We start from the raw sequence: 56,680 nt of genomic DNA on the forward strand, positions 1-56,680 counted from the left end.
CTTCCATGCAAGAGTAGGTCACCGCCAGGGGCTTTATCCCTAAAACGCCTTCCCCCATCGGGAAGGCGTTTTGCTTTGCGGACCTGCTAGGAAAGGGGGGGCGGTGCAATGACGACGGCCAACGCATGGACTGCGAGGGCAGGGGGTGCGCAAGAGCAAGGGAGTTATCGCCTAAGATGTATTCCCGGAACGCTCGACCAGCGTGCTCGTCGAGGAGAGCGCCGTGTTTGTCAATGTTGAAACCCGACGTCAGCCGCGCCTGCATTGGGCGGCCACGCTGTTGATCTTGATTTGCGTGGTGACATTCGTAGCCTTGGCCTTGATGTCTCCGCCGCGGCGGATCACGTTCCTGCTGGAGTGGGGTACCGTTCCGGCCAATGTGTTCGATACGCACCAGCCCATCTGGCAACAGCTTCGAGATCCTGCCTTGCTGCGCCTGGTCACGGCGTTATTCATCCACGTTGCATGGCTGCATTTACTGAGCAATCTCTTGTTCCTCATGATCTTCGGGATTCCAGCCGAACGTACCTTGGGATCAATCCGTTTCCTGATCCTGTTCCTGCTTGGTGGCGTCGTCGCCAACTTTGCGGGCGCCATCTCGCTCGCGGGGGAAGTCAGGCCCATTATCGGTTGCAGTGGCGCGGTATCGGCGGTGCTTGGTGCCTACGTTTCGCTGTTTCCGCGAGCCCGCTTGGGCCTGGTCTTGCCCCTTGGCTTCTATCTGGAATTCGTGCGCGTGCCAGCGTTCCTGTTGATTGGAATCTGGGCTTTGCTGCAGTTGCTTTTCAGCTACCTGGGCGGGCCGAGCTATGGCGGCTACGCCTGGTGGACACACTTGGCCGGCTTTCTGTTCGGCGTATTGTTTGCCTTGTTATCACGCGATGCCATCATGCGCCGCATGCGTCGGTAAAATGAGCGCCATGCGCAATCAGAAACTCTACAAAGTCACCTTCCTGCATCTGGGCAAGTGCTACGAGCTGTATGCCCGGCACGTTGCATCGAGCAGCCTCTGGGGCTTCACTGAAGTCGGCGACCTGATATTCGAACCGGCAGGCGAGGGCATTGTGGTGGATCCCACCGAAGAGCGTCTGCGAGAAGAATTCAAGGACACTCGCGTCCTGCATCTGCCCATGCAGGCCGTTGTACGTATCGAGGAGGTTGATCGCAAAGGTGCGCTTGCCATCCGCGATGCCGTGGACGGGCAAAAAGTCACACCGTTCCCGATGCCACCACGCAATCGTTAACGCGGCGCGTGGCTGAGTCCGTGATGCCTTGAAAACATCTTGAGTAGACGCCTTGCAAGAGGTGTCGCAGCCACCTGTTTATAGGTGTGATGCGGATCGAAACCTTCGCGCCGCATATCATGATGTTTGCGCCGAATGTAGGCGCGCATCACGTCGGCGTTGAATTCGGGATGAAACTGCACGCTGATGGCGTTCCGGCCATAGCGAATCAGATGGTGCGGATCACGTGCAGAGCGGGCCAGTACTTTTGCATCTTTCGGAATTTCCAGCACGCTTTGTTCGTGCGTGGTGTGCGCGCGAAATTGCGCAGGCAGAAAGGTGGTTAGCGCATCTTGTTCCGCGCCAGGCAACAGATCGATCGGCAAGGTGCCGATCTCTCGTCCGCCCTGCAGATAATCGACGCGCCCGCCCAAGGCGTGTGCCATGAGCTGATGACCATAGCAAACGCCGAACAGCGGCAAATCCACGTCCATCGCATGGCGGATCCATCCTGCCGCTTGTTCGCTCCACGGCGCGCGATCGGTCACCATCGCTGCGGAGCCGGTAATCAGTGCGCCGGATACCTCCTGCGGTGACGGCAATGTTTCTCCTGCCGCTACATTCACGACACGCACTTGCTGCTGCGCTAGCTGCGCACTCAAACGAAACCAATGAGGGAAATCGCCGTGGCGCGCCTTGATGTTGTCTGGCGCCTGGCCGGTGCGAATGATCAGGACTGGCTTCATGCAAACAAAATAGTTAATCGGAGTTTTATCAAGGAGGTGAATCTTCGACATGCTCGACCGGCGGCAATACGGTCAGCACTTCCTGCACGGTGGTCAGTCCTCGTGCAACCTGATCCGCCGCGGAAATGCGCAACGGACGCATCCCTTCCAGCAATGCGCCCTGGCTGAAATGGATCAGGTCCAATTGCGCACCGATCATGCCACGCAAGCGTGGGCTCAAAGGCATCATTTCATAAATGCCGGTACGGCCCATGAAGCCGGTATGGCGGCATTCCAGGCAACCCGCCGGCTTGTATACGCGCTCGGGTACCGGCATGGACCAGCCGTGCGTCAGCACTGTCCATTCGTGCGGATCCTGCTGCGTTTCCAGCTTGCAGTGCGGACACAGCGTACGAACCAGACGCTGTGCAACCACGCCGGTGAGCGTCGATTGAATCAAGTAATGCGGCACGCCCAGGTCGAGCAATCGCGTTACCGCACTGGGTGCATCGTTGGTATGCAGCGTCGATAACACCAAGTGGCCGGTCAACGAGGCCTGCACCGCCATCTGCGCCGTTTCCAGGTCGCGAATTTCGCCGACCATGATGATGTCCGGATCCTGGCGCAACAGCGTGCGCACGCCGGCGGCGAAGTCCAGATCGATCGAAGGCTGTACCTGCATCTGGTTGAATTCGGCCGAGACCATTTCGATCGGGTCTTCTACCGTGCACACGTTGATATCCGGCGTGGCCAGATGCTTCAAGGTGGAATACAGCGTGGTGGTCTTGCCCGAACCTGTCGGCCCCGTCACCAGCACAATGCCGTGCGGGCGTTCCACCATGCTTCGCCATAGCGTGTCTTCGGATGGCGAGAAGCCGAGTTGCGAAAAATCCTTGGCGACGATATCCGGATCGAAAATACGCATCACCATCTTTTCGCCGAACGCAGTGGGCATGCTTGAAATACGCAGTTCCACTTCGCGCCCCGACGATGCGCGCGTCTTGATGCGGCCATCCTGAGGACGGCGTTTTTCGGCCACGTCCATGCGCGAAAGAATCTTGATGCGCGACGTGACCGCCGTCATCACCGGTGGCGGCAATTCGAATACCTTGTGCATCACGCCGTCGATGCGAAACCGCATCATGCCCGCTTCGCGGCGCGGTTCCAGATGGATGTCCGATGCGCGCTGTTCAAAGGCGTATTGCAGCAGCCAGTCCACGATATGCACGACATGCCGATCGTCCGCGCCGACCTCGCCGGCTTTGCCGAGCTCCAGCAGCTGTTCGAAATTCAGCAAGGCCGAGGAGTCGTAGCCACTCTGGTTCTTGGCATCCTTCGCCAGTTGGATCGAGCGCTGGACGCCGTAGAACTCCTGCAGGTACCGATTGATATCAATCGGGCTGGCTACCACGCGATGCACATCGCGACGCAGCATCTGCGACAGGTCCTTTGACCAGGAATTGTCGAACGGCTCCGCCGTGGCGAACGTCACTTCGCCCGTGGTCACCGCCACGGGAAGAATGCGATGCCGCTGCGCATAGGCATGGCTCACCACCTGAGTGACGGCGGCCACGTTGATCTTCATCGGATCAATTTTCAGATACGGCAGGCCTGCCTGGCCGGCCAGCCATTCGGTCAGGCCCTCCAGGCTCAGCGGCCGGCCCGGGTCGCGGCGATTGATCAGCTTGGCGTTGGCGATGATCACCAGCGGATTCAATTCCACGGAACTGCGTCCGGCGCGATTGCCGATGCGCAACTGCTTGGCATCGTCCGCCGAGAGGTAGTCGTCCACAACCAGGGCTGCCAGGACGTCATCCAGCGCCAGCCGGCCGCGGCGGCCCAACATGGAGGCGATTTGTTGCGTTGCTGGCATGGGCGGATTCCCCTCGTAGCGCGCTGAAAAACGGCGAAAAGATGCGCTGCGGCTATACTAACCCGCTTTACACTCAGGTTAGGAAAGAGATGTCCGCGCCTACCTTCCAGGATGTGATCCAGACCCTCAACCGCTACTGGGGCCGGCAGGGGTGCGTGCTGTTGCAACCTCTCGATACCGAGGTTGGCGCAGGTACGTTCCACCCCGCCACGTTCCTGCGCGCGCTTGGTCCGGAACCTTGGGCTGCTGCCTACGTCCAACCGTCGCGCCGCCCGACTGACGGGCGCTACGGCGAAAACCCCAACCGCCTGCAGCACTATTACCAGTATCAGGTGGTCATGAAGCCGAACCCGGAAAACATCCTTGAACTGTACATCGGCTCACTCAAGGAGTTGGGCCTCGATCCGCAGGTGCACGACCTGCGTTTCGTGGAGGACAACTGGGAATCCCCCACACTTGGGGCCTGGGGCCTGGGCTGGGAAGTCTGGCTCAACGGCATGGAGGTGACCCAGTTCACCTACTTCCAGCAGGCCGGTGGCCTGGAATGCAAGCCGGTCACGGGCGAGATCACTTACGGCCTGGAACGCCTCACGATGTATCTGCAAAACGTGGACAACGTTTACGACCTGGTCTGGACCGAAGGCCCGCACGGCAAAGTCACCTACGGCGATGTGTTCCACCAGAACGAAGTGGAGCAAAGCACCTACAACTTCGAGCACGCCAATGTGGCCGAGTTGCTGCGCTGGTTCGATGTATGCGAAGGCGAGGCCAACAAGCTGATCGCGGCAGGCTTGCCACTGCCGGCCTATGAGCAGGTCATGAAAGCCAGCCATACATTCAATCTGCTTGATGCGCGTCGCGCCATCAGCGTTACGGAGCGCCAGCGCTACATCCTGCGTGTGCGCACCTTGTCGCGCAGCGTGGCGGAAGCATACGTGGCGCAGCGCGAAAAGCTTGGCTTCCCTGGATTGAAGCAACAGAAAAAGGAGCAGGCCGCATGAGCGCTGCCAAGTCATTGCTCATCGAGCTGGGCACGGAAGAGCTGCCGCCGAAGTCGCTGGATGAACTGGGCGCGTCGTTCATGCGCGGTATTTGCGAGGGCTTGGGCAAGCGCGGAATTGGCGCACTGCTTGAGCAGGCAGCGCTATACGTGACGCCGCGGCGTCTGGCCGTCCATGTTCCCGAAGTCGCCGCCGCGCAGCCGGAGCAATCCATCGAGCGCCGCGGGCCGGCGGTGAACGCCGCGGTCGACGAGCAAGGCAAGCCCAGCAAGGCGTTGATAGGGTTCGCGCAATCGTGCGGTGTCGGTGTCGAGCAGCTGGAAAAGCTCGAAACCGACAAAGGTTCCTGGTTTGTGTATCGCACGGTAAAGCCGGGCCAGCCGGTTGCGGCGTTGCTGCCCGAGATCGTCGAAGAGGCGCTCAAAAGCTTGCCGATTCCCAAGCCGATGCGCTGGGCCGGCCACGACTACAGCTTTGTGCGCCCGGTGCATTGGCTGGTCATGCTGCATGGCGCGAGCATCATTGATGGGCATGTGCTGGGTTTGCGCAGCGGGCGTCAATCACGCGGTCATCGTTTCATGCATCCGCAACCCGTGCATCTGGCAGACGCGGACAGCTACGTTGATGCGCTGCGCATGGCAAAAGTGCTGGCCGATCCCATGGAGCGCCGCCAGCGCATCCGGGATGAAGTTGCGCGTACGGCAAAGGAAACCAGCGGTACGCCGCGGCTTGACGATGCGCTGCTGGATGAAATCGCCAATCTCACCGAATGGCCCGTCGCCATTGCCTGCACGTTTGATCGCGCATTCCTGAGCGTACCGCCGGAAGCGCTGGTTACCACAATGGAAGCCAACCAGAAGTTCGTGCCGGTCTTCGATGCGCACGACAAGCTCACCGAACACTTCATCGGCATCGCCAATATCGACAGCAAGCATCCGAGCGAGATTCGCAAAGGCTACGAACGCGTCATTCGCCCGCGTTTTGCCGACGCGAAATTCTTCTGGGATGAAGACTTGAAGAAGCCGCTGGCAAGCTATCAAGAAGCGTTGAAGAACGTGACCTACCAGCAAGCGTTGGGCAGCGTGTGGGACAAGAGCGTGCGCGTGGCCGAGATCGCGCGCATCGTGGCCAATCGCGTCGAGGTGGACGCCGGCCAGGCAACGCGCGCGGCAGCGCTGGCCAAATGCGATCTGCTCACCCGCATGGTTGGCGAATTTCCCGAGTTGCAAGGCGTGATGGGCCGCTACTACGCGCAGCATGGGCAGGAATCGCCCGACGTTGCCGATGCGCTGGATAGCGTCTACCAGCCACGCTTCGCAGGAGACACGATCGCCGCGGGCAAAGTTGGACAAGTGCTCGCCATTGCCGAGCGCGTCGATACATTGGCCGGTATTTTTGCCGTGGGCTTGAAGCCCAGCGGCAACAAAGATCCATTCGCCTTGCGCCGTGCCGCCTTGGGCTTGGCGCGCACGCTGATCGAGGGCGGCCTTGAGCTCGACCACAAGGCATTGTTCGCCGAAGCGCTGGAATTGCTGCCGGAAGCCGCGCTTGCAGCCGGCCTGAAGCCGGGCAAGGACGGCAAAGCACCCGTCCTCGATGCGGGGCAGCGTCGAGCTGCGCTGGTGTCCGAGCTCAGTGAATTCGTGCTCGAACGCTTGCGTGGCTATTACGCAGAAAAAGGTTTCACCACCGAGCAATATGAGGCCGTGCTGGCCGTCGCGCCCATCAGCCTGGTCGATTTTGATCGACGGTTACGTGCCGTACTCGAATTCGGGCGGCAACCGGAGGCGTTGAGTCTGGCCGGCGCCAACAAGCGCGTCGCCAATATTCTCCGCAAGCAGCAGGAGGAACATGGCGCACAGAGCATCCGCGAACACGTCGATCCTGCGCACTTCGAAGAAGATGCAGAGCGCGCTTTGGCGCAAGCGCTGGAGGCCGCCCAGGCCGACACGGCCACGGCATTGCAGCGCCGCGATTACACCGCGGTGCTGGCACGTCTCGCGCAGTTGCAGGCGCCGGTCGATGCATTCTTCGATCACGTGCTGGTGAATGCGGACAACCCGGTGGTGCGCGCCAACCGGCTCGCCCTGCTTGGGCGATTGAAGGCGCAGTTCACCGCCATTGCCGACATCGCCCGGCTTTAACAAGACGCAAGGACCAAAAAAGCGGCTTCCATGGGCCGCTTTTTTATCAGTCCGCGACTGTGAATTCAGGACGCAAGGCGAGTTGCTTCCCGACCTTTCAAGCGTTCGGCCAGGCGGTGGTTGAAGGCCACCATTGCTGTCGCATCCACATCGTTGCCGCCCGGGCCGAGGATGTCGTAGAGCTCGGCAAGCATGTCCGTGTTCTCGGCTAGCGTCAGATGGCTGTCCGCCAGATCCAGTTCCGATTGCAGAATGCGCAGCGCCGTGTTCAAGCGCTGGACATCCATGCCATTGGCTTCCAGCGTATCGGCCGCCGTGCGCAGCTTGGAACGGTGGCGCGAGACCAGGGATTCGGAACTAGTGGTGGCGTTCATGTCGTCGGGGACCACCGCGCTAGGGTCAAGCATCGATCCTTCTCCGGCCACCAGCCAGACCAGCGAAATTCCCAAGGTGCGGGCCAGGGTGACGCAACGGGCACGCGAAGGATCGGTGTTTCCATCGCGCCAACTGCGCACCACCCCCTCCGAGAACCCACACATTCGAGCGATTTCCGTCACGCTGCCCACTCGCTGGATCAGCAACTTTATGCGATCGGCAAAAGTGGTGGCGGGAAGGGCGAGGGGCGTGTGCGTTTGCAGGTTCATCGCTAAAATTCCACAGATTCGAGCGTTGGGGACTGGTAAATGCTTACCAGCGTTCCGGTTTTATAGACCAGCCGGCCTTCGTGAAGGTGTCGGCTGCCGCAACTTTCTGAGGTCAGGCCGCATGAATTTGCGAGTAGCGGCATGCTTCGAAGTCATCCTAGGCCGGACAAACGCGTCAGTCTGTTCGCGGTTGACACCTCGGTGCCGCGGCGGGGCAAGAAACTGCGGCTCGAAAGGATCGTGTGGACCATGGCGCGCAAGGCTTGAGGAAACATAAACATACGGTCACGAATGGTACGTCTGGCCCGTTGACTTTTCCGTCAGTGCTCTTTGGGCTATGCTCTGAGGCTCCCCCGCGCTGTTTGCGACGCGATGCGTTCGGCAGGCATCGCGTTCGAATCGATCCAACCCGAGGTTTCCATCCCATGCGCAGCGTTGTTTGGTCGCTGATGACAGTGGCAGCGGTGGCACTAGCCGGCTGCAACAATTCTTCAAATCCGTCGTCGTCGACCGACGCGGGAAATACCGAAGCAAGTGCGCCGGCCGGTCCCGCGCACAGCGTTACCGGTACTGTCACGATCCGTGGCGGCGGTACCCCGTCGCAGCAGAGCAAGCTCGACATCAGTATCGTGGACGTGACGGCACAGGGCTCGCCGCCGCTGGCCACCAAGGAAATTGCGCCGGCCACCACGTTCCCGCAATCGTTCGAGCTGGACTTCAATCCTGCCAACGTTGCTACCAACGATCTGTACATCGTGCAGGCTCAGCTGGTGGATGGCGATCGCCACTACACCATGCCGTTGCAGGCGCCGGTGCTGACCAAGGGCAACCCGACCACCAACGTCAAGGTCGAACTCACTCCTGAACAGACACCCGGCGAAAAGCTCCTGGCACAGTTCCAGGGTGTGCAGAAGCAGATCGGTGGCATGAAGCGCTCCGCCGGCACCAAGCTCGAGAAGGATGCCTCGCTCGCCTGGCAGGTGTTCCGTGATGGCGGCGAAGTGAAGTTCATCCGCGAGCTGGTCGACTACGGTGACAAGGGCTTTACCAGCACGGATTACGCCTACAAAGACGGCAAGCCGTGGGTAGTGCAGCAGCAGAAGAAGCCCAGCCAGAACGCCAAGCCCAGTTCAGTGGATACCGCCGGTTGGGGTGACGATGGTTCGCTGGTGCTGAAGACGCACGAGGCGGAAGGCAACAGCTCGGCGCTGAGCGACAACGATGCCCAGAGTCTGCAACAGCAGGCCAAGGACATTCTCAATCTGGCAACAGGCGGCAAGGGCAAGTAAAGCCATCCTTCCCAAGCTGGAATAAAAAAAGCCGTCCAAACTGGACGGCTTTTTTTGTTGCCAGGAAAATCGACTTAGAAGCCGTACTTCACCCCGAGGTTGAAGCCGTTCATGCTCTGGCTGTGATCGGCGAAATGGCTGTTGAAGGCCACCCAGGCGGACAGGTTCGAGCTGATCTGCGCGCTTAGGCCGGCATTGACCGAACCCCAGTTCTTGTCCGGCGTGAAGCCGGCCATGTCGAAGCTGCCGTTCATGCTGTTGAGGCCGGCGGTGACCATGTCGGTGCCGGCGCGGCTGTCATGGTTCCAGCCCAGCTCGACATATGGCGTCACAGCCATGCCCTGGGTATGCAGCGTGCCCTGCAGGCGCCAGCCCAGTGTGCTGATCAACGCATTGCGCGCCTGGCTGCCAAACCACATCGCGGTCGCGTCATTGCCGTTTTCGCTATAGCCGTCGATCCTGATGTGCTGGTACTCGACGTTCGCGAACGGGCCGGTCTTCACCGTGCCCATGTCGAACCAGTAGCCGCCATGCAACCCTAAACCGACATACGAACCATCGACTTTGCCGCTTTCGTTCGTGCGAGCATCGCCGATCATGAATACGCGGTTGACATTGGTGTAGCTGGCCTGGCCGAAATCACCGTAGACGCCGGCGTAAGCGCCACCGCTGTGCCAGGTGACATAGCCCAGGCCGGTAAGCGCCTGCAGCTTGTAGCCACCACCGCCGGTGACATCGGCCGTGTGTTCGCCGATGCCCAGCGCGACTCCCGCGGAGATGTTGTCGGTCGCGTGAACATCCGCACCCACGGTGAGATCGACGTTATTGCTGCTGGTGCGAGGGGCGCCGGCACGCTGGTCGAAATGCTGGTTCGAATAGCTGAGGTCGGCGAACGCTCGCGTGGTGCTGCCGAAGGTGTCGGCCATCATCTGGTTGCGCACCACCGCCGTCTGGGTGGTCACGGCGGCGAGCGGAGCTTCCTGCAACAAGGAGATCTGCTGCGGCGCGGCCAGCTCGGAGAGCACCACTTGCGAAAGCATCACATCGGCTGCCGTAGTGGGGTGCACGCCGTCCGCGAACAGGTAGCTTTGGTTGGTGCCCGCCGCATAGGTGTAGGGCAAGCCGGAACCCTGCGGCCCGCACTGCACCGAGCTCGAACCCGCACCGCATGCCGGCGTCGTGACATTGGTAAAGCCGTACGCCCCCGGATTCGCCACGACCTGGTTGAGCAGGGCAAAAGCGTTGACGGGAATGATGCCCTTGCCCAAATGACCAAGCCCCGCGTTGAGCTGGCTGTTGTAAATGACGCTGAGCCCGGTCAGCGACGACGCTGCCGAGGCACCTTGCGCAAGCGCTTCCGGCGTCAGGCCGATATTGGGCAGATTGAACACGACAATATTTTTCGCCCCAGCCGCCTGCAGGGCACCGATCAGCTTCACTTCCTGCTGTCCGGCGGCGGCAATGGTGGCTTGCGCCTGGGTTGCCGTTTGCAGCGAGGAAACGCCGGCTGCCGCAGTCACCTGGGCATTCACCTGCGCGGTGACGGCAGGCGTGATCTGCGCTTCGAACGCGGCGATGGCGACCGGATTGTTCGGAATCAGGCCGGCGGTGACGGCCAGGGAAGCCTGCCCAGCCAACGTCTGCGCGATCAGTTGCTGCGCAGCCGATCCGGCCGCAACTGAAGTGGCCGCGTTGAAAATATCGTTGGCCCCACCCCAGATGGCATACAGCGCATGGGGATTCACGCTGCTGCTCGCCAGATAGCTGGTCACCTGACTGGTAATGGTCGGCACGGTGGAGGGCGTACCCGGCGAGTTGTTGTTGATACCCGCCCCACCCCAGGCGTAATCAGTGCCGCCAGCCAGCGAAGCGGTCAGCGAATAGCCGAGCCCGACGGCTACGTTCTGGATCGTCACATTGCCGGGGTTGGTCGTGAACTTCAGCGGAGGCTGGATGCTTGGATCGGTCGCCAGCGAAATATTGCCTGCATCGCTAAGGCTGTCGCCAAACACCACCACGCCGTTGAACGTGGAATTCGGATTGCCGGTGGCGTGAACCGCGCCAACCATGCCGAGGGCCAGCGCCACGGCGCCAGCGATCTTTCGAGGGTGGAACATGTGTGGGTGCTCCTGCGTTTGTTGTTATCGGAGCGTTACGTTAATGCATGCCATACGGCAGCGCATGCTGCGCTGCCGTATGGGGAACTTCGCTGTTGGATCTCACGCCTGAGCCCGCAACCTGCGGTGGCGGGAAGCGGCAAGCGTCTGCGTGTTAGCGCTTCAACGCACGCGAAAGCGCATCTGCGAAAGCACTATTGGCAGGTGCCGAAGCCGGTTTCGTCGCTGGCGAACCGCCAGGTCGCGAGCCGCCACGATTGTCCCTGCCGCCACGCGTGTCCGCACCGGCCGGTTTGCCGCCGCGTGCCTGTTGACCGGGTTCGTCATCCAGACGCATCGACAGCGCGATGCGCTGGCGGGCGATGTCCACGTCCATCACTTTTACCTTGACGATGTCGCCGGCTTTGACGGCGTCGCGCGGATCTTTCACAAAGGCATGGGATAGCGCGGAGACATGTACCAGGCCGTCCTGATGCACGCCGATATCGACGAAGGCGCCAAATGCAGCCACGTTGGTAACGCGGCCTTCGAGGATCATGCCGAGCTTGAGATCTTTCAGGCCTTCCACGCCTTCGGCAAAACTCGGGGCGACGAATTCCGGACGCGGATCGCGACCAGGCTTTTCCAGTTCCTTGAGAATGTCCCGTACCGTGGGCACGCCAAAACGCTCATCGGTGTACTGCTCGGGCTTTAAACTGCGCAGAAAGCTAATGTCGCCGACAATGCTTCTCACCTCGCGGCCGCATTGCGTAATGATGCGCTCTACCACCGGATACGCCTCGGGGTGCACGGCGCTTGCATCCAATGGGCTGTCGCCCTGGGGAATGCGCAAAAAGCCGGCGCACTGCTCGAACGCCTTGTCGCCCAGGCGCGGCACTTTCAGCAGGGCTTTGCGGTTTGGGAAGGGGCCGTTCGCGTCGCGATGTTTCACCACGTTCTCGGCGACGCTGGGCGTAAGGCCGGCTACGCGCGACAGCAACGCAGCCGACGCAGTGTTCACGTCCACGCCCACCGCGTTGACGCAGTCTTCCACCTTTGCATCCAGCGCGCGCGCCAGCTTTACTTGATTTACGTCGTGCTGGTATTGGCCGACGCCGATCGCCTTGGGTTCGATCTTCACCAGTTCCGCCAGTGGATCTTGCAGGCGGCGGGCGATGGACACGGCGCCGCGCAAACTCACGTCGAGGTCCGGAAATTCCTTGGCCGCCGTTTCCGACGCGGAATACACCGAAGCGCCCGCTTCACTCACCACGATCTTCGCCAGCGTCAGATCCGCGTGCTTTTTGATCAGCTCGCCGGCCAGCTTGTCCGTCTCGCGCGATGCCGTGCCGTTGCCGATGGCGATCAGGTTGACGCCATGCTGCTTGCTCAATATCGCCAGCCGCGCGATCGACTGATCCCACTGGTTGCGCGGCTCATGCGGATAGATGGTATCGGTGGCCAAGAGCTTGCCGGTGGCATCGACCACGGCCACTTTCACGCCGGTACGGATGCCCGGGTCCAGCCCCATCACGGTCTTGGCGCCAGCGGGCGCGGCCAGCATCAGATCCTTGAGGTTGTCGCCGAACACGCGGATGGCTTCGTCTTCCGCGGCCTCGCGCACGCGGCCGAACAGATCCAGCGTAAGGTGCAAGTGCAGCTTCACGCGCCAGGTCATGCGCACCGTTTCACGCAGCCACGCATCGGCAGCGCGGCCACGGTCGATGATGCCGCTGTGCGACGCGACGCGACCTTCGGCTTCCTGATGACCTTGTTCGGCTTCTGCCGCGGGCAACAGTTCCAGTTCGATCACGCCTTCGTTGCGCGCGCGCATCAGCGCCAGCAGGCGATGCGAAGGGATTTTGCCGATCGCTTCCATGTGGTCGAAGTAGTCGCGGAATTTCGCGCCTTCGTTTTCCTTGCCTTCGACTACCTTGGCGCGGATCTGGCCTTTCTCCCACAACCAGTCACGCAATTCGCCGAGCAGCTGCGCATCTTCGGCGATGCTTTCCATCAGAATGGCGCGCGCGCCATCGAGTGCGGCGCGCACGTCGGTCACGCCTTTTTCCGCGTCCACGAACGGCTCGGCGAGCGTCTCGGGCGACTGCGTGGGATCTTCGCGCAAGCCGATCGCCAATGGCTCGAGGCCGGCCTCGCGTGCGATCTGCGCCTTGGTGCGGCGCTTGGGCTTGTACGGCAGGTAGAGGTCTTCCAGGCGTGCCTTCGTGTCGGCTTCCCGAATGTCCCGCTTCAGTGCTTCGGTGAGTTTGCCTTGCTCCTCGACGCTGGCGAGGATCGCCGTGCGGCGTTCCTCCAGTTCGCGCAGATAGCGCAGGCGCTCTTCGAGCGTGCGCAGTTGCGTGTCGTCGAGACCTCCGGTGGCTTCCTTGCGGTAGCGCGCGATGAAGGGCACGGTGGCGCCGCCATCAAGCAATTCCACAGCGGCGCGTACCTGTTCCGATTTGGCGGCGATGTCCTGGGCGATGCGTTGTTCAATGCTGAGCATGGGACTAAACGAAATTCCTGGAGTTTGGTAATGCGACAAACGCGTTGGCGAGAGCCATCATGCTTCGCCGGTTGGCGAGCATGACAAAAAAAGCGGCGCAGGCCCAGAAGGCTGCGCCCTATCGATGTGATCAATCAGGCATTGAAGTGGCCGGGCTGTTCGCCGTTTGGGCGATTCGGCGGCTGTTCCTGGGCGGTGCCGTTGAGCACGAAGGTGCTGGCCCACAGATCGTGCAAACCTTGCTTGCGCTGCGTCCAAGTGATGGCCAGATAGCAGACGATCGGGATCAAGCCGAACACCGCGCCGAGCAGCCTCACGATATTGCGTGCGGCAGAACGGCCAAGCGTGATGCGTTGCCCGTTGAGGCCGGTCACGCGCAGGCGCAGCGCCAACTTGCCCGGCGTCGCCTGCAGCTTGGATGCTTCGAAGAGCATGTAATACAGAAACGTGATGACCAACGAGGCCACATTGGCGCCTTCTGTCGCCTTGGCATAGTCGCGCAAAGCCGTGGCCATGTCGGCGCCGGCTTGAATCTGATCGAGCAGATGCTTGTAGGCCTCCACGCCGCCGAGCGCGTAGGTCACGAGCATGGACGGAATCATCAGGATGAGCAGGTCGATCACCCACGCGCCGAAACGCTGCCAGAAGCTGGCGTAATCGAAATGGATGGTGCGGCCTGCCGGTTGTGCCTGCTGGGTTTGTTGCAGCGGCGGCGGGCCGTAGGGGTTGGGCGCAGGAGCCGGCTTGTCTTGCGGAAACAGCAGCGATAGCGGTCGCCAGTCGGCCAGTCCTTCGTACCAGCCGAGATCGTCAGGGCTGAGCTGGCCGCTGCGCAGCCACTCTTTTACCTGTTCTTCCTGATAAGGGCCGTGGCGTTCGCCGTTGCGACCAATCCAAACTTCCATCGCTCAATTCTCACCGGGTGTCGCTGCGGATGATGCCATGCGGCGCATGGCCGGAGGGCGCGGCTCGCTGAGCACGCTCAAGCGAGCACCGTAGACATGCGGATTGTCAGCTGCGGAATTGTCTTGAATGCCCACTGCATGTGTTGCTGCCGGCATCACGCCGCGTCGCGACGCTTCAGATGCACCAGCAGCAATGAAATGGCTGCCGGCGTGACGCCGCTGATACGCGCTGCCTGGCCGATCGTGGCCGGCATGCTGCGTTTCAGCTTCAACAGCACTTCGGCAGACAACCCACGCACCTTGTCGTAATCGAAGCTGGCGGGAATGGCCGTGCTTTCATGGCGGCGCTGGCGTTCGATTTCTTCGCGCTGGCGCTCGAGATAGCCGGCGTACTTGGTTTGCACCTCGACCTGCGCGGCGACGTCCTCGCGATCGACCATCGGTCCCAGTTCGGACACCTTGGCCAATTTCGCATAGTCGAGTTCCGGCCGGCGCAGCAGATCCAGCGCGTTGGTTTCACGGCTCACGGCAATGCCGAGCTGGCGCTCGATTGCCGCGCCCAGCGGATTGTTCGGTGCCGCCCACAAGGCACCCAGGCGCTGCGTTTCCCGTTCCACGGCGTCGCGCTTGGTGCGCAGCGCATCGAAGCGCGCCTGCGGCACGACACCGAGCGCGTAGCCGGTTTCCGTAAGACGCAGATCGGCGTTGTCCTCGCGCAGATGCAGGCGGTATTCCGCGCGCGAGGTGAACATGCGATAGGGCTCGATGGTGCCGTTGCTGGTGAGGTCGTCGATCAGCACGCCGATATAAGCTTCATCGCGGCGCGGATACCACGGCACCTTGCCGTGCACCGCCAGCGCGGCGTTGAGGCCGGCAATCAGCCCCTGCGCGGCCGCTTCTTCGTAACCGGTGGTGCCGTTGATCTGGCCGGCAAAATACAACCCAGGGATGGTCTTGGTCTCCAACCAGGGATGCAGGCCGCGCGGATCGAAGTAGTCGTATTCGATCGCGTAGCCGGGACGCGTGATATGCGCCGTCTCGAAACCCTTGATCGAATGCACCAGCTCCAGTTGCACGTCGAACGGCAGCGAGGTGGAGATGCCGTTGGGATAGATCTCGAAACTGTCCAGGCCTTCCGGCTCGATGAAGATCTGGTGCGAGCCCTTGTCAGCGAAGCGCACCACCTTGTCTTCGATGGAAGGGCAGTAGCGCGGACCGACGCCCTCGATCTGGCCTGTGTACAGCGGCGAGCGATCGAGCGCGCCGCGGATGACGTCATGGGTGCGGACACTGGTATGGGTGATCCAGCAGCTGACCTGGCGCGGATGCTCATCGCGCGAGCCGAGGTAGGAGAACACCGGCGCGGGGTCATCGCCCGGCTGTTCTTCCAGTCCGCTGAAATCGATGCTGCGCAGATCGATACGCGGGGGCGTTCCGGTTTTGAGGCGCTCGGCCGCCAACGGCAGTTCGCGCAGGCGTTGGGCCAGCGTGGTGGCCGGCGGATCGCCGGCGCGCCCGCCCGCATAGTGGGCGGGGCCGATATGGATCTTGCCACCCAGAAAGGTGCCCGCAGTGAGCACCACGGACCTGGCGCGGAAGGAAACGCCCATCTGCGTCACTACGCCAACCACGCGGCCTTGCTCGATCAGCAGATCGTCGACGGCTTGCTGGAACAGGTCCAGGTTCGGCTCGGTTTCCACCATGCGGCGGATGGCGGCCTTGTACAGCATGCGATCGGCCTGGCAGCGCGTAGCGCGCACCGCCGGGCCCTTGGACGCGTTCAGTGTGCGCCACTGGATGCCGGCCCGGTCCGCAGCGTGGGCCATGACGCCGCCCAGCGCGTCGATTTCCTTCACCAGATGCCCCTTGCCGATGCCGCCGATCGCCGGGTTGCAGCTCATCTGGCCGATCGTCTCGATGTTGTGGCTCAGCAGCAGCGTGCGCACGCCGCAGCGTGCCGACGCAAGCGCGGCTTCGGTGCCGGCGTGGCCGCCGCCGATCACGATCACGTCGTAGGAGGTCGGATGAAGCATGGGATGTAGATAAATACAGAAAGGACAAACGTTTATGATACTGCGAAGCGTCCGTCAGCGATGGCCTGCGCATGCTTACGCCAAGCTGGCATGCTTTCTGCATTAGGCTAACCGCACTTTCACGGGCAGATGCCGCGCGATTTGCGCGCTGAGACAGGACGGCAGGGGTCCTTTCGCGTACCGGGTGAGGAAGCAGAGACGGCGCCCTTTCGGGGCGCCGTCTATTTTTTTTGATCTCTTGAGAGAGATCTGGCGCCCGGCGGTCTCAGGAACAGGGGGAATCCAGGATGACCGTAGTGCCGGGCGCCAGAAACTGGTAGCCCAACGGGCAAGAACGGATAGACCGCACCCCCCGTGGCGTGAGAGTGATCATCGCCCCACACGCGTGAATATGAAGTGACTGAAACGCAAATTTCTGTCGGCTAACGGCAACTGCTGACAGAAAAGGTCACAGAGTGATGTAAGCCAATGTGAAGATGTGAACTGCATCACGCGATGGCACGCCTGTTGCTGCGCATTCCATGCAATGCAAAGAAAGGGGGTGTGTCATGGATAGCAGCAACGAGTTTGCACCGGTGTATGTGCGGCACGACTTGATGGTGGAAATCGGTCGCCTCGAAATGGCGATGGATCACCTCGTCGAGCGCGATCCGGTCCAGCAAGAACAGCTTCGGCCGCGTATCGAATCGCGCATGAGCCATCTGATCAGCGAACTGGATCATCTTCCCGCCTGACGGGATATTGAGAAGTACCGCCCCGCAACGGCGACCACCCGGGTCGCCGTTTGCGTTTTCAGCGCTGCAAGACATTGCCGGCGATTTCGCTCAAGTTGGGCGACAGTCCGTCGCGTTGCACCAAACCTTCCAGCGCCTGCCGTGCCGCATTCCGACGCACCGGTTCCAGTCGCTGCCAACCGTTGAACGCCGTGGCAAGACGCGCAGCAATCTGTGGATTGAGTGCGTCCAGTTGCGCAAGGCGTTCGGCGAAAAACTGATAGGACGCACCATCCACACGATGGAATCCACTCGGATTGCTGCTGGCGAAAGCACCCAGCAGGGAACGAGCTCGATTGGGATTCTTCAGCGTAAAGGACGGATCGCTTTCCAGCTGCTTGACGATGGCGAGCGCCGGTTCGCCCGGCACCTGCGCTTGCACGGTGAACCACTTGTCCAGTGCCAGCGGATTGTCCGCATAGCGTTCGCGGAAATGCGCCAGCGCTGCAGCTGCCTGAGGTGCGCAGTGGCGCACCAGCACACTCAACGCGGCAAGGCGATCGGTCATGCCGGACGCAACGTCGTACTGCTTGGCCGCCAACGCCAACGCTTGTTCGGCATCGACCAGGGCCAGCAGTTCCAGCACACGGCGCTTCAGGCGGCGCCTGGCCTGGCTGGCGGCATCCAGTTGTGATGCGCCCGCATACGTGGCGAGGCCGTGGTAGCGCGCAAGCAAGTTCTCGATGCCGATCTGCTCGGCCAGGCGATGCTGCATGACCTGGCGTTGCGCATGAATGCGTGCCGGATCCACTTCACTTTGTCGATCGGCAAACTCGATTTCGCCCGGCGGCGTCAGCAGATCAGCGAGCAAGGCATCGTCGATCGCCCCCTGCCGAAACAAAGCTGCCAGCGCCTGCCGCCACGCCTTGCACGCGTAGGAATCATCGCCATCATGGGACATATCGAAAGCCAGCATGGCCAGTTGCTGCCCTGCTTCCCAACGATTGAACCCATCCGCATCGTGCGTGAGCAGCAGCGCCAAATCGTCCGGCGTGTCATCGCACTCCAGCACCACTGGCGCCGAAAAGCCGCGCAGCAGCGATGGCACGGGCGGCGAAGGCACGTGCTGGAACACAAAGCGCTGCGACGGCTTGCTGAGCACGACAACCGTTTCGTCGCCATGCGCCTGGCCATCCAGATGCAAGGACAGCATCTGGCCTTGCCGATCGAACAACGACAGCTTCACCGGGATGGGCACTGGCGCCTTTTCCACCTGGCCCGGCGTGGGCCGCATCTGCTGGGAAAGCGTGAGCGTGTATTCGTGCCGCGTGGCATCGTACTCGCCCTTGGCTTGCAGGCGCGGTGTGCCTGCCTGCGCATACCACGTGAGATAAGGCGTCAGGTCGATGTGATTGGCCTGACCCAGCGCGGCCAGAAAATCTTCGATCGTCGCCGCTTGTCCATCGTGCCGGTCGAAATACAAATCCATGCCACGGCGAAACCCTTCCTGGCCCAGTCGTCCGGCGATCATGCGCACCAGCTCCGAGCCTTTTTCGTACACCGTGGCGGTATAGAAGTTGTTGATCTCGCGATATTCAGCCGGGCGCACTGGATGCGCGAGCGGGCCTGCGTCTTCCGGAAACTGCGTGCGGCGTAGCAACGCAACATCTTCGATGCGCTTCAATGCGGCGGAATTCATGTCCGCAGAAAATTGCTGCTCGCGAAATACCGTCAGCCCTTCCTTGAGCGATAGCTGGAACCAGTCGCGACAGGTGACGCGATTGCCGGTCCAGTTATGGAAATACTCGTGCGCGACGACCGCTTCGACCGCGCGGTATTCGTCGTCCGTGCTGGTATCCGGATCAGCCAGCAGGAATTTCGCGTTGAAAATATTCAGCCCCTTGTTCTCCATCGCGCCCATGTTGAAATCGTGGGTGGCGACGACATGGAACACATCCAGATCGAAGTTGCGGCCATAGGCGCGCTCGTCCCAGCGCATCGAGCGTTCCAGCGCGTCGAGCGCGTAGTGGCAGCAATCGATCACATTGGCTTCGGACCAGATCACCAGCTTTACCTTGCGTCCATCGGCGGTGACGTAGTCGCGCTGGATGTTCTCCAGGCGTCCCGCCACCAAGGCGAACAGATAGCAGGGCTTGGGATGCGGATCGACGAAGCGCGCCCAATGGCGTCCGTCGGCCAACTCCCCGCTGCCGGCAGGGTTGCCCCCGGCCAATAGCACGGGAAAGCGTTCGCGATCGGCCCGCAAGGTCACCGTATAGCGTGCGAGCACATCCGGGCGATCGGGAAAAAACGTGATGTGCCGGAACCCTTCTGCTTCGCACTGCGTCAGCAGAAAGCCACGTTCGCGCGAACCAGACAGATACAAACCCTCAAGCGTGGTATTGGCGGCAGGCTGCACCCGTACCCGTGTTTCCAGCACGCTGCCATCACGCGCGCCATGGATTTCCAATCCACCTTTCTCATAGCGATAGTCGCCGGCATCAAGTGCACGGCCATCGAGCGACATCGCCAGCAATTCCAACCCTTCGCCATCCAGCCGGAGCGGCACCGATTGCCCTGGATCATTGCGTAGCGTGAGGCGCGAAGAAACCTCGGTCGTATCGATCCCCAGGTCGATGTCCAGTTCGATGGTGTCCACCGACCATGCCGGAGGCCGATAGTCGCGCAAGTGGATCGGGGCAGTTTCGCTGACGAGGTTCATGTGCGGGAGCCGGTGAAGTGCAGAGATATCTCAGGCTAACATGAGGCACTTTGATCGACAGGACAAGCGAATGAGCGGATTCAGTCTCGAAAAAGCCCGGTGGGGAAGCCATGACATCGTCGTCTTGTGCGATGCCAGGCATGGCCGCCGCGCCAGCGTAGCCCGCCGAGGTGCGAACCTGGTCACGCTTGAGCAAACGACGGATGGCATCACGCATGCGCTGATCGATGGCTACCGCGATGCCGGCGAGCTGGAACGCAGCCAGAGTGCACGCTCCGCGATCATGGCGCCGTTCGCCAATCGCATTGCGGACGCCCGCTACGACTTCGACGGCAACACCTATGACATGCAGCCTGGCGTGGAAGCGCAGCGCGGCATCCGGCATGGCTTCGTGCGCACGCTGGATTTCGACGTCGCCAACCAACACGCCGATGCGCATGGTGCGCACGTGACCTTTGCTACCTCGGTTATTCGCCCTGGCGCATTTGCTGGTTATCCGTTCGCGATCGATCTGGCGGTTGCCTATACGCTCAATGCAAAGGGGCTATCGCTGGCGGTGAGCATGCGCAACGTCGGTAGCGATGCTGCGCCGTGTTTCTTCGGCTGGCATCCGTACTTCCGCTTCGATGGCAGCGAGCTGGATACGTGGGAGCTGCAGGTGCCTGCCACCAGGCTGGTGCGTACCTCGCCGGAGTTGATTCCGCTGCCGGGCGCAGAGGCGTTCCTGCCGCTGGAGCAGGCACCAAAGGCGTTGGATTTCCGCACGCCCAGGCCCATCGGCAACGTGAAAATCGACAATGCGTTTGCCGGGCTCGTACCCGACGCCGATGGCCGCGTGCGCACGCGTTTACGCGATCCGGCCAGCGGCTTGCGCATCAGCATGTGGCAGGAGCATGGCGTGGTGCTGGTGTTTACGGCCGACACGGTAAGCCGCGATGTACGCCGCGCCGTGGCGCTGGAGCCGATGGAAAGCATGTCCAACGCCTTCAATCGCGCCGATTGCGCTGGCGCCATCCGGCTGGAGGCCGGTGCCGAGCGCGTCTTCCGTTGCGGCGTGGAGATCGATCGCACATGAACGTGCAACTGCCCACTCTCCCAGACATTCATGACGCAGCGGCGCGCATTGCGCCGCATGCGGTGGTCACGCCCGTGCTGCGCCACGCGGCGCTGGATGCCTTGGCTGGCGCCGAGCTGCATTTCAAATGCGAAAACCTGCAACGCGGTGGCGCTTTTAAATTTCGAGGCGCCTGCAATGCGGTGTGGTCGCTGACGGAAGACGAAGCGCGCTGCGGCGTCGTCACGCATTCGTCCGGCAATCACGGTAACGCGTTGGCGATGGCGGCGGTGACGCGCGGCATTGCGGCGCACGTCGTAGTGCCTGAAGGCGCCGTGCGCGCCAAGCTGGCGGCGATCGAGCAGGCTGGCGCGACGATCCATCGTTGCGCAGCTACCCAGGCTGCACGAGAAGCCAAAGCTGCCGAGGTGCAGCAGGCGACAGGCGCGGTCATGGTGCATCCGTATGCGAATACGCGGGTCATGGCGGGACAAGGCACGGCTGTATTGGAATTGCTGCGGCAGAGCGAGGAACTGGATGCCATCATCATGCCGGTGGGCGGCGGCGGCCTGCTGTCCGGCTGTGCAATTGCCGCACACAGTTTGAAGCCGGCGATCGAAATGTTCGGCGCTGAGCCCGCGGGCGCGGCAGATGCTGCGGACTCGCTCGCACGTGGAGCACGCATCGAGCATTTCACGCCGGATACGATTTGCGATGGCTTGCGTGCACTGGTGGGCGAACCGAATCTTGCCGCCTTGCGCGAGCACCGCGTCAAGGTGATCACGGTCAGCGATGACGAAACCATTGCCGCCATGAAGTTGCTTTGGCAGCACCTCAAGCTGACGGTGGAGGTATCAAGCGCCACCGTGTTCGCCGCCATTCTCCAGCAGCGCGAGCGTTTTGCCGGGCGTCGGGTGGGCCTCGTGCTCACCGGAGGCAATGTCGATCTCGATGCACTGCCTTGGTAAGGCAAGCGGGGACAGGCGTGGTACGAAGGCAGCAGGCCTTGCCTGTCATGAGCGTGCAGCCAGTGCGCCGTTGAGGACGCACCCTCAGTCCTTTAGCCTGGGCGAGGCGATCAGGCGTGTCGCCGTACCCGCCATGCAGCAGATTGGCCAGATCGAACAGCGCGGTGTGCATGGGCACCTACTCAACTGCCCGCTGTGCGCTTCGATCGGCCATTCCGGCTGCTGGTTCTACGGCGGCTACCTCGAAGGCCTGTTGGGTGCGGCGGTGGCGGCCAAGAAGGTGCGCATCAGGCATCTCGGTTGCCGTAGTGCCGGTGCCGCGCAATGCAGTCTGGAAATCGCGCACTGAGTTGGCGGTATCCTGCGCATCCTTGATCAGGATGGAAGGGGATACCGTGGCCACCACGCGACTACGCTGCCATTGGGCCGCCGATGGCGAGCTGATGCAGGCCTACCACGACAGCGAGTGGGGCGTGCCGCTGCACGACGACCGGATGCTGTTCGAGTTCCTGTGCCTGGAGGGTGCGCAGGCCGGTCTGTCATGGCGCACCGTATTGCACAAGCGCGATCACTATCGCCGCGCCTTTCACGGCTTCGACATCGCCCGCGTCGCCGCAATGAATGATCGCGAACTGGAAAAGTTGTTGCTCGATCCAGGCTTGATCCGCAACCGCCTGAAAATCACTTCCGTACGCGACAACGCCAAAACCGCCCTGGACGTGATCGAGGAACACGGCAGCCTGGATGCCTATCTCTGGTCCTTCGTCGACGGCAAGCCGATTCGCAATAGCTGGCACGCCCGTGCCGACGTGCCGGCCAGCACCCCGGTTTCCGACCGGATGAGCAAGTCGCTGAAAAAGCGCGGCTTCCGCTTCGTAGGCACCACCATCTGCTATGCCCTCATGCAGGCGACCGGCATGGTCAACGACCATCTTGTGGAATGCTTCCGGCACCAGGCATGCGCCAGCAAGCGCTGAACGTTCTTGGGCTGGATGAAATCGCAGCACGGCCATGCCAAAACACGCTGGGATTGGCATCGCAGCCTGCCAGATCAATAGAATGTGGCCACAACTGGACCATGGAGTCGTTGCACATGAAGCCGTCCCAAGATTCACGCGTGCGTTGCCGTGGCGGCTCCCTGCTCCGGCTGGGGATGGGGATCACCCTGGTCCTGCCACTGGCGGTCCACGCCAAGACCGGTGACCGCAACCAGCCGATGAATACCTCTCAAGATTCTGTCAACGGCTTCCATGAACCCAACACCATTACCACCCTCACGGGCAACGTGGTGATAACCCAGGGCACCATGAAAGCCAAGGGCGACATTGCGCAGGTTTATCTGGATGGCCAGAGCCAGGTCAGCCGCATCGTCATCAAGGGTCGTCCCGCGCACATCCAGCAGCTGGACGACAACGATCATCTGATGACCGGCGAAGCGCCCACCTTGGATTACGACAACATCAACGGCATCGCAGTGCTGCAGCCGAATGCTGTCGTGACGCAGCAAGGCATGGGCGAAGCGCATGCCGACAAGCTCACCTACAACACCAACACCTCGTATTTCACCGGCACCGGCAACGTGAGCATGACTTATTTGCCCAAGCAGCGGCAGAACGCCAGTGCGGCGCAGCCGGCGTCTGCATCCAGCGCCGTAGCGCCACAGAAATAATCAAGCCGTCGGCCGGGATGCGTTCCCAGCATCCCTAGGGATGCCCTGATCTATTCCATGCATCCGTCACCGCACGGTATGCGCGCCTCGGTTTGCCCCGGCGGTGAAGGCATACTGGTGGTATGTCGAGACGGCGGGGCGAAGCGAGGCGTGCATACCGTGCGGCCCAACCTATTGAATTTTAAAGACGGGGTGACGTCCAGAAGGCCCGCAGGCTGCGCCGCGCGGCTTGAACAGACGCCAGTCTGCCCTGCGCCACGCGACACACCCTGCGGGCCTTCTGGACGTCATGCCGGGTGCATGGAATAGATCAGGGCATCCCTAGCGCCGCCGCGAACCGCGCAGGCTGTCAATCGAGAAACTGGCGATCTCGCCGCCACCTTTCGCACGCCGCGATTGCCCGGGCGCAGGTCCCCAGGCATGCGCCGTCACCACTTCCCAGGTTGCCGGAATGCGGCCATCCACGCGCATCGCTTCATAGGCAGCCAGCATGGCCTGAAAGTGCCGCTTGCCGGTAAGGCCGCGCTCCCGGCCGCGATCGGCGTGAGTGGCGCCGAGGCCCTTCAGTTCGCGCAGCAGTGCTTTGGGCTCGCTATAAGTGAGCGTAAAGCGGTCCACGTCCAGCACCGGATCGCGCAAGCCGGCCGTGATCATCGCGTCGCCCAGGTCGTGCATGTCCAGGAACCGGCTGACGTGCGAATGCTGATCCACCGCGGCCCAGGCGGCGCGCAGCTCGCGCAGCGTGTCGGGACCGAAGGTGGAAAAGAGCAGCATGCCGCCAGGTTTCAGCACGCGCACGCATTCGCCAAACAGCGCCGGTAGATCATCGATCCACTGGAAGCATAGGTTGGAATGCAATACGTCCACACTGTGGTCGGGCAGCGGCAACGCCGTTGCCTCGCTGCACACGCGCACGAAGGGCTTGAGCCAGCTCGCATGCGATTTCGCCGCGCGCAGCATCGGCAATGCTGCATCCAGGGCGATCACTTGCGCCTTGCCATAGCGCTTCTTCAACAGCGCGCTGCCGCGGCCGGTGCCCGCGCCAACGTCGATGACGCGCTCGGGCTGTTGCAGATAGAAGTCCAAACGCTCGAGCAGCAACTGCTGCACTTCACGCTGCAGTACATCGTGCTGCTCGTAGCTGCTGGCAGCATGGCTGAAGTTGGCGCGCACACGCTGAGCGTCGATGTGGAAGTCGCTCATGCGTTCGCCTTCAGCCATGGCCGCAGTATGTGCGCGACGGCATCGGCATGGCTGAGAAAGGGCGCGTGCCCGGCATGCGCGATGACGTGGAATTCGCCCTGGCTGGCTTGCGCGGACCATTCCATCGCCGAAGGATGCACCAGTCGATCGAGGCGCCCGGCACACCACCAACTGCCGCGGGCCAGTTGAGGCAAGCGCGCGCGCAAATCGGTTTCATCCAACACGCGAATGCCCTCCTGCAATACACGCAGATCGGGTTCGCCGCGTGCGAAGACTTCGGCGCGCAATTTGCGCATTTCGGCACGTGGATCGGGACTGCCCATCACTTCCAAGGCGAGGAAGCGCTCGATGGTGGCGTGGTAATCGGTTTCCAGGTCCATGGCGAGCTGGCGCACCAGCGCGGGATCGCGTCCCTGCGGCCAGTTATCGCCGCTCACGAAGCGCGGCGTGGCGCACAACATGGCAAGGCCGCGCACGTGCTGCGGAAAATCCAGCGCTGCCTGCAAGGCGATCAAGCCGCCGAGCGACCAGCCCAGCCAGATCGCCGAAGGCGTGGCATCGGCGATCGCGCGCGCACAGGCATGCGGTTCCAGTGGCAACCCGCAATCGCGGGAAAGGCCGTGGCCGGGCAAGTCGACCAAGTACATCGTGCAATGTTCGCGCAGCGCATCCACCAGCGGATTGAAAATGCCGCCATGCATGGCCCAGCCGTGCAGCATGACCAGCGGAACCGGGCCGCTGCCTCGGGTTTCGATGTAGAGGCTCATGCGTGGGGCTCGTCACTCCGGCGAAGGCCGGGGTCCAGAGACTTGTTTGACTCCTCAAGGCGCTGGGCCCCGGCCTTGGCCGGGCCGACGGCGCTCTCGGCAGGACTCAGGGCCTTATCCACCGCTCCACGCTCGTCAAACACAAAGCAGTCGCCACGCCAGTGCGCGCCGCCCGTTTCCTCGAAGTACTTCAGAACGCCGCCTTCCAGCTGAAACACGCGCTCCATGCCAATGTCCTGCATATACAGCGCGAACTTCTCGCAGCGAATGCCGCCCGTGCAGTACGACACGATGGTTTTTTCCGCGTAGCGAGCATGATCGCCTGCCACGGCGGAAGGCAGTTCGGTAAAGCTTGCAATGCGATAGTCGACCGCCTGCGGAAACAGGCCCACATCGGTTTCATATGCGTTGCGCGTGTCCAGCAACACTATGTCGCGGCCTTCGTCATCGCATCCTTGATCCAGCCAGCGCTTGAGGGTGGCTGCAGCTATCGCCGGTGCGCGACCACCTTCGGGTCGAATGGTCGGGTGGCGCAGGGTGATGATTTCCTTCTTAAGCCGCACGCGCATGCGTTTGAACGGCACCTCGTCGGAAAGAGATTCCTTGGCCTTCATGCCGGCAAAGCGGGAGTCCTCGCGTAGCCAGTTCATGAAGGTATCCACCGCTTCGCGCGGCCCGGCGAGAAACAGGTTGATGCCTTCCGGCGCCAGCAAAATCGTGCCCTTCAAGGCCTGCGCGTGACATTGCGCAAGCATGCGCTCGCGCAGCGCGGGCAGATCGTCCAGGCTGACGAAGCGATAGGCGGAGATATTCAGGATCGACATGGCGGTGGCTAAACGTGCGGGGCGCAATTATACCGGGGCACCCGCGAGCCGAAGGCGCGCCAAGGCTTCCAGCAGGCGATCCACATGCGCTTCCTCATGGGCGGCAGACAAGGTAATGCGCAGGCGCGCCTGGCCTTGCGGCACCGTGGGTGGGCGGATCGCCACCACCAGCAGGCCGTTTGCTTCCAAGGCACGCGAGGCTTCCAGCGTGCGTTGCGCGTCCCCCAGCAGCAATGGCTGGATCGCCGTGCGCGACGGCATCAATGGCAGGCCGAGTTGTTCCGCGCCATGCCGGAAACGCTGGATCAATGCATTGAGCTTTTGCCGGCGCCAGCTTTCCGTACGTGCAAGGCTGACGGCGCAACATGTCGCCGCTGCCAGTGCAGGCGGCATGGCGGTGGTGTAGATGTACGTGCGCGCGAATTGGATCAGGCCGTCGATCAATGCCGTTGGCCCGGCGACGAAGGCGCCGCTGCATCCCACGGCCTTGCCCAGCGTTGCCATCAACACCGGCACGTCTCGCTCGCTGAGCCCTGCTTCGGCCACGCTGCCAGCGCCATCGTTGCCGAGCACGCCCAGGCCGTGTGCGTCATCCACCATCAGCGTTGCGCTTTCGCGCGCGCATAAGGCGGCGAGTTCGTGCAACGGCGCGACGTCGCCGTCCATGCTGAAGACGCCATCGGTGGCCAGCAAGGCGCAAGCCTCTTCATTGCTTTGCAGCTGGCGCGTTGCAGCTTCGACGTCGGCATGCGGATAGCGCTTCAACATGGCGCCCGCCAGTTGCGCGCCGTCAAGCAGGCAGGCGTGATTGAGCTTGTCCTGCACACATAGCTCGCCCCGCTGCAGCAACGCCTGGATCACGCCGAGATTGGCCATGTAGCCGGCGGAAAACAGCAGTGCACGTTCGCGGCCGGTCCATTCGGCCAGCATTTCTTCCAATTCGGCATGCTCACGCCGGTGTCCGCAGATGAGGTGCGCGGAACCGCTGCCGACTCCGCTCTCATCAGCGGCCTGCTTCCAGGCGGCGATCAGGCGCGAATCCTGGGCCAAGCCCAGATAGTCGTTGGTGCAGAAAGCCAGCAGGCGCCGCCCGTGGCTTTCCACGAAAGGCCCTTCGGCGCGTGTGATGGTGCGCAGGCGACGCTGCAATTGCGCCTGCCCACGTTCAGCCGTTTGGACGGCTAATCGCTTGAGCAGATCAGGCCGCGGCACTGCAGCCACAGCCGTGCCCGCAGCCTGCTGATTCTGTTTCAAGAATGCCGGCGTGCACGGTGTCGGTATCTTCCGTTACTTCCAATGCATGCAGGTCGAGTCGCCGGAACAGTGCGCGATCGTGCTCCACATCCGGATTGCCGGTGGTCAGCAGCTTTTCGCCATAGAAAATCGAGTTGGCGCCGGCGAAGAAACACAGCGCCTGCACGGCATCGTCCATCTGCTGGCGGCCGGCGGAGAGCCGCACCATCGATGCCGGCATCAGGATGCGCGCCACGGCGATCGTGCGCACGAACTCGAACGGGTCCAGGGCCTCGGTGCCATGCAAGGGTGTGCCCGGCACTTGCACCAGCTGGTTGATCGGCACTGATTGCGGATGCTCCGGCAGCGTGGCCAGCGTCTGCAGCAGGCCGGCGCGCTGTTCGCGCGTTTCACCCATGCCGACGATGCCGCCGCAGCAGGTTTTCAGGCCAACCTGGCGCACGTGTTCCAACGTATCCAGGCGATCCTGGTATTGGCGCGTATGGATGATCTCGCCGTAGAACTCCGGCGCCGTGTCGAGATTGTGGTTGTAGTAATCCAGGCCGGCCTGCTTCAGCGTCTTCGCCTGTTCGCCGTTGAGCATGCCCAGCGTGGCGCAGGTCTCAAGGCCCAGCGCCTTGACGGCCGAAACAATTTCGGCCACCTGGGCCACGTCGCGATCTTTCGGGCTGCGCCACGCCGCGCCCATGCAGAAGCGGCTCGCACCGGCGTTCTTGGCGGCCTGCGCGCGGGCAACCACGGCGTCTACCGACATCAGTTTTTCCGCCTTCACGCCGGTGTGGTAGCGCGCTGCTTGGGGGCAATAACCGCAATCCTCCGGGCAACCGCCGGTCTTGATCGACAGCAGGGTCGAGACCTGCACCGCGTTCGGATCGTGATGCTCGCGATGCACGCTGTGCGCCCGATGCAGCAGCTCATTGAAAGGCAAGGCGAACAGGGCGGCGACTTCGTCGCGGGTCCAGTCGTGGCGAAGAGCGGCTGCAGTCATGGGAGGCTCCGGTAAACCGGCGCACAGTGTGGGAGCCGGCCGGAGTGCTGTCAACTCGATCTGCTGGCGAATGGTTGACGGGGCGCCATCATTCCTTCGTGCCGCTTTCCTTAACCCTGGACAGCAGTGCGCCCAGCCGGAAGCGGCACACGTGCCCGCCGCGCACGATGCATTCCATGTGGTGGATACGCCGGCCGCTGGCGGCTTCCATGTAGGCGAGATCGAATTTGCATACCTGCGGATACTGCTTGGCCAGTGCATGGAACACGCAATTGAATGCTTCGATCTGCCATTCCGCGCCATGGCGCGCGGCAGTTGCTTCATAACCGAGCATGTCGAGTTTCTGCGCAATGCCGTGCACCACTTCTTCGGGCGGCGTATCAGGCAAAGGGGCGATTTCGTGACTGCCAAGGTGCCGGCCGAGTTCGCGCAACATGTTTTCCATGGCGTCGTCGCCGAGCTGTGCATGCAGTTGCGCCAGCAACGCTGTGGCGATGACGCCGTAATGGCGCGGGAATAGCGCATGCCCTTCCGCGGTAAGTCGATAGCACGCTGTTGGCCGTCCGCCGCTGGGTTTCGATTGCGTCCGTTCTACGTACCGGCGCGCGATCAAGGCGCTCAGGTGCTGACGCACGGCGTTGTGGCTGATGCGCAGTTGCGCGCACAGCGATTCCACCGTACCGCCCTCGTTCGCCATCAGCAGCTGCCGCAACAGGCGCTGCTGCGTGGTTCCGAGTTGCCTGAGCGCCACCATCGTTCAGTGCGCCTTGTCGGGGAATTGCTTGGCGATGCCGCTGGCGAATGCATCGGCGATGGTGTTCATATGTGCCTGCATTTCGGTCCAGGTGGCCTGCTCGCCCTTGCTATCGCCGCTCATGATTTGCTTGATCTGCGCAGCGTGCTCCGCCACATGGGTCGCGAACAGGCTCCGCAAGGCGCTTTCCGGCAAGTTGGGGTTGGCGCTGGAAAAGAATTTGGCAATCGCGGTGACATTCGTATCGAGATCGGCCATGGCTTTCTGTTCGCCAGCGGTATCGCCGGCTGCGCTGGCGTCGGTGAGCGCCTTGACGCCGCCCCAGTGACCGGCGAGCAACTTCAGCGTCTGGTCGCCGGCCGGCTTGCCATAAAAGCTGCCTACCGCGTCCGCGATCTGTTTGGCATTGGCGACCACCGCCTTAGCTGCTGCCTCGGCTTTGGCGCCATCACGGGCATGCACGGCGAAAGCATATTCGCGCGTATGCACGATGTGCCCATGCCACAGCGTACGCATGGCCGCATGCAGTTTTGGCGCCGTGGCTGGCGTGCTCTGCGAGGTTTGCGCCATGTCGTGCGGGGACGGGGCGGCCTGTGCGAATCCAACCGCCGCCAAGGTCGTGCCGGCAAGTACGAACAGCAGGTTTCGAATCTTCATGAGGTGTCTCCGTGACGTCGCTCGATGCGACTCGGGACAGTCTGGATGCCTCCTATTTTCACGCAAGATATCTATGTGTAAAGACCGTGTACCAACGACTTTTCAGTCCAGGAAGCGAGCCGCGAAGGCGGCATGGAAATATCCGGCAAGCCCCTGGCCGGGGGACGAGAGGCCAAGCGCCCGCAACATTTCCAGAACGCCGCCCATGCCTCTAACATCGGCGAACCGTCCATCGAAGGAGTCGTCATGAGCGCAGCAGGTCAGGGCAGTGCCGGGAATGTCATCGCCGCCGTCTGCAGCTTGTTCATCCCAGGACTGGGTCAACTGGTGCAGGGGCGCTTCCTGAAAGCGGTGCTGATGTTCGTGCTGGCCGGCGTGCTCTGGATCTTCTGGATGGGCTGGATCATCCATCTCTGGTCAATTCTCGACGCGGCGATGTTCAAGCCGACCAATTGATTGAGGCCCAGCGCATGGATGCGCCACTCCGCTGGCTTTCCCATCTTCACCGCTGGCTGCTGCCATGGCGCTGCCTGCTGTGCGGAGACGCCGGCGCCCTTGGCATGGACCTGTGCGCCGACTGCGCAGCGGAGCTGCCGCGCAATACCCAATGCTGCCAACGTTGCGCACTGCCGTTGCCGATGTCGGCGCCGCTGTGCGGACGTTGCCAGCAGAAAGCGCCACCGTGGGACGCCGCGTGGGCGCCCTTCCGTTATGCATGGCCGCTGGACCGGTTGGAAACGCGCTTCAAGTTCAGCCGGGATCTCGCCGCCGGACGCGTGCTGGCGACGCTATGGCAGCGTGAAACCTTCCCGGCCGGCGTCCCGCAGATGATCATCCCGGTACCGCTGCATGGCCGCCGCTTGCGCCAGCGTGGCTATAACCAGGCACTAGAGCTTGCAAGGCCGCTTGCGAGCACTCTCGACATTCCTTGCCGGCACGATGTCCTGCTGCGCGCACGTCATACCAACGCGCAAACCGGACTGGATGCGGTTGAGCGCCGCCGCAATCTGCGGGGCGCTTTCGTACTGCGCAACGGCGTGGCGCTGCCAACGCATGTCGTTGTACTCGATGACGTATTCACCACGGGTGCCACGCTTGCCGAATGTGTGCGTACGCTCAAACGCGCAGGAATAGAACGCGTGGATGCATGGGCGCTTGCGCGTGCGCCTGTTCCCGGCCGCTGAATCCGACGCTTCCTAGCGGATGGCCAAAGCGAGCGCTATGCCAATCCAAAAAGTAAGTCCGACCCAATTGTTATGCCGAAACGCCGCAAAGCAGGCCTCGCGTTCGCGGTTGCGGATCAGCCATTGTTGCCATGCGAACAAACCTGCGACGGCGGCGACGCCCAACCAATACGGCCAGCCCAGATGCGCCCGCGTACCGATCATTGCCAGCGCCACCGTCAGCGTGCCCATCAGCACGCCGATGATCAGCCGGTCCGCATCGCCGAACAGAATCGCCGTGGAACGCGCACCGACCTTGAGGTCGTCCTCGCGATCAACCATCGCGTACTCCGTGTCGTAGATCACCGACCACAGGATATTGGCGATGAACAGCAGCCAGCCGACGGGCGGCACCGTGTTCTGCACGGCGGCGAACGACATCGGTATGGACCAACCGAACGCCGCACCCAGCACTACCTGCGGCAGGTCGGTATAGCGCTTGGTGAAAGGGTAGAGCGCAGCCAATGCCGCGCCGATGAAAGAAAGCTTGATGGTCAGCGCATTGGTCATCAGCACCAGCAGGAAAGCGAAGACCAGCAGGCTGGCAAATACGATCAGCGCCTCGCGAGGGGTCACCCGCCCGGCAGCGATCGGTCTGCCTGCCGTACGCGCCACCTGCGGATCCAGATGTCGATCGGCGTAGTCATTGATGGCACAGCCGGCCGCACGCATGGCGAAGACCCCGAGCGTAAAGATGACCAGCGGTTTCCATGGCGGGAAATCACCGGCAGCCAGCCACAGCGCCCACCAGGTCGGCCACAGCAACAACAGGGCGCCGATAGGGCGATCCATGCGGGTGAGCACGAGGATGTCGTGCGCCTTCTGGCGCTGCTGGTCGGGAAGTTTCTGCAGTAACCAGTCCAATACACGCGCGGCACGGGTGGAGCTGTCGGCCGGGCGTGCGGGCTGCACCCGCTGGGTCGTGACGGCAGCGCGTGCGCGATGCGGCGCGGGGTTGGGAGACGTGCGCCGGGGGCGCTTGCGGGAAGTCGGTGCCATGCCCTCAAGTGTAGCGTGCGCGAATGACGCCCTCTTCCCCCGGCATCCGTTATGCACTGGTAGTAAAGTGTTCGCCCCATGGGGGGCCGGTCCAAGGGACCTAACGGCATCGGGGCGGGACATTCATGGGTACAAACATCGGTCACATTGCCCTTATCGTGCGCGATCCTGCGCGCACGGCGGAGCTGTTCGCCGGTGTGCTCGGTGCACAGATTGTCGCCGATTGTCCCGACGGCGGCGGCCATCCGCAGACCTTTGCAAAGTTCGGAGGCGTATGGTTTCTGCTGCGACAGGGCGAAGGGCCGCCATGCCGCAACGGCGACCATATTGCGTTCGAAGTCAGCCGCGGCCAGCTACGGGATTGCGCCGATAAACTGGCCATCTTCGAGGTCGAGCATTTCATGGCGCGTGAAGACACCGCGCTCTACTTCACCGATTACGACAACCACGTGTTCGAACTGGACGCCAGTGGTTCCATGGACGAAGCGCTCAGTGGCTTTCTACGCGCATAGCAGCAGGCGATAGGCAGGGTTGTCGCTTTCGTCCACATACGGATAGCCCAGCGTTGCCAGAAAGTCCTGCAGCAAGGCCAGCTCGCTCGGCGGGACCTGGATGCCGACCAGGATGCGCCCGTAATCAGCACCGTGGTTGCGATAGTGGAACAGGCTGATGTTCCAATCCGGATGCATGCTATCGAGAAAGCGTGCCAGCGCGCCCGGGCGTTCCGGAAAGTCGAAACGATAAAGCCGCTCGTCGCGTGCGAGCGGCGAACGGCCGCCGATCATGTGGCGCAGATGCAGCTTTGCCAGTTCGTCGTCGGTGAGGTCGAGCACGCCGAAGTCGTTGGCGCGAAACGCCTGGGCCAGCGCTTCGCGCTCGCCGCGTTTGGCCGTCTGGATGCCAACGAAGATATGCGCGGCGTCGGCGTCGCTGATGCGATAGTTGAATTCGGTGATCGAATGCTGCCCCAATGCGGCGCAAAAGCGGCGGAAGCTGCCGCGCTGCTCGGGGATGGTCACCGCAAACACCGCTTCGCGCTGTTCGCCGACCTCGGCGCGTTCGGCGACGAAGCGCAGGCGATCGAAATTCATATTGGCGCCGGAAACCACGGCTATCAACGAACCTTCGCAGGAGCCGTGCGTGGCGACATATTGCTTCAAGCCGGCCAGCGCGAGCGCACCGGAAGGCTCGGGAATGCTGCGCGTATCTTGATAGATGTCGCGGATCGCAGCGCAGATGGCATCGGTATCCACGCGCAGCACGTCGTCGAGATATTGCTGGCACAGCGAGAAAGTCAGGCTTCCTACCTGCTTGACCGCCGTGCCGTCGGCGAACAAACCCACGTCGTCCAGCGACACGCGTTCGCCGGCTTGGAGTGCACGCGCCATCGAGTCGGCGTCGCTGGCCTGCACGCCGATGACTCGTACATCCGGGCGCCGCGCCTTGATGACCGCCGCCATGCCTGCCGCCAAGCCGCCGCCGCCGATCGGCACGAACACGGCGTGCAATGGCCCATCGTGTTGGTCCAGCAATTCCAGCGCGATCGTGGCCTGGCCGGCGATCACGTCCAGGTCGTCGAACGGATGCACGAAGGTGGCGCCGCGTTCCCCGCACAACCGCTGCGCGTGGGCCTGCGCATCGCTGTAGGAATCGCCATGCAAGACGATTTCTGCATATGCGCCGCCGAAGCGTCGTACCGCATCGACTTTGACCTGCGGTGCGGTGACCGGCATGACGATCGCGGCATGGATCTTCAGGCGCGAGGCCGCCAGCGCCACACCTTGCGCATGATTGCCGGCGGATGCGGCGACCACGCCACGCGCACGTTCTGCCGTATCAAGTTGCGCCATGCGGTTATATGCACCACGCAGCTTGAACGAAAACACCGGCTGCTGGTCTTCGCGCTTGAGCAGCACGTCCGCGTTCAATCGCGCCGACAGCAGCGAGGCACGCTCCAGCGACGTGTGCTGCGCCACTTCGTACACGCGCGCCACTTCGGCACGCCGCAAGACGGCGGCGGCAGTCGGTGCCGATCCTTTGTCCGCCAGCTGTGCGTTCATGCGTGGGTGGCGTGTTGTACCTGCAAGACGTCAACCAGTTTGCGCGTCTGTTGCAGTATCTGGGACAGCGCGGCATCGTCGCCGCGCACCGTTAGCATCAGGTGCGATACCGCCGGATCGGCCGTGGGGGCGACGGTCAGCGTGTCGATGTTATGTCCGCGTGCGGCAAACAGGCCTGCGACGCGCACCAGCGCGCCGGCTTCGTTCTGCAAAAGGATGGAAAGCGTGTGTTGCATGACCTGTTCCTGGGTAGCGGTATATCGCGGGTGGGGTGAACTCAAAATGCGTCAGGGGCTGCGACTTCGCCCGTATGGGCCACCTGGCGGGCGGGGATGAAATCGCCGGTGATCATTTGCGAGTAATTGGCGCCGGGGCCGACCATCGGGTACACGCCGGCATCCGGATCGATCATCACTTCCAGGAACGCCGGGCCCTCGAATGCCAGGAACTCGGCGATGGTGGCGGCCATGTCTTCGCGGCGGTCCAGGCGGCGCGCCCAGCCGAAACCGTCGGCTTCGGCGGCGCGCACGAAATCCTTGCGATGCAGGCTCTTGTCGGAAGAGGCAAAGCGTCCCTTGAAGAACAGTTTCTGCCACTGCCGCACCATGCCGTCGCCGACGTTGTTGAGCACCAGCACCTTTACCGGCAACCCATAGGTGGTGACGGTTTCCAGCTCGCCCAGGTTCATGCGGATGCTGGCGTCGCCGTCCACGTCGATTACCAAGGCATCGCGCCGCGCGAATTGCGCGCCGACGGCGGCAGGCAAGCCAAAACCCATCGTGCCCATCGAGCCGGAAGTGAGCCAGTGCCGAGGATCGCGGAATTGCAGATACTGCGCGGCCCACATCTGATGCTGGCCGACGCCCGTGCTGATGATGGCGCGGCCCTGCGTGTGCCGGTTGATTTCTTCCAGTACCGCGTACGGTTGAATCAGAGCGCTGTCACGATCGTAGTTCATCGCGTGCTCGCGTTTCAGCGCCGCGATGTGGGCGTGCCAATCGGCCAATGCCGGCTGATGACCATGCGCCTCGCCATATTGCGTAAGCCGCTGCAGCGCGCGATCCAACGGGCCGACGTGATGCCAATCGGCGGGCTTCACCTTGTTGATCTCGGCCGGATCGATGTCGATATGCGCAATGAATTTCGCCTTCGGCGCGAATTGCGATGGTACGCCGGCAACGCGGTCATCGAATCGCGCACCCAATGCAAACAGAAAATCGCAGTCTTCCACCGCGTAGTTCGCATACGCAGTCCCGTGCATGCCCAGCATGTGCAGCGCCAGCGGATGCGTGGTATCGACACTGCCGATGCCCATCAGGGTGGTGGTGACGGGAAGCGCAAACGCATCGGCAAAATGGCGCAGCAAAGCGGATGCGCCACTGGCAATGACACCGCCGCCGGCGTAGATCAGCGGACGCTTGGCCTGCAGCAACGCCTGGAAAAATGTCGCGCAGTCGGCATCGCTCAGCGTGGCCTGCTCGATGGCGCGCAAGCGCGCGCGATAACCGGGTAACGGCAATTCTTCCTTGCCGTCGAACACGACCGTGGTGTTCTGCACGTCCTTGGGCACGTCCACGACGACCGGCCCGGGCCGGCCGCTGCGTGCGATGGTGAAGGCGGTACGCAGGGTGGCTTCCAGCTTGTCCGCTTCGGTCACCAGGAACACGTGCTTGGCGCAGGAACTCATGATGTTGCTGACCGGCGCTTCCTGGAACGCATCGCTGCCGATCGCTTGCGTCGCCACCTGGCCGCAGATCACCACCATCGGAATCGAATCGGCGGTGCAATCGCGCACCGGCGTCACCGTGTTGGTGGCGCCAGGCCCAGACGTGACGATCGCCACGCCCACCTTGCCCGATGCACGGGCGAAGCCGGCCGCCATAAAACCCGCGCCTTGCTCGTTGGCCGGTACGATCAGCGGCATCGGCTCGCTGCCATCCGCACGCAAATGCTCGGCGTTGTGACGGAACACGGCGTCGTAAACGGGCAGGATCGCCCCGCCGGAATACCCAAACAATACCTCGACGCCTTCATCCGCCAACACTTGTACGACGACATCCGCACCGCTCATGGCAGTACCTGCCAGCGGATGGCGCGCGATGGCCGGTTCGGCCTCGGCGGCGGGTGTAGGTTTCAGCAGTGGCATGTTCACGTCGTTCCCTTGTTATGTCTAAAGCGTGTGCGCGGTTGAAGTGATCAGCGAAACGGTGTGGAGCGGCGTGGCCATCAAGCCCGAACGGGCACGCCGTACATCTCCACGATGCGTTCGTCCTGCGCTTGTGCGGAAAAGAGTTCCCACTCAATGCCGTTCACGTCCGCGGTGCTGGTAAAGCCTGCCGCCTGGTCATCCTCGAAGCCGATGTGCCGCAATTGGCCGGCACGCTCGGCGTTCTGGTTGATCGAGAAATTCAGCAGGTCGGTGCGCCACATCGCGTACTTGCCCTCGACCACCACGTTCGGGCGTTGGCCGAGGCGCATGCTGTAGTCGGCGATGGAAGCGCCGAGGTCGCGCACGGCAAGTGCGATGTGGAACCGTTTCATGGATACCTTCCTGTAAGAAACCATGCGGCGCTCACGGGCCGGAGACAGGGGGAGCCGGGTGAGCGCCGCATGGTGGTTAACCAACCTTCTTCAGTGCTGGCTGCGCCGTGGCGCCGGACTGCAACCACGCCATGCGTGCGCGCAGCTTGGCGCCGACCTGTTCGATCGGATGATCGAGGTCCGCCTGCTTCCACTTCTTGTAGTTCGGCAAACCGGCCTGGTATTCGGCGACCCAGTTTCGCGTGAAGGTGCCGTCCTGGATGTCCTTCAGCACGCCCTTCATGCGTTCCTTGGTGGCGGCGTCGATCACGCGCGGACCGCTGACGTAGTCGCCGTACTGCGCGGTTTCGGAGACGAACTCCAGCATCTTGGTGATGCCGCCTTCGTAGAACAGGTCCACGATCAGCTTCAGTTCGTGCAGCACTTCGTAATAAGCGATCTCGGGCTGGTAGCCGGCTTCCACCAGCACTTCGAAGCCCTTCATCACCAGCTCGCTGGCGCCGCCGCACAGCACGGCCTGCTCGCCGAACAGGTCCGTTTCGGTCTCTTCCTTGAAGTCGGTCTTGATCAGCATCGCGCGCGCCCCGCCCAGGCCGGCGGCGTAAGCAGTCGCCTTCTCTTCAGCGTGGCCGCTCACGTCCTGGTACACCGCGTAGATGCAGGGCACGCCGCGGCCGCGTTCGTATTCGGTACGCACCAGTGCGCCCGGACCCTTCGGCGCGACCAACACCACGTCGATGTCTTTACGCGGCTCGATCATCTTGAAATGTACGTTCAAGCCGTGCGCGAACAGCAGTACTGCGCCGGGCTTGATGTTCGGTTCGATGGATTGCTTGTACAGCGTGGCCTGCACCATGTCCGGCGTCAGCACGGCGACCAGGTCCGCACCGCGCACGGCTTCACCCGGCTCGACCACGTGGAAACCGTCGGCAACGGCTTTATTCCAGGTGGGGCCGTTCGGGCGCAGGCCGACGACGACGTCCAGGCCGGAGTCTTTCAAGTTGAGCGCGTGGGCGCGGCCCTGGCTGCCGTAGCCAAGCACGGCGATGCGTGCCTTGGCGAGCGATTCGGTGGTGGCGGTGGTGCTCATGCGGTGACTCCTGCGTCGGTATGTGTTGGTTTGGTTGTGTGAGTGGATAGACGAAATGGTTTGAGCGGGGCGCTATGCATCGCGCCTCCTCAGCCGCATGCGCGCAAGCCGCTGAGAAAAGCGGGCGTGGCGACGTCATCCAGCGCGGCGATGACTGCATCGCGGATCGCCTGCGTGCCGGCCTTGCCGCCGATATCGCGGCTGTGCGGGCCATTGGTCAGCACGTGGCTGACGGCGGCCTCAATGGTGGTCGCTTCCACATCCAGCTCCAGCGAGTGGCGCAGCAGCAGCGCGGCGGAAAGGATGGCGCCCAGCGGATTGGCCACGCCCTGGCCGGCGATATCCGGTGCGGAACCGTGGATCGGCTCGTACAAGCCGACTTTGCCTTCGCCCAGCGAGGCGGATGGCAGCAGACCCAGCGAACCGGCCAGGGCAGCGGCTTCGTCGGTGAGAATGTCGCCGAACAGGTTTTCGGTGACGACCACGTCGTAGCGCGACGGCTGCGTCAGCAACAGCATCGCCATGGAATCGACCAGCTGATGTTCCAGCTTCACGTCCGGATACTCGGCGGCGATACGCGTGACCGTGCTGCGCCACAGGCGCGAGGTTTCCAGCACGTTGGCTTTATCGACGGAGGTGACATGCTGACGACGTTCGCGCGCCAGCTCGAACGCGCGGCGCGTGACGCGCTCGACCTCGGCGACGGTGTACTTGCACTCGTCGGTGGCGGTATCGGTGGTGCGCGTCTTCGCACCGAAATACGCACCGCCGGTCAGTTCGCGCACGAACAACACGTCGACGTTCTTCAGCTTTTCATTCTTCAATGGCGACAGCGAGGCGAGCGTCGGATGCACCTGCAGCGGACGCAGGTTGGCAAACACGCCCAACGCAGCGCGGATGGCGAGCAAGCCCTGTTCGGGGCGCACCTTTGCTTGCGGATCGGACCACTTCGGCCCACCCACGGCGCCCAGCAACACGGCGTCGGCTTTCTTGCAGGCTTCCAGCGTGGCAGCCGGCAGCGGCTCGCCGGTGGCATCGATGGCGCAGCCGCCGATCAGGTGCGATTCGAATTCAAACGTGTGGCCGCTGCGTTCGGCCACGGCTTGCAGTACGGCAACGGCCGCGTCGAGAACTTCCGGACCTACGCCGTCGCCGGGCAGGGTTACGATGCGCGCCTTCATGCCGCTTTCTCCTGTTCGTGTTCGTAGTGGGTGATTGCGTCGTTGTGTTGCAGCAGGAAACCCAGCTGGTCGACGCCGTTGAGCAAGCAATGCCGTGCGAAGGCCTCCAGCTGGAAGCGGATGCGTCCGCCGTCCGGCAATGCGATCGCCTGCTCGCGCACGTCGATGGACAGCTCGATGCCGGGGTTCTTCAACAGCCAGCGATGCTCGGCTTCATCCAGCACGATGGCGAGCAGGCCGTTCTTCAGCGCGTTGCCGCGGAAGATGTCGGCGATTTCGCTGCACAGCACGGCCTGGATGCCGTAATCCAGCAGCGCCCACGGCGCATGTTCGCGCGAGGAGCCGCAGCCGAAATTGCGGCCGGCCACAAGGATCGAGCAGCCCTTGGCTTCCGGCTTGTTGAGCGGGAAATCCGGGTTGTCGCTACCGTCCTGGCGATAGCGCCAGTCGTTGAAGCAGAACTTGCCGAGGCCCGCGCGCTCGGTGGTGGTGAGGAAGCGCGCGGGGATGATGCGGTCGGTGTCGATGTTTTCGTCCAGCAGCACAGCGGTGCGCGCGTGGATGCGGGTTACGGGCTTCATGCAGCCACCTCCGTCAGGTATTCGCGTGGATCGGCAATCGCACCGGCAATCGCAGATGCCGCAGCGGTGGCCGGGCTAGCCAGCACGGTGCGTGCGCCCTTGCCCTGGCGACCTTCGAAGTTGCGGTTGGACGTGCTGACGACCAGCTGGCCCGGCTGTGCCAAGTCGCCATTCATGGCGATGCACATCGAGCAACCGGGAATGCGCCATTCCGCACCGGCAGCCAAAAACACTTCGTGCAAGCCTTCCTTCTCCGCATCGCGGCGCACCGCTTCGGAGCCAGGCACGACCAATACGCGGACACCATTAGCCACATGACGGCCGCGCATCACGTTCGCGGCTTCGCGCAGATCGGACAGGCGCGAGTTGGTACAGCTGCCGATGAACACCACGTCGACCGACGTGCCCTGCATCGGTTGGTTCGCCTTCGCCTGCATGTAATCCAAAGCGCGTTGTTCGACGGCGTTGCGGGCGGCGGGCACCGGCTTGTCCATCGCGATCGCCATGCCCGGATGCGTGCCATAGGTGACAGTGGGGCGGATCTGGCTGGCGTCGATGCGCACTTCGCGGTCGTACTTGGCGCCTTCATCGCTGCGCAAGCCGCGCCAGCGCTGCACGGCGGCATCCCACGCAGCGCCTTGCGGCGCGCGCGGACGGCCTTTCAGCCATGCGAAGGTAGTTTCATCCGGCGCGATCAGGCCAGCGCGCGCGCCGGCTTCGATCGACATGTTGCACACCGTCATGCGCTCTTCCATCGACAATGTTTCGATCGCTTCGCCGCGGTACTCGAGCACGTAGCCGGTGCCGCCGTCGACGCCAATCTCGCCGATGATGTGCAGGATCAGGTCCTTCGCACCCACGCCGCGCGGCAGCTTGCCGTCGACGTGGATGGCGAAGGTTTTCGGCTTGCGTTGCAGCAGGCATTGCGTGGCCATCACGTGGCCGACTTCGGTGGTGCCGATGCCAAACGCCAGCGCGCCGAACGCACCGTGCGTGGAGGTGTGGCTGTCGCCGCAGACGATCGTCATGCCCGGCTGCGTGGCACCCAGCTCGGGGCCGATCACGTGCACGATGCCGCGATCGCTGCTGTCCCAGCCGTACAGCTGTACGCCGAATTCACGGCAATTGGCTTCCAGCTGCGCAACCTGCGCTTTCGCTTCGGCATTGGCGTACGGCCGCTCACCGTTCGCCGCGGCCGGCAACGTAGGGGTGGAGTGGTCCAGTGTCGCCAGCGTGCGATCGGGACGGCGCAGTTTCAAGCCGCGTGCGCGCAGTTCGCTGAATGCCTGCGGCGAGGTGACTTCGTGCACCAGGTGCAGGTCGATATACAACACGGCCGGGGTATCGGCGCTTTCGGGGGCTACGACATGCGAGGCCCAGATTTTTTCAAATAGCGTGCGCGCGCTCATGCAACTTCCTTTGCGGCAATGGTTTCAACGTGGGTCAGCCAGCCGTAACGGTCGTGCGTGCGACCGTCGAACAGGCCGAAGAAGGCATCGCGCAGCGCACGCGTGATCGGGCCTGGCGTGCCGTTGCCGACCGCTTTGCGATCCACCGAACGCACCGGCGTGATCTCGGCGGCGGTGCCGGTCATGAAGATTTCCTCGGCGGTGTACAGCGCCTCGCGTGGCAGATCGCGTTCTTCCACGACATAGCCCATGTCGTTGGCCAGCGTGATCACCGAGTCGCGCGTGATGCCGGCCAGGATGCCGGCGCTCGACGGTGGCGTCAGCAGCTTGCCGCGCTTGACCAGGAACAGGTTTTCACCGGCGCCTTCGCTCAGCAGGCCGTTGTAGCCCAGCGCGATGCCTTCGTCGTAACCGCCGCGGCGTGCTTCCATGCCGATCAGCTGACTGCTCAGGTAGTTGCCGCCCGCCTTGGCCCAGCTCGGGAAGGTGTTCGGGGCAGGGCGATTCCACGAGGACACGCACACGTCCGCACCGCGCTCGGCCGCTTCGCCCAGATACGCACCCCATTCCAAAGCCATGATCGCGACGTCGACGGGCGCGCCGTCCCTGGGGAGAACGCCGAGCCCGCCGGCGCCGCGAAAGACAATCGGTCGTACGTAAGCCGATGCCATCCGATTGGCGCGAATCACTTCCAGGCAAGCTTCGTTGATCTGATCTTCGCTGTAGCCGATCTCGATTTCGTACACGCGTGCCGATTCGAACAGGCGGCGTGTGTGCTCGACCAAGCGGAAATAGGCAGGTCCTTCCGGTGTCGCGTACACGCGCTCGCCTTCGAAGACGGACGAGCCGTAGTGCAGGGCGTGCGTGCTGACGTGTACGGTGGCTTCAGCCCAGGGCTTGATGCGGCCGTTGTGCCAAAGGAAGGGCGTGCTCATGCGATGGCTCCTTGGAGTGCGGGTGCGGCGCTGCTGTCACGGTCCTGCCGCGCGATGCGATTGACGATGGCGAGCGCGGCATGCGCAGTCGCCTCGATGATGTCGGTGCTGACGCTGCTGCCATGCCAGTCGCGCTTGGCGTGGCGGGCGATGAGTTGCGCCTGGCCCTGCGCATCGCCGCCTTCGCTGATGGCGCGTACCTGAAAGCGCGTCAGCACCATGTCGGTGCCGGTGGCGCGTTCGATCGCGCGCAGCACGGCATCCACCGGGCCGTCGCCGATGGCGGCTTCACCGACTTCGCGGCCGTCTTCGTGGCTCAGTTTTACCGTGGCCGAGGCGCTGCCGCCCAGGTGCGAGTTGGTATTGAGCTGGGTGAGGTGCCATGGGCCAGTGGCGTCCGGATCCTGGTTCAAGGCCAGCGCTTCCAGATCTTCGTCGCGGATTTCGCGCTTGCGGTCGGCCAGGGATTTGAAGCGCTTGAACACGCTGTCCAGCGCTCCGTCGTCCAGCGCGTGTCCCAGTGCTTCCAGGCGCTGGCGCAGAGCGTGGCGGCCGGAATGCTTGCCCAACACCAGCGTGGTTTCGGCAATGCCGACGTCTTCCGGACGCATGATTTCGTAGGTACTGCGATGCTTGAGCATGCCGTGCTGGTGGATGCCCGATTCGTGAGCGAATGCGTTGTCGCCCACCACCGCCTTGTTGCGCTGTACTGCCTGGCCGGTGACCTGGGTCAGCAGGCGCGAGGTGGGGTAAAGCTTGTGCGTGTCGATGTTGGTGCGCAGGCCGAAGCGCGGCGCACGCACTTTCAGCGCCATCACGATTTCTTCCAGCGCGGCATTGCCGGCGCGCTCGCCGATGCCGTTGATGGTGCATTCCACCTGGCGTGCGCCAGCGCTGACGGCGGCCAGGCTGTTGGCGACGGCCATCCCTAAGTCATCGTGGCAATGCGAAGAAAACACCGCCTTGTGCGCATCGCGCACGTGCTGGTGCAGGTAGGCGAACAGTTCGTAGATCTCGGCCGGCGTGGTGTAGCCCACGGTGTCCGGCACGTTGACCGTGGTCGCGCCGGCGGCGATGGCGGCGCTGAAGATTTCGACCAGGAATTCCGGCTCGGTGCGCAATGCGTCTTCGGCGGAAAATTCGACGTCTGCGCAGTATTTGCGCGCGTGCAGGATGGAAGCGACGGCGGTATCCAGTACTTGCTGCTTGCTCATGCCGAGCTTGTGTTCGCGGTGCAGCGGACTGGTGGAAAGAAACAGGTGGATGCGGGATCGGTGGGCGCGTTCCAGTGCGCGGGCGGCGGTGTCGATATCGCCGGTCTGGCATCGCGCCAAGGCGCAGACGGTGGTGTTGTGCAAACTCCGGGCGATTTCCTCGACGGCGGCGAAATCATCCGGCGAGGCTTGCGGGAACCCCGCTTCCAGTACATCGACGCCCAGCGATTCCAGCGCTTGTGCCATGCACAACTTTGCGCGTCGATCCATCGAAAATCCGGGCGCTTGTTCGCCGTCGCGCAGGGTCGTGTCGAAAATGCGTACGCGATCTTCGGCACTTTCCGTACTTTCACCGGGGTCGTTCGGTTGTGCTGTTGCAGAGGTCATTGCCTGGCTCCGTTTCGGTGATGACGAGGGCGATAAAAAACCCCGCATCCTGGTGGGTGCGGGGTTCTTTGGGGGTATCTAGGTTAGTTTTGCTTTACCTTGACACGCGTCCTCAGCCCGCACCTCCGTTGGTAATGAGGAGTACGAGTACAAGGGAAATAAGAAGGAGGCCGACGACCGGCAGCATGTCGATCAGCGTCGGTGGACGGATCGCAGCGATGAATTCGCGGTGGCTGTTGCGTTGCGGCATGTCGTCGACCGTACGGCATGCCGCTCGGACGTGTCAACTATTTTTTTATGAGAAATTTTCCAATTTGTCGATTCGCATGTGTATGGATGGCTAAACGTCCATATGTATCAAGCACTCGCGTCCGGTTTGGTTTCATGCGCAACCAAGTGTCGTTGCATTGGAAACTAAAATGCGAGCGCGTTTAGCAGCCAAAAAAGATGGTGAAGCGCGTTCGTTGCATCGTCGATCGCGTGACGTGAAAGGATTCAAGCAGGCTTGAGGCGTTCATGCCATATCGCCGCTAGAACCGGATCGGCGCGAATTTCGCCTACTAAGGCTTCCCTCCGTTGCCGATATGCTCCTGTCTCTACCACCTCGACGGAGCGAAACATGGCAACGAATCTCAAGGGCAAAGTGGCGTTCGTGACAGGCGGCGCCCGCGGCATCGGCGCCGCCGTCGTCCGGCGCCTGGTGCGCGATGGCGCAGCGGTCGCATTCACCTATCGAGGCTCGGCGGATCTGGCGGCAGCACTGGCGACCGGCCTCAAGGAGGCAGGCGGACAAGCCCTCGCGATTCAATCCGATGCGGGCGATCCCGTCGCCCTGAGGCAGGCGATCCATCAAGCGGCAAGCCACTTCGGCAAGATCGACATCCTGGTCAACAACGCCGGCGTGCTGAAGTTTGGCGCCATCGAGACGCTGCCGCTGGAGGACTTCGACCAGACGATCGACGTGAACGTGCGGGCGGTGTTCGTTGCCAGCCAGGCGGTGCTGCCGCACATGGGCGCGGGCGGAAGGATCATCAACATCGGCAGCACCAACGCGGACCGCATGCCGTTTACCGGCGGCGCCGTCTATGCGATGAGCAAATCCGCCCTCAAGGGCCTCGTGCAAGGCATGGCGCGCGATCTGGGGCCACGGGGCATCACGGTCAACAACGTGCAGCCCGGACCGGTCAACACCGACATGAATCCCGAAGCGGGCGACTTTGCGAAGGATCTGCACGGCATGATGGCGCTGCCGCGCCATGCCGAAGCGGACGAGATCGCGGGGATGGTGGCGTATGTCGCAAGCGCGGAGGCAGGGTTCATCACCGGCGCCCATCTGATGATCGACGGTGGATTCAGCGCCTGAACGCCTTTGCCGGACCTTCGTAGCCAGGGATGGCAATCCCAGCATCCGGCAGCCCAAAGTAGGCCGGAATTGTCATCCCTGCCTACAGGGCCATCTGGATTTCACTGTGCGCTCAGCCGCGCCAGCCGTATATCCAGCCAACGCTGCACGTCCGGCCATTCGCTCGCAATGATCGAGTAGCACACGGTATCGCGCAGCGTGCCATCCGGCCGGCGCTTGTGTGCGCGCAGCACGCCGTCCTTGTGCGCACCCAGGCGCTCGATCGCGCGTTGCGAATCCTGATTGCGACCGTCGGTATGGAATTCCACCGCCACACAGCCGAGCGCCTCGAAGCCATGCTTCAGCAACAGGCGCTTGCAGGCAGTGTTGAGGTGGCTCCTCTGCCAGCGTTTCGCATACCAGGTGTAGCCGATGGCGATGCGCGGCAGTTCCGGTGCGAAGTCGTAGAAGCGCGTGGTGCCGACGATCTGGCCGCTGGTCTTCTCGCGCACCGCAAACGGCAGCATGGCGTTGGCCGTGAGGCCAGCGAGCGCTTTTTCGATGTATGCCTTGGCTTCGCCCGGTGCCGGGGCGCTGGTGAACCACAGGTTCCACAATTGGCCATCCGCCGCCGCGGCTTCCAGGTCGGGCGCGTGGTGCAGGGCGAGGGGTTCCAACAGGACGTGATCGTCCTGGAGTGTCGTCGGGGTAAGAGTCATCAGGCGTCCAGATCCGGGATGAGTTTGCTTTCCAGCCGCGCAATCGCGTCTTTCAACAGCAGCTTGCGCTTCTTCATGCGGGTGATCTGCAGTTCGTCGCAGCCGATCGAGTTGGACATCTGCTGGATCGCCACGTCCAGGTCGCGGTGTTCCTGGCGCAATTCGGCCAGCAAATGGGCGATCTGGGCGGGGTCCTGGACCTGCATGGCAGCGTTGCACGGGCGGCGGCGAAGAAGCTGCAATTGTAGCGCGCCCGGATATGGCCGGCGGGATGGGTACAATACGCGTCTGCCCGCCGTATCCCGATGCCGCCCATGTCTGCCCATCCCGAGGCTGTTCCCGATCTCGCCCGCAAGCGTGCCTATGAAGCCGCCAAGCTGGCCAAGCGCTTGCGCCACCAGGTCGGCCAGGCCATCGCCGACTTCAACATGATCGAAGAGGGCGACAAGGTGATGGTGTGCCTGTCCGGCGGCAAAGACTCCTACACCATGCTCGACGTGCTGCTGTCACTGCAGGGCAAGGCGCCGGTGCGCTTCGAATTGGTCGCGGTGAACCTGGATCAAAAGCAGCCGGACTTTCCCGAGCATGTGCTGCCGCAATACCTCACAGCGCGCGGCGTGCCGTTCCACATCATCGAGCAGGACACCTACAGCACGGTCACCCGCGTGATTCCGGAAGGCAAGACCATGTGCAGCCTGTGCTCGCGCCTGCGTCGCGGTGCGCTGTACAGGTGGGCGGCGGAGAACGGCGTCACCAAGATCGCGCTGGGCCATCATCGCGACGACATGCTCGCCACCTTCTTCCTCAACCTCTTCCATCAGGCCAGCCTGAAGGCGATGCCGCCGAAGCTGCGCTCGGATGATGGTCGCCACGTGGTGATCCGTCCGCTGGCGTACTGCAAAGAGAGCGACATTGCCGACTACGCGGAGTACAAGCAGTTTCCGATCATTCCCTGTAATCTCTGCGGTTCGCAGGAGAATTTGCAGCGCAAGGCGGTCGGCCGCATGTTGCAGGATTGGGAGCGCCAGTTTCCCGGACGCGGCGAAACCATGTTTCGCGCACTGGGCAACGTGGCGCCCTCGCAATTGGCGGATCGCAAACTGTTCGATTTCGCTTCGCTGGGTTCGCGCGAAGGTGCCAGGCGCGCCGACGCGCATGGCTGGCTGGCGGGAACCGAAGGCGAGAATCACTAAGTACAAGGCGGACGTCTGGACGTCCATATCTTTTCCCTCATTTTTGTAGTCGAGTAGACCCGTGTCCCATTTCGCATCCGTAGAAATGACCCCAGGCGATCCGATCCTGGGCCTCACCGAAGCTTTCGTGGCCGACTCGCGTCCCGGCAAAGTCAATCTGGGCGTGGGCATCTATTACGACGAAACCGGCCGCATTCCGGTGCTGCGCGCCGTGCGCCGGGTGGAGGAAGCGCTGGCGAAGGAATCGCTGCCGCGCGGCTATCTGCCGATTGACGGCTTGCCTGCCTATACCCAGGCCACGCAAAAGCTGGTGTTCGGCCCGGAATCGCCGCTGCTGGCCGCCGGCCGCGTGGCGACCTCGCAGACCATCGGCGGCAGCGGTGCGCTGCGCGTAGGCGCGGAGTTGCTGAAGAAGGCACTGCCCAAGGCGAAAGTCGCCATCAGCAGCCCGAGCTGGGAAAACCATCGCGTGGTGTTCAACGCCGCCGGTTTCGAAGTGGTGGATTACGCCTATTACGACGCCGCCACCAACGGCCTGGATTTCGCCGGCATGCTGGCGGATCTCAACAAGCTGGAGCCCGGCACGGTGGTGCTGCTGCATGCTTGCTGCCACAACCCTACTGGCGTGGATCTGTCGGTCGAGCAGTGGAAGCAGGTCGTGGCGCTGGTGAAGGACCGCAAGCTGATGCCCTTCATCGACATGGCCTATCAGGGCTTTGACAAAGGCATCGATGCGGATGCTGCGGCGGTGCGTCTGTTCGCCGAATCGGGCATTGATTCGTTCGTGGTGGCGAACTCCTATTCCAAGTCGTTCTCGCTGTACGGCGAGCGCGTGGGTGCGCTGTCGGTCGTCGGCGCGACGCGTGACGAGGCGTTGCGCGTGCAGTCGCTGGTCAAGCGCATCATTCGTTCCATCTACTCCAGCCCGTCCACGCACGGTGGTGCGCTGGTGGCTGGTGTGCTCAACAGCGCCGAGCTGCGTGCGCTGTGGGAGCAGGAGCTCACCGAAATGCGCGAGCGCATCCACGCCATGCGTGCCGGCATGGTGGAAAAGCTTGCCGCGAACGGTGCGCCGCAGTTCGGCTTCATCCAGCAGCAGGCCGGCATGTTCTCGTACTCGGGACTCAGCAAGGCGCAGGTGGATCGCTTGCGCGAAGAGCATGCGATCTATGCGATCGGCACCGGCCGCATCTGCGTGGCGGCGTTGAATCGCAACAACCTGGATACCGTGGTTGCTGCGGTAGCGGCTGTCATTCGCTAACACTTCCATTCTCGTCACCCCGGCGCAAGCCGGGGCCCAGTGGCTTTCTGTTGCAAAAAGACGCTGGGTCCCGGCTTGCGCCGGGACGACGGACATTCGTGACCGGACTAAAGCATGTTTTTCCGCAACCTCACGCTGTTCCGCTTCTCCCCCTCCGTTGCCGAAGACCTGACCCGCCTCGATGAAGCGCTGAACGATCATCGCCTGCGTCCCTGTGGTCCGCTGGAAATGGGCACGCGCGGTTTCGTGCCGCCGGTCGGCCGCGGCGATGAAGCGCCGATGACGCACGCGGTGAATGCGTGCACGCTCGTCACCGTCGGCAGCGAGGAAAAGCTGCTGCCGTCCGCCGTGGTGAACGACGAACTGCAGCGCAAGGTGCAGAAGATCGCCGAAGAAGAAGGCCGCAAGGTCGGTGGCCGCGAGCGCAAGCGCCTCAAGGAAGACCTGCTTACCGAACTGCTGCCGCGTGCTTTCGTGCGCAGCTCGCGCATGGGCGCCTATGTCGATCGCAAGCATGGCTGGCTGGTGCTCGATACAGCCAGTCGTAAAAGCGCGGAAAATGCGCTTACCCAGGTGCGCGAAGCACTCGGCAGTTTTCCCGCGGTGCCGCTCGCGCCGGAAGAAAGCCCGCGCGTATTGATGACCGACTGGCTTGCCACCGGCAATCTGCCCGGCAGCCTCGTGCTGGGCGACGAATGCGAGCTGCGCGATCCAGCCACGGCTACCGGTGCGATTGCGCGTTGCCGCCGCCAGGATCTCGATGCGGAAGAAGTGAAGGAACATCTGCGCAACGGCAAGCAGGTGTTCCAGCTTGGCCTGGTGTTCGACGAGCGCATCAGCTTCGTGCTTGGCGAAGATCTGGTCGTGCGCAAGCTGAAGTTTCTCGATGCAGTGGTGGATGAGCTGGGCGATAGCCAGCAGGATGCCGCCGCGGAAATGGATGCGCGTTTCGCGCTGCTGACGTTGGAGTTGGAGCGCTTGCTGGGCAAGTTGGAAGAATGGTTCGGGCTGCCGAGGCCGGAGTAAATCATCCATTCCCGATAAAGCCTCATCCCGTCGTCCCGGCGACTTTGCTGGCGGGCCCAAGGCGCTGAGGCCCGGTCTCCGCCGGGCGACGGGGTGCGGGATTGCCTTCCCTCTCGAGGGAAGATTGAGGCGAAAGCCGTCCCACGCTCCCTGAGACGCGCGCCAGATCGCGCTTCCCGCGACAGCGGGAAAAAAGCCCTTGCGCGCAGCCCCGGCACCCCACATTCTGCCTGTGCCCAGACCCTCCCCTTCGGCCTGGGAGCAGTTCGGAAAGGCTTAAATCATGGCGTATCTCGACGGTGACTGGCTGGAGCTGGCAACCCCCAGCGGCAATACCATTCGTGTGCTCAAAGCATCGCATCCGCGGGCGCGGCGACTGCGCCTGACGGTGTCGACCAAGGGTGCACGCATCACCTACCCGCAGGGCACGCATCCCTCGCAGGTCAATGCATTCCTGCGCCACAACGCCGACTGGCTGGAGAAGAAGCTCGGCGAGCTCAACCTCGTGGTCGATCCGCTGCCGCCATTGCGTGTCGGCACGCCGATCGAGTTTCCTTTCCGCGGCGAGGCCATCACGTTGGATTGGGCCGAGGGCGCCTATCCGCGCGTGGTCGCTCACGACGGTGGCATCACGCTGGAAATTCCACGTCCGCATAGCCGTGCACTGCCTGTTGCGCGCGGTTTGCTCGCGTCGTATTTCGAAACGCAGATCCGCCGCGACGTGTCGCGCTGGCTCGCCGGCTACGTACCGCAACTGGGACTGGCGCCAACCGCCTTGCGCATTCGCCCGATGAAAAGCCTGTGGGGCAGCCTGGATACGCGCGATCGCATCAATCTGGATCTCGCACTGGCGCTCGCGCCCCCCGCCGCCTTGCGCTACGTGCTCGCGCACGAGTTGTGCCATCTGAAGGTACGCAACCATTCGCCGCGTTTCTGGGCGCACGTGGAAGCGATTTTCCCGGATTGGCGCGAACAGCGTGACTGGCTGCGCCAGAACGGCGCGTTGTTGAAAGCCGAACTGGATCGCCTGATCGCCGACGTCGCCGATTAGCGCCATGCGCCACTTCTTCTGCAAGCTGCATGGCCCGCGCGCCACCTTCCCCGCCGACATCACGCCGGAGGAACGTGCGTTGATGAAAGACCATGCCGATTATTGGCGCGAACAGATGGGCAGAGGCTATGCCGTAGTGTTCGGGCCGGTGATGGATCCTGCGGCGGCGTACGGCATACTCGTCATGCAACTGCCCGACGACATGGCACCTGAGCCGTTGATCCATGGCGATCCCGTGATGAAGGCCGAACGCGGATTCCGCTTCGAAATCCACCCTATGCATGCGGTACTCCCGCAACAGCAATAAACGCCTGATGCCAAGCTCACCCGGCATTGAAGCGTTCGTACCCTGGCTGGTTTGAATCACCCGCGACTTCACCCGCGCTCCACGGGCATGTTCGTAGCGTTTTGTACTTGGGTGGCGATTCGCCCAGCATGGCGACTGCCAATCGGCGCAAACTTCGGTGATGAACACGCAGCCTCTCGCAAGTCCACGCATCAAGCCCGCAGGCGTGGCACCCGCCGATACGCTGACGCCGGCGGACCGCTATCAGGAATTGTTCGTCGACGTGCAAATGAACCGCGTGTTCGCCGACAGCAAGACCTTTGTCGACTGCGCGCCGAAGGGTGAGCCCGAGCGCATTCTTGCGTTGTACCGTGAGCAACGCGGCCAGCCGGATTTTGATCTCGCCGCGTTCGTGCATGCACATTTCGATGCGCCCGTGGTGCACCGCAGCCATTATGTATCCGTACCCGGGCAACCTTTGCGCGAACACATCGACAGCCTGTGGGACGTGTTGACGCGTCGTCCGGACTTGCATCCGCCGAAGTCGTCGCTACTGCCGTTGCCGAATTGCTACGTCGTGCCGGGTGGGCGCTTCAGCGAGCTGTATTACTGGGACTCCTACTTCACCATGCTTGGCCTGGCCGAAAGTGGGCGTCACGACCTGTTGCATTGCATGGCGAGCAATTTCGCCTACCTGATCGACGCCTACGGCCACATTCCCAATGGCAATCGAACCTATTATTTGAGCCGTTCGCAGCCGCCGGTTTTCGCCTTGATGGTGGGCTTGTTCGAACAGCATGGCGTGGATGAGGCGGTCGCCTGGCTGCCGCAGCTGTGCAAGGAATACGACTACTGGATGGATGGCGCCGAAGCGCTGCGGCCGAATGATGCCCACCGTCATTGCGTGAAGCTGGATGATGGCAGCCTGCTCAATCGTTACTGGGACGATCGCGATACACCGCGCGAAGAATCGCACCTGGAGGACGTGCTTACCGCACGCCGCAGCACGCGGCCCAGCACGGAGGTCTATCGCGACCTGCGTGCCGGTGCCGCATCGGGCTGGGATTTCAGTTCACGCTGGTGCGACGAGGGCAAGCTCGAAACCATTCGCACCACCGCCATCCTGCCGGTCGATCTCAATGCCTTCCTGTATTACCTGGAATGGCAGATCGCCGAACTCAGCCGTGCCGATGGCCAACGCAAGCAGGCGGATGCTTTCGCACTGCGTGCGCAGCGTCGCCGGGAAGCGATCAATCGCGTGTTGTGGAATGAAACCGCCGGCAGCTTTCTCGATTACGACTGGCAGCGCCATGCGCCGCGCGAAGCGATCAATGCGGCGGCCAGCGCGCCGTTGTACGTCGGCGTGGCCAATCAAAACCAAGCCGTACGGGTGGCCGAAGCGTTGCGCACGCAGCTGATGGAAGAGGGCGGCCTGGGCGCCACCGCCTGCAAAACAGGGCAGCAATGGGACAAGCCGAACGGCTGGGCGCCGCTGCAGCGGTTGGCCATCTGCGGCCTGCGCCGCTACGGCTTGCATGCGTTGGGCGAGGAGATCGCGCACCGCTGGCTGCAAACCGTGGGCAGCCTGTACGAGCGCGAAAGCAAGCTGGTCGAAAAATACGTGCTGGTGGTGCCACCGGGCGGCGCGGTCGGTGGCGGCGGCGGTGAATATCCCTTGCAGGATGGCTTCGGCTGGACCAATGGCGTCACGCGCCTGTTGCTCCATGAGAAACCCGAGCATCCGGCCAACGAGGCATGCGCGGCGGCCACGGCGTAGCATCGATACATCGCATCGTCACGCCGCTCACGTCGAATCAACGGCACTGACGACAGGCTTCGTCCTTGGCAACGACGAGGATGGCCAGCATGAACACCACCACGCCCGTAACACGCTCCACCGCGCCGCCTTTGTTGATACCCAAAACCTTGAAGGGGCAGAGGGCGCTGGTGACCGGCGCCAACTCCGGCATCGGTCGCGCGGTGGCGATCGCGCTGGGTGAGGCCGGCGCCGATGTCGCGGTCAACTACGTGACCGGCGATCAGGCAGCGAATGACGTCGTCGCGGCCATCCGTGCCCAAGGCGCGAGTGCAGAGGCTTACCGCGCCGACGTCTCTTCCGAAGAGCAGGTCGCCACCATGTTCCGCGAGGTAATCGCGCGTTTTGGCACGCTCGATATCCTGGTCAACAATGCCGGCCTGCAACGCGATTGCGCCTTCCCGGCGATGACGCTGGAGCAATGGCACACGGTGCTCAACGTCAACCTTACCGGTCAGTTCCTGTGCGCGCGCGAAGCCGTTCGCGAATTTCTGCGTCGCGGGATCGTTCCGGACGTTTCCTGCGCGGCGGGAAAAATCATCTGCATGAGTTCGGTGCACCAGGAAATTGCCTGGGCGGGCCATGCCAACTACGCCACCTCCAAAGGCGGCATCAAGCTATTGATGGAAAGCCTGGCGCAGGAGATGGCGCCGCATCGCATCCGCGTCAACGCTATTGCACCCGGTGCGATTCGTACGCCGATCAATACCTCGGCATGGAATACGCCCGAAGCCTACAAAAGCCTGATGACGCTGGTGCCTTACGGGCGCATCGGCGAGCCGGAAGACATCGCGCGCGCGGCGGTATGGCTGGCTTCGGATCTTTCGGATTACGTCGTGGGCACCACATTGTTCGTCGACGGCGGCATGACGCTGTATCCGGGATTCGCCACAGGCGGCTGACGCCCGCGAGTTGGGGTCGGCGACACGCGGCCCCAGCATCTTGCACGCGGTGCCGCGGTCAAATCCACGCTTGCGTTTGCGCCAGCGCCTGCTCAGGCACCTTGGGCATCATCTTGCACGGCGTACCTTCGCACGTGGCGATTTGCCGTCGCCATCGCTACCACGCGGCACGGCACCATGCCGCAATGACGGGCACTGTCGAAGGTCTGCATGGTGGCCATGCGTTCTCAGTGCGCGAGCATGAAATTCGTCAACACTTGCGCGAACGCCTGCGGCTTTTCCATCTGCGGCATATGATTGCAACCGTTCAAGATGCTGGTGCTGATCGACGGCGCATGCGTGAGGCCGGTACGCAGGCTCTCCAGTGCGGAAATGTCGATGATCTTGTCGTCATGGCACCACATGCCGAGCACCGGCATGGTGAGCTTGTCGAGCCGCGTCTGCAGGGACAGCACCTGCGAGTTCTCGCGCAATTCGTTGAAGGTGTTGTCGATGAAGGCGCGGTTCTTGATGTTTTCCTGCACGAACACGTCGATGAAGCGACCAGGGATGTGCGGCACGCGTTCGAATGCCCACGCATTCGCGCGCAGGAAACCGGCGCGATCGTTATAGTCGAAGATGTTCTTGCCGCTCATCGCTTCCTTGGCGAATTCGTTTTCCTTGAACTTCAGGCCGAATGAATCGACCAGCGCCAGCTCCGCGACATCTTGCGGATGCTCGGCGGCATACACGCCGGCAATCGCACCGCCCATCGAATGGCCCACGATCAGCGCGTGTTGCAGGTGGAGCGTCTGGATGAAATCGTTCAGGCGCTCGGCCTGGTTGTCGATGTTGTAACTGGCGCCGGCATTGCGCGAGGACTCGCCCCAGCCAGGAAGATCAGGGATCACCACGTGGAAATGCGCGGTAAGCAATGGCGCCACCGGCAGCCACACTTCCTTGCTCGCCGCAAAGCCGTGCAGCAGCACGATGGTGGGGCCCTGGCCACCTTCGTAGTACACCCAGCGGGTGTCGCCGGCTTGGACGGCTTTCTTTTCCAGCTGCGCCGCCATCGCTTGCCGATAGAAGTTGGCTTTCACCAGCCATTGCGGTGCAAACAGATAGCTGCCGCCGCCCACCACGATGATGAGCGCGGCGATGATGCCGATGAATTTCAGGCGGCGGATCAGCAGGCGTTGCCAGAGGGGGCGGGTGCTGTTGATGTTCATAAGGCGCGTATCCAGGCCATGCGAGAGAGATTGCTTCCTCCCCTGCATGGCAGGGGAAGGTTGTGGGGTTGTCCGAGCTTGCCGCGATGTCGGGATTGATCGTGAGGCTGCTTCATCCCGCCCCTGCCGTTCACGGCAAGTTTGCGGCGAGCACTAGTGTTTTCCAGCCTTCGCAAACAGCGCCTCCACCGCCTGCTGCGTCAGCGGGTGATAGCCGTTCTTGGCTTTCGCATACACCTGCTCGGCAAAGGCCAGTCCATCCGGCGTTTTGCTCAAGGCGCGATATACCGGCATGGTGAGATACAGGCGGCCGATGCGCGTCATGTGTTCCGCTGCAGCCGGCCAGGCGGCTTTGTCGCCGGCAGCAATCGCGTGCACGTACCAGCGCATGCCGATTTCGGCGTTCGGTGTACCAGTGAGATGCCAGGCTGAATCGAGTTCCTGCATCTTGGCCAGCGGCGGCGTGTCCGGCAGGCCGTCCAGGAAGTACATCCATTCCTGCGTGTTCCAGTCCTTGGCATCGAGTTTGCCGGCGCGCAGCGTGCCAGCGAGGAACGCGGTGCGCTCCTTATCGAGGTTATCGAAGCGCAGCGAATCGGGGATCGGCGCGTTCTTGGGTATGCCGGCGTCGTATACCCATGCCTTCACTTCATCCCAGCTCATCTTGCCCGGGTATTTGTCGATCAGGTTCGGCTTCAAATAATCGAGCATCTGTTCGGTGGTGATGCTCTGGAAGGCAAAGTGGTCGAAATAGCCTTTGAGATAATTGTCGAAGGCTTCGCGGCCAAAGCGTTGCTCGAGCGTGCGCAAGAACCACGAGCCTTTGCTGTACGCCACGTCGGAAAGCGTGTCGTCCGCATCGATGTTGCCGGGCTTGGGTGCAAGGCGTTGCGCATTCTCCGGCATCTTGCGCAGTTCGCGTTGTAGGCCGTGAATGCTGAGCAGGTCTTCTTCCGTGGCCTGGCGCTTGCCGTACAGCGCTTCGGTAATGCGGCCCTGCACGTACGTGGTGACGCCTTCGTTGAGCCAGATGTCGCGCCACGATGCCGCGGTCACCAGGTTGCCCGACCAGGAGTGCGCCAGCTCATGCGCGACCAGCGAGACCAGGCTCTTGTCGCCCACCAGCACGGTCGGAGTGGCGAAGGTCATGTTGGGATTTTCCATGCCGCCGTAGGGAAAGCTCGGCGGCAGCACCAGCAGGTCGTAGCGGCCCCAGCGATACGGGCCGTACAACTGCTCGGCGGTGGCGATCATCTTTTCGGTATCTTCGAATTCATGCGCGGCCTTGCCGACCACGGAAGGCTCCGCATAGACCGCCGAGCGTGGGCCGGTTTCTTTCACTGCCAGGTCGCCGGCCGCAATGGCCAGCAAATAAGAAGGAATCGGATGCGTCTGCTTGAAGCTGAAATCGCCATTCAACGGATGCTGCGGATCATTCGGCGCGCTCATTGCCACGCGCATGTCCTTCGGCGCGGTGACTTGCGCCTCGTAGGTAAAGCGAATGGCCGGCGAATCCTGTAGCGGCACCCAGGAGCGCGCATGGATGGATTCGGATTGCGAGAACATGAAAGGCAGCTTCTTGTCTGCCGTCTGCGCGGGCGGCAGCCATTGCAGGCCGCTCGCGTTCGGCGAGGTGGTGTAGACAATGCGCACTTCATGCGGATGCTGCGGCGCCTGGATGGTGAGCTTGCTGCCAAGCTGTTTGTCGCGCGGCGCCAGCGCGTATTTCAACGTGGCAGTTTTGCCGCTTGCGTCCACCGATTCGACGCTCGCGATGCTCAAATCGCGCGTATCCAGCACCAGCGAAGCCGCCTGGGGATCCTTCCAATCCAGCGTCAGCGTGGCCTGGCCATCGAGCTTGCGCTGCGGAAAATCGATCTTGAGCTTCAGGTCGAGATGACTGACACGCACCTCGTCCGGTTGGGCATAGGAGTAGGGATCGTTGGCATAGGCGGCCATCGGCAAGACCAGCGCGCCAAGAGCCAGGGTACGAAGCGGGGACATCGTGCGGCTTCCATGGGAAATCGGGAGCGGCGAGTATGCCACCGAGATTCTATTCTGGCGCATGGCGGAAGATCGGAGGCGCGCGCGCGGCCTGCCTTTTGCTGATGATTGCCTCGTCAGGCCAATAGAATCAATGTGCTATGAAGGGAGCCAACATGTACATATTTCACCGCATTCGACACTTGGTTCGAGGCATTCGCCATCATGCCTTGCCTATAAAGACCCCGACAATGGAAAGGC

Annotated in this window: 54 protein-coding genes (1 of these 54 cut by a window edge); 23 read left to right on the top strand and 31 right to left on the bottom strand. The window is 62.7% G+C overall.

Annotation, left to right across the window (positions count from 1 at the left end):
* The first annotated feature begins 223 nt into the window (after positions 1-223).
* Positions 224-910, top strand: coding sequence for a rhomboid family intramembrane serine protease (locus tag V7M64_RS08010; protein WP_333678399.1), 687 nt, complete (start codon positions 224-226; stop codon positions 908-910).
* Positions 911-920: 10 nt separating this feature from the next.
* Complete coding sequence (locus V7M64_RS08015) at positions 921-1,244, top strand: DUF1820 family protein (RefSeq protein WP_333678522.1); 324 nt, start codon at positions 921-923, stop codon at positions 1,242-1,244.
* On the opposite strand, the gene V7M64_RS08020 is transcribed toward V7M64_RS08015, so the two are convergent.
* Entirely contained in the window at positions 1,241-1,969 is a 729-nt protein-coding gene (locus V7M64_RS08020) for a glutamine amidotransferase (protein ID WP_333678401.1), read from the bottom strand. The genes V7M64_RS08015 and V7M64_RS08020 overlap by 4 nt on opposite strands.
* A 28-nt stretch (positions 1,970-1,997) precedes the next feature.
* On the bottom strand, positions 1,998-3,821 hold the full coding sequence (locus tag V7M64_RS08025; RefSeq protein ID WP_333678403.1) for a GspE/PulE family protein: 1,824 nt from the start codon (positions 3,819-3,821) through the stop codon (positions 1,998-2,000).
* An 89-nt stretch (positions 3,822-3,910) separates the two neighbouring features.
* Here V7M64_RS08025 and glyQ point away from each other — a divergent pair, with 89 nt between their 5' ends.
* Entirely contained in the window at positions 3,911-4,822 is a 912-nt protein-coding gene (gene glyQ / locus V7M64_RS08030) for a glycine--tRNA ligase subunit alpha (RefSeq protein ID WP_333678405.1), read from the top strand.
* Positions 4,819-6,966: a glycine--tRNA ligase subunit beta gene (gene glyS / locus V7M64_RS08035; RefSeq protein ID WP_333678407.1), complete on the top strand. Its 2,148-nt coding sequence runs from the start codon at positions 4,819-4,821 to the stop codon at positions 6,964-6,966. Before glyQ ends, glyS begins: the two co-directional genes overlap by 4 nt.
* Positions 6,967-7,031: 65 nt before the next feature.
* Here glyS and V7M64_RS08040 read toward each other — a convergent pair whose 3' ends face one another.
* Entirely contained in the window at positions 7,032-7,610 is a 579-nt protein-coding gene (locus V7M64_RS08040; RefSeq protein ID WP_333678409.1) for a helix-turn-helix transcriptional regulator, read from the bottom strand.
* A 425-nt stretch (positions 7,611-8,035) separates the two neighbouring features.
* On the opposite strand from V7M64_RS08040, the gene V7M64_RS08045 reads away from it, so the two are divergent.
* The gene (locus V7M64_RS08045; protein ID WP_333678411.1) at positions 8,036-8,899 is read left to right on the top strand and encodes a YbaY family lipoprotein; all 864 of its coding nucleotides are present in this window, start codon (positions 8,036-8,038) and stop codon (positions 8,897-8,899) included.
* A 74-nt stretch (positions 8,900-8,973) separates the two neighbouring features.
* Here the strand turns inward: V7M64_RS08045 and V7M64_RS08050 are convergent, their stop codons facing one another.
* The 4 genes from V7M64_RS08050 to mnmG all read right to left on the bottom strand — a co-directional run bounded on the left by V7M64_RS08050 (position 8,974) and on the right by mnmG (position 16,439).
* The gene (locus V7M64_RS08050) at positions 8,974-11,016 is read right to left on the bottom strand and encodes an autotransporter domain-containing protein (RefSeq protein ID WP_333678412.1); all 2,043 of its coding nucleotides are present in this window, start codon (positions 11,014-11,016) and stop codon (positions 8,974-8,976) included.
* 154 nt (positions 11,017-11,170) lie between these two features.
* Positions 11,171-13,501, bottom strand: coding sequence for a Tex family protein (locus V7M64_RS08055; protein WP_333678413.1), 2,331 nt, complete (start codon positions 13,499-13,501; stop codon positions 11,171-11,173).
* 134 nt (positions 13,502-13,635) lie between these two features.
* On the bottom strand, positions 13,636-14,406 hold the full coding sequence (locus V7M64_RS08060) for an RDD family protein (protein WP_333678414.1): 771 nt from the start codon (positions 14,404-14,406) through the stop codon (positions 13,636-13,638).
* Between the two features lie 155 nt (positions 14,407-14,561).
* On the bottom strand, positions 14,562-16,439 hold the full coding sequence (mnmG, locus tag V7M64_RS08065; RefSeq protein WP_333678415.1) for a tRNA uridine-5-carboxymethylaminomethyl(34) synthesis enzyme MnmG: 1,878 nt from the start codon (positions 16,437-16,439) through the stop codon (positions 14,562-14,564).
* Positions 16,440-16,987: 548 nt separating this feature from the next.
* Here mnmG and V7M64_RS08070 point away from each other — a divergent pair.
* Positions 16,988-17,173 carry a hypothetical protein gene (locus tag V7M64_RS08070; protein WP_333678416.1) on the top strand — a complete coding sequence of 62 codons (186 nt, stop codon included), beginning with the start codon at positions 16,988-16,990 and terminating at the stop codon, positions 17,171-17,173.
* Positions 17,174-17,231: 58 nt separating this feature from the next.
* Here V7M64_RS08070 and pepN read toward each other — a convergent pair whose 3' ends face one another.
* On the bottom strand, positions 17,232-19,874 hold the full coding sequence (pepN, locus tag V7M64_RS08075) for an aminopeptidase N (protein WP_333678417.1): 2,643 nt from the start codon (positions 19,872-19,874) through the stop codon (positions 17,232-17,234).
* Positions 19,875-19,944: 70 nt separating this feature from the next.
* On the opposite strand from pepN, the gene V7M64_RS08080 reads away from it, so the two are divergent.
* From V7M64_RS08080 to lptA, 5 genes are all read left to right on the top strand, one after another.
* Complete coding sequence (locus tag V7M64_RS08080) at positions 19,945-20,949, top strand: aldose epimerase (protein WP_333678418.1); 1,005 nt, start codon at positions 19,945-19,947, stop codon at positions 20,947-20,949.
* Positions 20,946-21,896: a pyridoxal-phosphate dependent enzyme gene (locus tag V7M64_RS08085; protein ID WP_333678419.1), complete on the top strand. Its 951-nt coding sequence runs from the start codon at positions 20,946-20,948 to the stop codon at positions 21,894-21,896. Before V7M64_RS08080 ends, V7M64_RS08085 begins: the two co-directional genes overlap by 4 nt.
* A gap of 133 nt (positions 21,897-22,029) precedes the next feature.
* Complete coding sequence (locus V7M64_RS08090; protein WP_333678421.1) at positions 22,030-22,245, top strand: hypothetical protein; 216 nt, start codon at positions 22,030-22,032, stop codon at positions 22,243-22,245.
* Positions 22,246-22,291: 46 nt separating this feature from the next.
* Positions 22,292-22,873, top strand: coding sequence for a DNA-3-methyladenine glycosylase I (locus V7M64_RS08095; protein WP_333678423.1), 582 nt, complete (start codon positions 22,292-22,294; stop codon positions 22,871-22,873).
* A gap of 116 nt (positions 22,874-22,989) precedes the next feature.
* Positions 22,990-23,565 (top strand): lipopolysaccharide transport periplasmic protein LptA, encoded by a 576-nt coding sequence (gene lptA / locus V7M64_RS08100; RefSeq protein WP_333678425.1) that lies wholly within the window; start codon positions 22,990-22,992, stop codon positions 23,563-23,565.
* 321 nt (positions 23,566-23,886) lie between these two features.
* On the opposite strand, the gene bioC is transcribed toward lptA, so the two are convergent.
* The 7 genes from bioC to V7M64_RS08135 all read right to left on the bottom strand — a co-directional run bounded on the left by bioC (position 23,887) and on the right by V7M64_RS08135 (position 30,012).
* A complete protein-coding gene (bioC, locus tag V7M64_RS08105) occupies positions 23,887-24,768 on the bottom strand; it encodes a malonyl-ACP O-methyltransferase BioC (protein ID WP_333678427.1) in 882 nt (293 codons plus the stop codon).
* Positions 24,765-25,535, bottom strand: a complete 771-nt coding sequence (gene bioH / locus V7M64_RS08110) for a pimeloyl-ACP methyl ester esterase BioH (RefSeq protein WP_333678429.1) — start codon at positions 25,533-25,535, stop codon at positions 24,765-24,767. The genes bioC and bioH overlap by 4 nt, the downstream gene beginning before the upstream one ends.
* The gene (locus tag V7M64_RS08115) at positions 25,532-26,359 is read right to left on the bottom strand and encodes a sulfurtransferase (RefSeq protein ID WP_333678431.1); all 828 of its coding nucleotides are present in this window, start codon (positions 26,357-26,359) and stop codon (positions 25,532-25,534) included. The genes bioH and V7M64_RS08115 overlap by 4 nt, the downstream gene beginning before the upstream one ends.
* Before the next feature lie 27 nt (positions 26,360-26,386).
* Positions 26,387-27,571 (bottom strand): 8-amino-7-oxononanoate synthase, encoded by a 1,185-nt coding sequence (gene bioF, locus V7M64_RS08120; protein WP_333678524.1) that lies wholly within the window; start codon positions 27,569-27,571, stop codon positions 26,387-26,389.
* The gene (bioB, locus tag V7M64_RS08125) at positions 27,558-28,601 is read right to left on the bottom strand and encodes a biotin synthase BioB (RefSeq protein ID WP_333678433.1); all 1,044 of its coding nucleotides are present in this window, start codon (positions 28,599-28,601) and stop codon (positions 27,558-27,560) included. The genes bioF and bioB overlap by 14 nt, the downstream gene beginning before the upstream one ends.
* A gap of 88 nt (positions 28,602-28,689) precedes the next feature.
* Positions 28,690-29,355 carry a transcriptional regulator gene (locus tag V7M64_RS08130; protein ID WP_333678435.1) on the bottom strand — a complete coding sequence of 222 codons (666 nt, stop codon included), beginning with the start codon at positions 29,353-29,355 and terminating at the stop codon, positions 28,690-28,692.
* Between the two features lie 3 nt (positions 29,356-29,358).
* On the bottom strand, positions 29,359-30,012 hold the full coding sequence (locus V7M64_RS08135; RefSeq protein ID WP_333678437.1) for a hypothetical protein: 654 nt from the start codon (positions 30,010-30,012) through the stop codon (positions 29,359-29,361).
* 132 nt (positions 30,013-30,144) lie between these two features.
* Here V7M64_RS08135 and V7M64_RS08140 point away from each other — a divergent pair, with 132 nt between their 5' ends.
* Together V7M64_RS08140 and V7M64_RS08145 are read left to right on the top strand one after the other, a co-directional pair.
* A complete protein-coding gene (locus V7M64_RS08140) occupies positions 30,145-30,468 on the top strand; it encodes a hypothetical protein (protein ID WP_333678439.1) in 324 nt (107 codons plus the stop codon).
* 14 nt (positions 30,469-30,482) lie between these two features.
* Positions 30,483-31,196, top strand: a complete 714-nt coding sequence (locus tag V7M64_RS08145) for a ComF family protein (RefSeq protein ID WP_333678441.1) — start codon at positions 30,483-30,485, stop codon at positions 31,194-31,196.
* A 12-nt stretch (positions 31,197-31,208) separates the two neighbouring features.
* Here V7M64_RS08145 and ubiA read toward each other — a convergent pair whose 3' ends face one another.
* Positions 31,209-32,234 carry a 4-hydroxybenzoate octaprenyltransferase gene (ubiA, locus tag V7M64_RS08150; protein ID WP_333678443.1) on the bottom strand — a complete coding sequence of 342 codons (1,026 nt, stop codon included), beginning with the start codon at positions 32,232-32,234 and terminating at the stop codon, positions 31,209-31,211.
* A gap of 125 nt (positions 32,235-32,359) precedes the next feature.
* Here ubiA and V7M64_RS08155 point away from each other — a divergent pair, with 125 nt between their 5' ends.
* Positions 32,360-32,746: a VOC family protein gene (locus V7M64_RS08155; RefSeq protein WP_333678445.1), complete on the top strand. Its 387-nt coding sequence runs from the start codon at positions 32,360-32,362 to the stop codon at positions 32,744-32,746.
* Here V7M64_RS08155 and ilvA read toward each other — a convergent pair.
* From ilvA to V7M64_RS08210, 11 genes are all read right to left on the bottom strand, one after another.
* Positions 32,735-34,294 (bottom strand): threonine ammonia-lyase, biosynthetic, encoded by a 1,560-nt coding sequence (gene ilvA / locus V7M64_RS08160; protein WP_333678447.1) that lies wholly within the window; start codon positions 34,292-34,294, stop codon positions 32,735-32,737. The two genes, V7M64_RS08155 and ilvA, sit on opposite strands and share 12 nt — an antisense overlap.
* Positions 34,291-34,530: an acetolactate synthase small subunit gene (gene ilvN, locus V7M64_RS08165; protein WP_325370323.1), complete on the bottom strand. Its 240-nt coding sequence runs from the start codon at positions 34,528-34,530 to the stop codon at positions 34,291-34,293. Before ilvN ends, ilvA begins: the two co-directional genes overlap by 4 nt.
* A gap of 41 nt (positions 34,531-34,571) precedes the next feature.
* Positions 34,572-36,440: a biosynthetic-type acetolactate synthase large subunit gene (gene ilvB / locus V7M64_RS08170; protein WP_333678454.1), complete on the bottom strand. Its 1,869-nt coding sequence runs from the start codon at positions 36,438-36,440 to the stop codon at positions 34,572-34,574.
* 80 nt (positions 36,441-36,520) lie between these two features.
* Positions 36,521-36,835: a hypothetical protein gene (locus tag V7M64_RS08175; protein ID WP_333678455.1), complete on the bottom strand. Its 315-nt coding sequence runs from the start codon at positions 36,833-36,835 to the stop codon at positions 36,521-36,523.
* Between the two features lie 76 nt (positions 36,836-36,911).
* Complete coding sequence (gene ilvC / locus V7M64_RS08180) at positions 36,912-37,925, bottom strand: ketol-acid reductoisomerase (RefSeq protein ID WP_333678457.1); 1,014 nt, start codon at positions 37,923-37,925, stop codon at positions 36,912-36,914.
* A gap of 89 nt (positions 37,926-38,014) precedes the next feature.
* The gene (gene leuB / locus V7M64_RS08185) at positions 38,015-39,106 is read right to left on the bottom strand and encodes a 3-isopropylmalate dehydrogenase (protein WP_333678458.1); all 1,092 of its coding nucleotides are present in this window, start codon (positions 39,104-39,106) and stop codon (positions 38,015-38,017) included.
* On the bottom strand, positions 39,103-39,687 hold the full coding sequence (gene leuD, locus V7M64_RS08190; protein ID WP_333678459.1) for a 3-isopropylmalate dehydratase small subunit: 585 nt from the start codon (positions 39,685-39,687) through the stop codon (positions 39,103-39,105). The genes leuB and leuD overlap by 4 nt, the downstream gene beginning before the upstream one ends.
* Positions 39,684-41,096 carry a 3-isopropylmalate dehydratase large subunit gene (gene leuC, locus V7M64_RS08195; RefSeq protein WP_333678460.1) on the bottom strand — a complete coding sequence of 471 codons (1,413 nt, stop codon included), beginning with the start codon at positions 41,094-41,096 and terminating at the stop codon, positions 39,684-39,686. The genes leuD and leuC overlap by 4 nt, the downstream gene beginning before the upstream one ends.
* Positions 41,093-42,031 (bottom strand): branched-chain amino acid transaminase, encoded by a 939-nt coding sequence (locus V7M64_RS08200; RefSeq protein ID WP_333678461.1) that lies wholly within the window; start codon positions 42,029-42,031, stop codon positions 41,093-41,095. Before V7M64_RS08200 ends, leuC begins: the two co-directional genes overlap by 4 nt.
* Complete coding sequence (locus V7M64_RS08205) at positions 42,028-43,632, bottom strand: 2-isopropylmalate synthase (protein ID WP_333678463.1); 1,605 nt, start codon at positions 43,630-43,632, stop codon at positions 42,028-42,030. Before V7M64_RS08205 ends, V7M64_RS08200 begins: the two co-directional genes overlap by 4 nt.
* A 112-nt stretch (positions 43,633-43,744) precedes the next feature.
* Positions 43,745-43,882: a hypothetical protein gene (locus tag V7M64_RS08210; protein WP_333678464.1), complete on the bottom strand. Its 138-nt coding sequence runs from the start codon at positions 43,880-43,882 to the stop codon at positions 43,745-43,747.
* Between the two features lie 393 nt (positions 43,883-44,275).
* Between V7M64_RS08210 and V7M64_RS08215 the strand changes: the two genes are divergently transcribed.
* Entirely contained in the window at positions 44,276-44,995 is a 720-nt protein-coding gene (locus V7M64_RS08215) for an SDR family oxidoreductase (RefSeq protein ID WP_333678465.1), read from the top strand.
* Between the two features lie 101 nt (positions 44,996-45,096).
* On the opposite strand, the gene V7M64_RS08220 is transcribed toward V7M64_RS08215, so the two are convergent.
* Together V7M64_RS08220 and V7M64_RS08225 are read right to left on the bottom strand one after the other, a co-directional pair.
* A complete protein-coding gene (locus tag V7M64_RS08220) occupies positions 45,097-45,693 on the bottom strand; it encodes a GNAT family N-acetyltransferase (protein ID WP_333678467.1) in 597 nt (198 codons plus the stop codon).
* Positions 45,693-45,899, bottom strand: coding sequence for a DUF465 domain-containing protein (locus V7M64_RS08225; protein ID WP_324148184.1), 207 nt, complete (start codon positions 45,897-45,899; stop codon positions 45,693-45,695). Before V7M64_RS08225 ends, V7M64_RS08220 begins: the two co-directional genes overlap by 1 nt.
* A 108-nt stretch (positions 45,900-46,007) precedes the next feature.
* On the opposite strand from V7M64_RS08225, the gene ttcA reads away from it, so the two are divergent.
* The 7 genes from ttcA to V7M64_RS08260 all read left to right on the top strand — a co-directional run bounded on the left by ttcA (position 46,008) and on the right by V7M64_RS08260 (position 53,228).
* Complete coding sequence (gene ttcA, locus V7M64_RS08230) at positions 46,008-46,886, top strand: tRNA 2-thiocytidine(32) synthetase TtcA (RefSeq protein WP_333678471.1); 879 nt, start codon at positions 46,008-46,010, stop codon at positions 46,884-46,886.
* A gap of 61 nt (positions 46,887-46,947) precedes the next feature.
* Positions 46,948-48,147 carry an amino acid aminotransferase gene (locus V7M64_RS08235; protein ID WP_333678473.1) on the top strand — a complete coding sequence of 400 codons (1,200 nt, stop codon included), beginning with the start codon at positions 46,948-46,950 and terminating at the stop codon, positions 48,145-48,147.
* 114 nt (positions 48,148-48,261) lie between these two features.
* The gene (locus V7M64_RS08240; protein WP_333678475.1) at positions 48,262-49,173 is read left to right on the top strand and encodes a recombination-associated protein RdgC; all 912 of its coding nucleotides are present in this window, start codon (positions 48,262-48,264) and stop codon (positions 49,171-49,173) included.
* 280 nt (positions 49,174-49,453) lie between these two features.
* Positions 49,454-50,224 carry a SprT family zinc-dependent metalloprotease gene (locus V7M64_RS08245; protein ID WP_333678526.1) on the top strand — a complete coding sequence of 257 codons (771 nt, stop codon included), beginning with the start codon at positions 49,454-49,456 and terminating at the stop codon, positions 50,222-50,224.
* A gap of 4 nt (positions 50,225-50,228) precedes the next feature.
* The gene (locus V7M64_RS08250) at positions 50,229-50,531 is read left to right on the top strand and encodes a hypothetical protein (protein WP_333678477.1); all 303 of its coding nucleotides are present in this window, start codon (positions 50,229-50,231) and stop codon (positions 50,529-50,531) included.
* Between the two features lie 160 nt (positions 50,532-50,691).
* A complete protein-coding gene (gene treF / locus V7M64_RS08255) occupies positions 50,692-52,287 on the top strand; it encodes an alpha,alpha-trehalase TreF (RefSeq protein WP_333678479.1) in 1,596 nt (531 codons plus the stop codon).
* 89 nt (positions 52,288-52,376) lie between these two features.
* Positions 52,377-53,228 (top strand): SDR family oxidoreductase, encoded by an 852-nt coding sequence (locus tag V7M64_RS08260; protein ID WP_333678480.1) that lies wholly within the window; start codon positions 52,377-52,379, stop codon positions 53,226-53,228.
* Between the two features lie 227 nt (positions 53,229-53,455).
* Here the strand turns inward: V7M64_RS08260 and V7M64_RS08265 are convergent, their stop codons facing one another.
* Both V7M64_RS08265 and V7M64_RS08270 read right to left on the bottom strand, forming a co-directional pair.
* Complete coding sequence (locus V7M64_RS08265; RefSeq protein ID WP_333678481.1) at positions 53,456-54,436, bottom strand: alpha/beta fold hydrolase; 981 nt, start codon at positions 54,434-54,436, stop codon at positions 53,456-53,458.
* 153 nt (positions 54,437-54,589) lie between these two features.
* A complete protein-coding gene (locus tag V7M64_RS08270) occupies positions 54,590-56,440 on the bottom strand; it encodes a M1 family metallopeptidase (protein WP_333678482.1) in 1,851 nt (616 codons plus the stop codon).
* 155 nt (positions 56,441-56,595) lie between these two features.
* Between V7M64_RS08270 and V7M64_RS08275 the strand changes: the two genes are divergently transcribed.
* Positions 56,596-56,680, top strand: partial view of a class I SAM-dependent methyltransferase gene (locus tag V7M64_RS08275; protein WP_333678483.1) — the 5' end (the start) only. The gene runs 746 nt beyond the window's last position; the window shows 85 of its 831 coding nt (coding positions 1-85); it begins with the start codon at positions 56,596-56,598; the stop codon falls past the right edge of the window.

The sequence above is a fragment of the Dyella sp. genome (assembly GCF_036746095.1).
Taxonomy (GTDB): domain Bacteria; phylum Pseudomonadota; class Gammaproteobacteria; order Xanthomonadales; family Rhodanobacteraceae; genus Dyella_B.

Bases quoted from the DNA above. Each gene is read 5' to 3' on its own strand.
- V7M64_RS08015 (WP_333678522.1), top strand. From the start codon at position 921: ATGCGCAATCAGAAACTCTACAAAGTCACCTTCCTGCATCTGGGCAAG.
- V7M64_RS08020 (WP_333678401.1), bottom strand. From the start codon at position 1,969: ATGAAGCCAGTCCTGATCATTCGCACCGGCCAGGCGCCAGACAACATC.
- V7M64_RS08025 (WP_333678403.1), bottom strand. From the start codon at position 3,821: ATGCCAGCAACGCAACAAATCGCCTCCATGTTGGGCCGCCGCGGCCGG.
- glyQ (WP_333678405.1), top strand. From the start codon at position 3,911: ATGTCCGCGCCTACCTTCCAGGATGTGATCCAGACCCTCAACCGCTAC.
- glyS (WP_333678407.1), top strand. From the start codon at position 4,819: ATGAGCGCTGCCAAGTCATTGCTCATCGAGCTGGGCACGGAAGAGCTG.
- V7M64_RS08040 (WP_333678409.1), bottom strand. From the start codon at position 7,610: ATGAACCTGCAAACGCACACGCCCCTCGCCCTTCCCGCCACCACTTTT.
- V7M64_RS08045 (WP_333678411.1), top strand. From the start codon at position 8,036: ATGCGCAGCGTTGTTTGGTCGCTGATGACAGTGGCAGCGGTGGCACTA.
- V7M64_RS08050 (WP_333678412.1), bottom strand. From the start codon at position 11,016: ATGTTCCACCCTCGAAAGATCGCTGGCGCCGTGGCGCTGGCCCTCGGC.
- V7M64_RS08055 (WP_333678413.1), bottom strand. From the start codon at position 13,501: ATGCTCAGCATTGAACAACGCATCGCCCAGGACATCGCCGCCAAATCG.
- V7M64_RS08060 (WP_333678414.1), bottom strand. From the start codon at position 14,406: ATGGAAGTTTGGATTGGTCGCAACGGCGAACGCCACGGCCCTTATCAG.
- mnmG (WP_333678415.1), bottom strand. From the start codon at position 16,439: ATGCTTCATCCGACCTCCTACGACGTGATCGTGATCGGCGGCGGCCAC.
- V7M64_RS08070 (WP_333678416.1), top strand. From the start codon at position 16,988: ATGGATAGCAGCAACGAGTTTGCACCGGTGTATGTGCGGCACGACTTG.
- pepN (WP_333678417.1), bottom strand. From the start codon at position 19,874: ATGAACCTCGTCAGCGAAACTGCCCCGATCCACTTGCGCGACTATCGG.
- V7M64_RS08080 (WP_333678418.1), top strand. From the start codon at position 19,945: ATGAGCGGATTCAGTCTCGAAAAAGCCCGGTGGGGAAGCCATGACATC.
- V7M64_RS08085 (WP_333678419.1), top strand. From the start codon at position 20,946: ATGAACGTGCAACTGCCCACTCTCCCAGACATTCATGACGCAGCGGCG.
- V7M64_RS08090 (WP_333678421.1), top strand. From the start codon at position 22,030: ATGCAGCAGATTGGCCAGATCGAACAGCGCGGTGTGCATGGGCACCTA.
- lptA (WP_333678425.1), top strand. From the start codon at position 22,990: ATGAAGCCGTCCCAAGATTCACGCGTGCGTTGCCGTGGCGGCTCCCTG.
- bioC (WP_333678427.1), bottom strand. From the start codon at position 24,768: ATGAGCGACTTCCACATCGACGCTCAGCGTGTGCGCGCCAACTTCAGC.
- bioH (WP_333678429.1), bottom strand. From the start codon at position 25,535: ATGAGCCTCTACATCGAAACCCGAGGCAGCGGCCCGGTTCCGCTGGTC.
- V7M64_RS08115 (WP_333678431.1), bottom strand. From the start codon at position 26,359: ATGTCGATCCTGAATATCTCCGCCTATCGCTTCGTCAGCCTGGACGAT.
- bioB (WP_333678433.1), bottom strand. From the start codon at position 28,601: ATGACTGCAGCCGCTCTTCGCCACGACTGGACCCGCGACGAAGTCGCC.
- V7M64_RS08130 (WP_333678435.1), bottom strand. From the start codon at position 29,355: ATGGTGGCGCTCAGGCAACTCGGAACCACGCAGCAGCGCCTGTTGCGG.
- V7M64_RS08135 (WP_333678437.1), bottom strand. From the start codon at position 30,012: ATGAAGATTCGAAACCTGCTGTTCGTACTTGCCGGCACGACCTTGGCG.
- V7M64_RS08140 (WP_333678439.1), top strand. From the start codon at position 30,145: ATGGAAATATCCGGCAAGCCCCTGGCCGGGGGACGAGAGGCCAAGCGC.
- V7M64_RS08145 (WP_333678441.1), top strand. From the start codon at position 30,483: ATGGATGCGCCACTCCGCTGGCTTTCCCATCTTCACCGCTGGCTGCTG.
- ubiA (WP_333678443.1), bottom strand. From the start codon at position 32,234: ATGGCACCGACTTCCCGCAAGCGCCCCCGGCGCACGTCTCCCAACCCC.
- V7M64_RS08155 (WP_333678445.1), top strand. From the start codon at position 32,360: ATGGGTACAAACATCGGTCACATTGCCCTTATCGTGCGCGATCCTGCG.
- ilvA (WP_333678447.1), bottom strand. From the start codon at position 34,294: ATGAACGCACAGCTGGCGGACAAAGGATCGGCACCGACTGCCGCCGCC.
- ilvN (WP_325370323.1), bottom strand. From the start codon at position 34,530: ATGCAACACACGCTTTCCATCCTTTTGCAGAACGAAGCCGGCGCGCTG.
- ilvB (WP_333678454.1), bottom strand. From the start codon at position 36,440: ATGCCACTGCTGAAACCTACACCCGCCGCCGAGGCCGAACCGGCCATC.
- V7M64_RS08175 (WP_333678455.1), bottom strand. From the start codon at position 36,835: ATGAAACGGTTCCACATCGCACTTGCCGTGCGCGACCTCGGCGCTTCC.
- ilvC (WP_333678457.1), bottom strand. From the start codon at position 37,925: ATGAGCACCACCGCCACCACCGAATCGCTCGCCAAGGCACGCATCGCC.
- leuB (WP_333678458.1), bottom strand. From the start codon at position 39,106: ATGAAGGCGCGCATCGTAACCCTGCCCGGCGACGGCGTAGGTCCGGAA.
- leuD (WP_333678459.1), bottom strand. From the start codon at position 39,687: ATGAAGCCCGTAACCCGCATCCACGCGCGCACCGCTGTGCTGCTGGAC.
- leuC (WP_333678460.1), bottom strand. From the start codon at position 41,096: ATGAGCGCGCGCACGCTATTTGAAAAAATCTGGGCCTCGCATGTCGTA.
- V7M64_RS08200 (WP_333678461.1), bottom strand. From the start codon at position 42,031: ATGAGCACGCCCTTCCTTTGGCACAACGGCCGCATCAAGCCCTGGGCT.
- V7M64_RS08205 (WP_333678463.1), bottom strand. From the start codon at position 43,632: ATGACCTCTGCAACAGCACAACCGAACGACCCCGGTGAAAGTACGGAA.
- V7M64_RS08210 (WP_333678464.1), bottom strand. From the start codon at position 43,882: ATGCCGCAACGCAACAGCCACCGCGAATTCATCGCTGCGATCCGTCCA.
- V7M64_RS08220 (WP_333678467.1), bottom strand. From the start codon at position 45,693: ATGACTCTTACCCCGACGACACTCCAGGACGATCACGTCCTGTTGGAA.
- V7M64_RS08225 (WP_324148184.1), bottom strand. From the start codon at position 45,899: ATGCAGGTCCAGGACCCCGCCCAGATCGCCCATTTGCTGGCCGAATTG.
- ttcA (WP_333678471.1), top strand. From the start codon at position 46,008: ATGTCTGCCCATCCCGAGGCTGTTCCCGATCTCGCCCGCAAGCGTGCC.
- V7M64_RS08240 (WP_333678475.1), top strand. From the start codon at position 48,262: ATGTTTTTCCGCAACCTCACGCTGTTCCGCTTCTCCCCCTCCGTTGCC.
- V7M64_RS08250 (WP_333678477.1), top strand. From the start codon at position 50,229: ATGCGCCACTTCTTCTGCAAGCTGCATGGCCCGCGCGCCACCTTCCCC.
- treF (WP_333678479.1), top strand. From the start codon at position 50,692: ATGAACACGCAGCCTCTCGCAAGTCCACGCATCAAGCCCGCAGGCGTG.
- V7M64_RS08260 (WP_333678480.1), top strand. From the start codon at position 52,377: ATGAACACCACCACGCCCGTAACACGCTCCACCGCGCCGCCTTTGTTG.
- V7M64_RS08265 (WP_333678481.1), bottom strand. From the start codon at position 54,436: ATGAACATCAACAGCACCCGCCCCCTCTGGCAACGCCTGCTGATCCGC.
- V7M64_RS08270 (WP_333678482.1), bottom strand. From the start codon at position 56,440: ATGTCCCCGCTTCGTACCCTGGCTCTTGGCGCGCTGGTCTTGCCGATG.